Origin of the sequence: Rhodococcus sp. T7 (genome assembly GCF_009872365.1) — a bacterium.
Classification (GTDB): domain Bacteria; phylum Actinomycetota; class Actinomycetes; order Mycobacteriales; family Mycobacteriaceae; genus Rhodococcus_F.
In genome coordinates this window covers 1-40927 of the sequence record NZ_WXYH01000361.1, presented here as the reverse complement: position 1 = coordinate 40927, position 40927 = coordinate 1, and the positions used below count along the sequence as shown (strand labels likewise).

39 protein-coding genes and 3 pseudogenes are annotated in these 40927 nt (G+C 66.6%); 20 read left to right on the top strand and 22 right to left on the bottom strand.

Features of this window, described 5'->3' with window-relative positions; translation table 11 throughout:
- The coding region (locus tag MLGJGCBP_RS37420) for an acyl-CoA dehydrogenase family protein (protein ID WP_160102250.1) at window positions 1–1139 on the bottom strand (1139 nt) is incomplete at its 3' end.
- Window positions 1140–1153: 14 nt separating this feature from the next.
- The gene (locus tag MLGJGCBP_RS37415) at window positions 1154–2377 is read right to left on the bottom strand and encodes a CaiB/BaiF CoA transferase family protein (protein WP_236581592.1); all 1224 of its coding nucleotides are present in this window, start codon (window positions 2375–2377) and stop codon (window positions 1154–1156) included.
- A gap of 149 nt (window positions 2378–2526) precedes the next feature.
- Here MLGJGCBP_RS37415 and MLGJGCBP_RS37410 point away from each other — a divergent pair, with 149 nt between their 5' ends.
- Complete coding sequence (locus MLGJGCBP_RS37410; RefSeq protein WP_087556117.1) at window positions 2527–3285, top strand: IclR family transcriptional regulator; 759 nt, start codon at window positions 2527–2529, stop codon at window positions 3283–3285.
- Window positions 3286–3309: 24 nt separating this feature from the next.
- Here MLGJGCBP_RS37410 and MLGJGCBP_RS37405 read toward each other — a convergent pair whose 3' ends face one another.
- On the bottom strand, window positions 3310–4242 hold the full coding sequence (locus MLGJGCBP_RS37405) for an alpha/beta hydrolase (RefSeq protein WP_160102248.1): 933 nt from the start codon (window positions 4240–4242) through the stop codon (window positions 3310–3312).
- 232 nt (window positions 4243–4474) lie between these two features.
- On the opposite strand from MLGJGCBP_RS37405, the gene MLGJGCBP_RS37400 reads away from it, so the two are divergent.
- From MLGJGCBP_RS37400 to nudC, 3 genes are all read left to right on the top strand, one after another.
- Window positions 4475–5215 (top strand): alpha/beta fold hydrolase, encoded by a 741-nt coding sequence (locus MLGJGCBP_RS37400; RefSeq protein WP_160102246.1) that lies wholly within the window; start codon window positions 4475–4477, stop codon window positions 5213–5215.
- 73 nt (window positions 5216–5288) lie between these two features.
- Window positions 5289–5591, top strand: a complete 303-nt coding sequence (locus MLGJGCBP_RS37395; protein ID WP_087556114.1) for a Dabb family protein — start codon at window positions 5289–5291, stop codon at window positions 5589–5591.
- 73 nt (window positions 5592–5664) lie between these two features.
- Window positions 5665–6594 carry an NAD(+) diphosphatase gene (gene nudC, locus MLGJGCBP_RS37390; protein WP_160102244.1) on the top strand — a complete coding sequence of 310 codons (930 nt, stop codon included), beginning with the start codon at window positions 5665–5667 and terminating at the stop codon, window positions 6592–6594.
- Window positions 6595–6756: 162 nt separating this feature from the next.
- Here the strand turns inward: nudC and MLGJGCBP_RS37385 are convergent, their stop codons facing one another.
- The 5 genes and pseudogenes from MLGJGCBP_RS37385 to MLGJGCBP_RS37365 all read right to left on the bottom strand — a co-directional run bounded on the left by MLGJGCBP_RS37385 (window position 6757) and on the right by MLGJGCBP_RS37365 (window position 11024).
- Window positions 6757–7854, bottom strand: coding sequence for a hypothetical protein (locus MLGJGCBP_RS37385; protein ID WP_160102256.1), 1098 nt, complete (start codon window positions 7852–7854; stop codon window positions 6757–6759).
- Between the two features lie 159 nt (window positions 7855–8013).
- Window positions 8014–8228, bottom strand: a pseudogene (locus MLGJGCBP_RS37380) (acetyl-CoA C-acyltransferase); the annotation flags it as partial.
- Window positions 8229–8246: 18 nt separating this feature from the next.
- Window positions 8247–9128 carry a crotonase/enoyl-CoA hydratase family protein gene (locus MLGJGCBP_RS37375; RefSeq protein WP_087556111.1) on the bottom strand — a complete coding sequence of 294 codons (882 nt, stop codon included), beginning with the start codon at window positions 9126–9128 and terminating at the stop codon, window positions 8247–8249.
- Window positions 9129–9147: 19 nt separating this feature from the next.
- Entirely contained in the window at window positions 9148–10122 is a 975-nt protein-coding gene (locus tag MLGJGCBP_RS37370) for an NAD(P)H-dependent flavin oxidoreductase (RefSeq protein ID WP_201453308.1), read from the bottom strand.
- A 2-nt stretch (window positions 10123–10124) separates the two neighbouring features.
- Window positions 10125–11024, bottom strand: coding sequence for an SMP-30/gluconolactonase/LRE family protein (locus tag MLGJGCBP_RS37365; protein WP_160102240.1), 900 nt, complete (start codon window positions 11022–11024; stop codon window positions 10125–10127).
- Window positions 11025–11270: 246 nt separating this feature from the next.
- Here MLGJGCBP_RS37365 and MLGJGCBP_RS37360 point away from each other — a divergent pair, with 246 nt between their 5' ends.
- The 4 genes from MLGJGCBP_RS37360 (at window position 11271) to MLGJGCBP_RS37345 (ending at window position 17879) form a co-directional block, all read left to right on the top strand.
- Window positions 11271–12848: a long-chain fatty acid--CoA ligase gene (locus MLGJGCBP_RS37360; protein ID WP_160102238.1), complete on the top strand. Its 1578-nt coding sequence runs from the start codon at window positions 11271–11273 to the stop codon at window positions 12846–12848.
- A gap of 84 nt (window positions 12849–12932) precedes the next feature.
- Window positions 12933–14723, top strand: a complete 1791-nt coding sequence (locus MLGJGCBP_RS37355) for a sigma-54-dependent Fis family transcriptional regulator (RefSeq protein WP_160102236.1) — start codon at window positions 12933–12935, stop codon at window positions 14721–14723.
- Window positions 14724–14870: 147 nt separating this feature from the next.
- A complete protein-coding gene (locus tag MLGJGCBP_RS37350; RefSeq protein WP_160102254.1) occupies window positions 14871–16016 on the top strand; it encodes an acyl-CoA dehydrogenase family protein in 1146 nt (381 codons plus the stop codon).
- A 216-nt stretch (window positions 16017–16232) separates the two neighbouring features.
- The gene (locus tag MLGJGCBP_RS37345) at window positions 16233–17879 is read left to right on the top strand and encodes a flavin-containing monooxygenase (RefSeq protein ID WP_160102234.1); all 1647 of its coding nucleotides are present in this window, start codon (window positions 16233–16235) and stop codon (window positions 17877–17879) included.
- A 346-nt stretch (window positions 17880–18225) separates the two neighbouring features.
- Here the strand turns inward: MLGJGCBP_RS37345 and MLGJGCBP_RS37340 are convergent.
- A pseudogene (locus MLGJGCBP_RS37340) lies at window positions 18226–18551 on the bottom strand (transposase); the annotation flags it as partial.
- Here MLGJGCBP_RS37340 and MLGJGCBP_RS54445 point away from each other — a divergent pair.
- Window positions 18507–18764, top strand: coding sequence for a hypothetical protein (locus MLGJGCBP_RS54445; protein ID WP_442972139.1), 258 nt, complete (start codon window positions 18507–18509; stop codon window positions 18762–18764). The pseudogene MLGJGCBP_RS37340 and the gene MLGJGCBP_RS54445 sit on opposite strands and share 45 nt — an antisense overlap.
- A gap of 478 nt (window positions 18765–19242) precedes the next feature.
- Here MLGJGCBP_RS54445 and MLGJGCBP_RS37335 read toward each other — a convergent pair.
- Window positions 19243–19574, bottom strand: a pseudogene (locus tag MLGJGCBP_RS37335) (sulfatase-like hydrolase/transferase); the annotation flags it as partial.
- A gap of 266 nt (window positions 19575–19840) precedes the next feature.
- Here MLGJGCBP_RS37335 and MLGJGCBP_RS37330 point away from each other — a divergent pair.
- On the top strand, window positions 19841–20989 hold the full coding sequence (locus MLGJGCBP_RS37330) for an FUSC family protein (protein ID WP_160102232.1): 1149 nt from the start codon (window positions 19841–19843) through the stop codon (window positions 20987–20989).
- Window positions 20990–20999: 10 nt separating this feature from the next.
- Here MLGJGCBP_RS37330 and MLGJGCBP_RS37325 read toward each other — a convergent pair whose 3' ends face one another.
- A complete protein-coding gene (locus MLGJGCBP_RS37325; RefSeq protein WP_160102230.1) occupies window positions 21000–21395 on the bottom strand; it encodes a VOC family protein in 396 nt (131 codons plus the stop codon).
- A 38-nt stretch (window positions 21396–21433) separates the two neighbouring features.
- Here MLGJGCBP_RS37325 and MLGJGCBP_RS37320 point away from each other — a divergent pair, with 38 nt between their 5' ends.
- The gene (locus MLGJGCBP_RS37320; protein WP_160102228.1) at window positions 21434–22273 is read left to right on the top strand and encodes a nucleotidyltransferase domain-containing protein; all 840 of its coding nucleotides are present in this window, start codon (window positions 21434–21436) and stop codon (window positions 22271–22273) included.
- Window positions 22274–22285: 12 nt separating this feature from the next.
- Here MLGJGCBP_RS37320 and MLGJGCBP_RS37315 read toward each other — a convergent pair whose 3' ends face one another.
- From MLGJGCBP_RS37315 to pdhA, 5 genes are all read right to left on the bottom strand, one after another.
- Window positions 22286–22720, bottom strand: coding sequence for a VOC family protein (locus tag MLGJGCBP_RS37315; RefSeq protein WP_160102226.1), 435 nt, complete (start codon window positions 22718–22720; stop codon window positions 22286–22288).
- Window positions 22721–22827: 107 nt separating this feature from the next.
- Window positions 22828–24201 (bottom strand): dihydrolipoyl dehydrogenase, encoded by a 1374-nt coding sequence (gene lpdA / locus MLGJGCBP_RS37310; protein WP_160102224.1) that lies wholly within the window; start codon window positions 24199–24201, stop codon window positions 22828–22830.
- Window positions 24202–25431: a dihydrolipoamide acetyltransferase family protein gene (locus MLGJGCBP_RS37305; protein ID WP_160102223.1), complete on the bottom strand. Its 1230-nt coding sequence runs from the start codon at window positions 25429–25431 to the stop codon at window positions 24202–24204.
- A complete protein-coding gene (locus MLGJGCBP_RS37300; protein WP_160102221.1) occupies window positions 25428–26432 on the bottom strand; it encodes an alpha-ketoacid dehydrogenase subunit beta in 1005 nt (334 codons plus the stop codon). Before MLGJGCBP_RS37300 ends, MLGJGCBP_RS37305 begins: the two co-directional genes overlap by 4 nt.
- A 3-nt stretch (window positions 26433–26435) precedes the next feature.
- Window positions 26436–27572: a pyruvate dehydrogenase (acetyl-transferring) E1 component subunit alpha gene (pdhA, locus tag MLGJGCBP_RS37295; RefSeq protein WP_160102219.1), complete on the bottom strand. Its 1137-nt coding sequence runs from the start codon at window positions 27570–27572 to the stop codon at window positions 26436–26438.
- Between the two features lie 134 nt (window positions 27573–27706).
- Here pdhA and MLGJGCBP_RS37290 point away from each other — a divergent pair, with 134 nt between their 5' ends.
- Together MLGJGCBP_RS37290 and MLGJGCBP_RS37285 are read left to right on the top strand one after the other, a co-directional pair.
- The gene (locus MLGJGCBP_RS37290) at window positions 27707–28183 is read left to right on the top strand and encodes an Lrp/AsnC family transcriptional regulator (protein ID WP_160102217.1); all 477 of its coding nucleotides are present in this window, start codon (window positions 27707–27709) and stop codon (window positions 28181–28183) included.
- A gap of 21 nt (window positions 28184–28204) precedes the next feature.
- Entirely contained in the window at window positions 28205–28873 is a 669-nt protein-coding gene (locus MLGJGCBP_RS37285) for an AIM24 family protein (protein WP_160102215.1), read from the top strand.
- Between the two features lie 21 nt (window positions 28874–28894).
- Here MLGJGCBP_RS37285 and MLGJGCBP_RS37280 read toward each other — a convergent pair whose 3' ends face one another.
- From MLGJGCBP_RS37280 to MLGJGCBP_RS37255, 6 genes are all read right to left on the bottom strand, one after another.
- Window positions 28895–30355, bottom strand: a complete 1461-nt coding sequence (locus MLGJGCBP_RS37280; RefSeq protein WP_160102213.1) for a PepSY-associated TM helix domain-containing protein — start codon at window positions 30353–30355, stop codon at window positions 28895–28897.
- Between the two features lie 229 nt (window positions 30356–30584).
- Entirely contained in the window at window positions 30585–31115 is a 531-nt protein-coding gene (locus MLGJGCBP_RS37275; RefSeq protein ID WP_201453307.1) for a hypothetical protein, read from the bottom strand.
- 37 nt (window positions 31116–31152) lie between these two features.
- Complete coding sequence (locus tag MLGJGCBP_RS37270; RefSeq protein ID WP_160102211.1) at window positions 31153–32166, bottom strand: CNNM domain-containing protein; 1014 nt, start codon at window positions 32164–32166, stop codon at window positions 31153–31155.
- Window positions 32159–33526, bottom strand: coding sequence for a hemolysin family protein (locus MLGJGCBP_RS37265; protein WP_160102209.1), 1368 nt, complete (start codon window positions 33524–33526; stop codon window positions 32159–32161). The genes MLGJGCBP_RS37270 and MLGJGCBP_RS37265 overlap by 8 nt, the downstream gene beginning before the upstream one ends.
- A gap of 168 nt (window positions 33527–33694) precedes the next feature.
- On the bottom strand, window positions 33695–34669 hold the full coding sequence (locus MLGJGCBP_RS37260; protein ID WP_160102207.1) for an ERCC4 domain-containing protein: 975 nt from the start codon (window positions 34667–34669) through the stop codon (window positions 33695–33697).
- 16 nt (window positions 34670–34685) lie between these two features.
- Complete coding sequence (locus MLGJGCBP_RS37255; RefSeq protein WP_005254660.1) at window positions 34686–35126, bottom strand: Lrp/AsnC family transcriptional regulator; 441 nt, start codon at window positions 35124–35126, stop codon at window positions 34686–34688.
- Between the two features lie 77 nt (window positions 35127–35203).
- On the opposite strand from MLGJGCBP_RS37255, the gene MLGJGCBP_RS37250 reads away from it, so the two are divergent.
- The 7 genes from MLGJGCBP_RS37250 to MLGJGCBP_RS37220 all read left to right on the top strand — a co-directional run bounded on the left by MLGJGCBP_RS37250 (window position 35204) and on the right by MLGJGCBP_RS37220 (window position 40836).
- Window positions 35204–35947, top strand: coding sequence for an AzlC family ABC transporter permease (locus tag MLGJGCBP_RS37250; protein ID WP_160102205.1), 744 nt, complete (start codon window positions 35204–35206; stop codon window positions 35945–35947).
- Window positions 35940–36269, top strand: a complete 330-nt coding sequence (locus MLGJGCBP_RS37245) for a branched-chain amino acid transporter permease (RefSeq protein ID WP_087556086.1) — start codon at window positions 35940–35942, stop codon at window positions 36267–36269. The genes MLGJGCBP_RS37250 and MLGJGCBP_RS37245 overlap by 8 nt, the downstream gene beginning before the upstream one ends.
- Before the next feature lie 88 nt (window positions 36270–36357).
- On the top strand, window positions 36358–36603 hold the full coding sequence (locus MLGJGCBP_RS37240) for a hypothetical protein (RefSeq protein ID WP_087556085.1): 246 nt from the start codon (window positions 36358–36360) through the stop codon (window positions 36601–36603).
- Between the two features lie 246 nt (window positions 36604–36849).
- Complete coding sequence (locus MLGJGCBP_RS37235; RefSeq protein WP_160102203.1) at window positions 36850–37143, top strand: putative quinol monooxygenase; 294 nt, start codon at window positions 36850–36852, stop codon at window positions 37141–37143.
- Window positions 37144–37189: 46 nt separating this feature from the next.
- Window positions 37190–38407: an NAD(P)/FAD-dependent oxidoreductase gene (locus tag MLGJGCBP_RS37230; RefSeq protein WP_160102201.1), complete on the top strand. Its 1218-nt coding sequence runs from the start codon at window positions 37190–37192 to the stop codon at window positions 38405–38407.
- A gap of 279 nt (window positions 38408–38686) precedes the next feature.
- Window positions 38687–39532, top strand: coding sequence for a DUF4097 family beta strand repeat-containing protein (locus MLGJGCBP_RS37225; protein ID WP_160102199.1), 846 nt, complete (start codon window positions 38687–38689; stop codon window positions 39530–39532).
- Between the two features lie 74 nt (window positions 39533–39606).
- Entirely contained in the window at window positions 39607–40836 is a 1230-nt protein-coding gene (locus MLGJGCBP_RS37220; protein ID WP_160102197.1) for a cytochrome P450, read from the top strand.
- The last annotated feature ends 91 nt before the right edge of the window (window positions 40837–40927 follow it).

Sequence of the window (40927 nt, the reverse complement as noted above, 5' to 3'; positions counted from 1 at the left end):
ATCCCCAATCCCCGCGCGATCACGCCGCGCAGAACTTCGTTGGTGCCGCCCCGGAGAGTAAATCCCGGGCGTTGGACGATGGCGTCCTCGAGCATCGAGGCGTAACGAGTAGGCGAAGATTCATCGGTGAGGAGGTCGGCAAAGTCGGCGACGTCGCCTTCGGTGGACGTCCCGAGGACCTTGACCACGGCGGCGGCGGTGTCGGCGGGTTCGTGGCGCTCGAGTGCGCCCGCCACTGCAGTCGACATGTGGTGCAGACCGGCGATCCGTCCGAGATACCGGCCCAGATTCGAATGCCGCGGCAAGGTTCCCTGCTTCATCTGTTCGGCCGTCTCGGCGAGCAGGACGAATGTCGACAGGAATCGCTCCGGGCCGCTGCGTTCGAAGCTGAGTTCCGAGGTGACCTGCTGCCACCCGTTGTCGATGGTGCCGAAGACCATCTCGTCCTCGACGAGGACCTCGTCGAGGAGGACCTCGTTGAAGTGGTGCTGCCCGTTCATCGACACGATCGGTCTGATGTCGACTCCGGGGGCGCGCAGATCGACGATGAACTGGCTGAGGCCGTCGTGCCGGTGCGCCGGATCGAGTGGGGCGGTGCGGGCGAGGCAGATGAACGCGTCGGCGCGATGAGCACCGGAAGTCCAGACCTTGGCTCCGGTAATGGACCACCCTCCGTCCACTCGGGCGGCCTTTGTGCGCACACTGGCCAAGTCGGACCCGGAATCCGGCTCGCTCATACCGATACCGAAATAGCATTCCCCGCGCGCGATGGCCGGTAAGAACGTGTGTTTCTGGAACTCGGTGCCGTACTTCAGCAGCGACGGGACGATCTGCCGGTCGGCGATCCAGTGGGCGGCGACGGGGGCGCCCGCAGCGAGGAGCTCTTCGGTGACGACGAACCGTTCGAGGTGGCGTCGACCGTGGCCGCCGTACTCGGCCGGCACGGTCATGCCGAGCCATCCGCGGGCGGCCAGTGCACGTGTGAAGTCTTCGTCCCAACCGGTCAACCAGGAGTCGACCTGTCGGTCGATCTTGCCCTCACTGAGTTGTTTGGCAAGAAACTCACGGACTTCGGTCCGCAAGTCGTCCATGGCGTGTGGGTCACTGGAGACCGGGGGCACCAATCTGAGGTTGGTCATGATGGTTCTTCCATTCAGGAGGAGGTGGCCTGGGGCGACGTCGCCGTGACCACGGATGCATCGGCCAGCGCACGGACGCGGTCGGCGGAGTAACCGAGATCTTCGAGAATCGTGAGGGTGTCCTCGCCGAGCAGGGGAGCGTGTCGGCTGAACGAAATCGGTGTGCGCGACATCGCGAACGGAGTGCGGGTGGCGTAGTACTCGCCTTCGGTCGGGTGGTCACGTTTGGTGATCAATTCCTGGTCCAGGACGTAGGCGTTTTCATGTGCGTGGGCGAGATCGAGTAGGTCGGATGCGGGAATACCCTTTGTCTGACACAAGTTCAACCATTCCTGAGTGGTTCGGCTCGGGACGGCTTCCCGGATCGCGGAGAGTAGTTCGCCCATGAGGGTGTGGCGGTCGTTCACCGAGGCGTAGCGGGGGTTGTTCACCAGGTCGGCGCGCCCGGCGATGATGAAGAAGTCGTTCCAGTTCTTCGCCGAGTACGGCATGATGCAGATCCAGCCGTCGGCCGTCTGGTGTGGGACTCGTTCCGGTGTCAGCACGCGCGCCCATCCGAAGTTCCCTTCCACGGGGGCAAAGGTGTGGCCACCGAAGTGCTCGACGAGGTTGAAGCCGATCATCGCGTCGACCATCGGCACGTCGACCTCCTGGCCGAGGCCGGTGCGGTTCTTCTCCATCGCGGCGGCGAGGACGGCGATGACGATGTAGAGACCGACGACCTTGTCGGCGATGACGTATGGGGCATACCGTGGTTCACCGTCGATGAGTTCCGTGAGTTTCGCGGCGCCGGATGCGGCTTGCACGATGTCGTCGTAGGCGGGGTAGTCCCGAAAGGCGGTCTCGGAGCCGTATGCCTGTGCGGTGCAGAGGATCAGTCCCGGATTGTTCTCCGAGAGCCGCTCATAGGTGATGCCCAACTTCTGCCGGGAGCTCGGCCGTAGATTCGTCACCAACACATCCGCGTTGCGCACCAGATCGTCGAGGATTTCGCGGCCCTCCTCGGAGGCGAGATCGATCGCGATGCTGCGCTTGTTGCGCTGGAGGTTGAGTGTCAGAGCGCTCATACCGTCATGGCGGCGGGCACCTATATCTCGGCTCATGTCACCGTCGAGACTCTCGACCTTGATGACGTCTGCGCCCATGTCGGCGAGGGTTGCGGTGGCGAAGGGGCCCATGATGACGGTCGTCAGATCGATGACGCGCAGACCATGAAGGGCGCCGGGTGTGAGTTCCACTGAAACCTCTTTCGCTGCGACAGGAAGCATTTCTAGGACTATGTCAGCTGGAGCAATCTTCCGCAATAAAGGAGTGGAATACATATATAAGTAAGATAGAGTGGGTGGTGACCGCTCGGATGGAGCAGTACCCGTAGGGAGAATTTGCCGTGACGCAACTAGATGATGCCTTCAATGTTCGAGGCCGCAGCCGCCATCGAACCGTGGACCGCATTGCTGCGATTCTCGAGCTCGTGGCCCGATCCCGTACCGGACTGACCTTGAGCGGGATGGCCAAAGAACTTGACGCGCCGATTAGTTCGACGCAAGGTCTCGTCAACGGCCTCGTTGCGACGGGTTACCTCGAGGAGCACGATCGACGGTACTCGCTCGGCAGTGCCCCGTATCTACTCAATCGCCTCGCTGGACGGCAGCCCGTCTCGACGGTCACGCACGCCGACCTGGAAGACGTTCACGCGAGTTCCGGCTTGACGACCGTGCTGTCGATCGCTGTCGGTCCGAACATCTTCTACGTCGATTACTGCTCTTCCGACCCACGGTTCGCGTACCTCGCCGAGAACTACGTGAGGCGATCGCTCATCCGTACCTCCGGCGGCTGGATACTGCTTGCCGGGATGGAGAAGCGTGACCTCTGGGCGTACATCCAAACTCTGCCCGACGAGGATCGCGACACCGTCGAGCGGTTCTTCGCTGCCCTACCGGAGATCGAACAGACCGGAATCTGCGCCTCCCCCAACGAGTCGACCGACGGCGACGGTGTCTCGGTCGCGGTTCGTGAGAACGGCAAGACCGTCGCCGCCGTCGGTGTCATCGCACCACACACCGTGATCACGAAGGAGCGTGACCGGTTGGTCGGCCTCTTGCAGCAAGGTGCCCGGAGATGGTCCGATCGCAGCCTGCGACTGTAATGCAGCCGACCCGGGACACCGTGATCAGTTGGCGAACTGCTTGCCGAGGAATTCGACGACGGCGCCGTGCAGTTCAGCGCTGCGTGGAATGGCACCGGTCATCCAGTACACGGCGTGGACAAGGCCTTCATACAATTCGACCTGCACCGGGACGCCCTGGTCGGCCAGCTTCCGGCCGTAGTCCACGCCCTCGTCCCGAGTGACCTCGTATTCGTTGAGCAACAGCAGGGTGGCGGGAAGCCCCGACAGATCCGCGGCCTTGACCGGGGAGGCGTACGGATTCTCGGCGTCTTCCGGGGTGGCCAGGTACTGCTCCCAGAACCAATCGATGGCTGCCGTGGTGACCAGGTACCCCTCGGCGTACTCCTCGCGCGACGGGAATCGTGCCGTGCCGTCGATGACCGGATAGATCAATACCTGAGCGCGCAGTGCCGGGGCGCCGGTGTCGCGTGCCCGGAGGGCTGTGACCGCGGCCAGGTTGCCTCCGGCGCTGTCACCCATGACGGCAACGCGCGTGCCGTCGCCACCGAACTCGGCTGCGTGCTCGACCACCCAGTTCAGTGCGGCGAACGTATCTTCGGGTGCGGCAGGAAACTTGTGCTCGGGAGCCATCCGGTAACTCGGTGCAGCCACGATGACTTTCGCATCGGTGGCCAGCGCGCGACATGGCTGCTCGATGACGTCGAGGCTGCCGGCGACCCAGCCACCGCCGTGGATGTACACCACGATCGGCAGAGGTACTTCGGACTCCGGGATGTAGAGACGCACTGCCTGGTCGCCCCCGGGTCCGGGGTAGACCGTGTCGACGACACGAGCGACGTCCGCCTTCGGTGCCTGGAGGCCGCTGAAGGACTCGACCACCCCACGCACTTCGGCAATGCTCATCTGCTCGAACGACTTCAGTCCCTGCTCGTTCAGAGTGTCTATCAAATTCTTGACCGCAGGATCGAGTGCCATGGTGTTCTCCTTCATGTCATGAACAAGTCTGCTCAGCCGGCAGGCAGGTGGAGCCACACTATGGGTGCATCCAGCGCGGGGAGTGTCCGAAAATCACACACCCATCTGCACCCCCGGTGGCACGGCCGTGTGTTTCACAATCGGACACGCCGACGCCCTACTGCGGTTCTAGGTTCACTCGAGTGATCAACAGACGGCTGGAATTTCAGCGTCGCCGACAGAGAGGAATGCAGTGAGCGCGATTGCAGCGATCGAAGGAAGCGGTGCCCATCGGACCTTGGTGTTGCACGGCTGGGCGCTGGACAGCAGCGTATGGCTCACCGCCCGCGCCCGGACGGATCAGTCCCGCTTCACCTACGCGTACCTCGACTTTCCGGGATACGGGGTCAACCGTCCCGAAGCACCGGCCGACGGAATCGACGGGATGGCCGCGGTCGCCCTCGACGCCGCCGATCAGCTCGGATGGTCGACCTTTTCCGTTCTCGGACATTCGATGGGCGGCACCACAGCGCTTCGGGTGGCGACACTCGCACCTGATCGCGTGACCTCGGTCGTCGCACTGACGCCCGTCTCCCCGGCAGGTACCCCTCTCGACGAGGCGACCTACGGCTCCTTCGCCGAGGCCTGGGCAGACCCGGGTGCAGCCATCCGTGGCGCATTGGCACCATACATCGACGAGACAGATCTGAAGAACCTCGTCGACCGCAACCGCTCGACGATGGACCAGACAACCTGGGAGTCCTACCTGAAGAACTGGACCAGTCCCGACTTTCTCGACCGGATAGGCATCTACGAAGGGCCGACCACCCTGATCGTAGGTGAGAGCGACCCGTTCGTCACCGCCGAGTACCTCGGGGACACGTTGGCGGCCTTGAAGAACGGGAACCTGAAGACCGTGCAGGGCAAAGCCGGGCACTACCCCATGGTGGAGAACGCTCCGGAGACGGTGGCGTTGTCGGAGCAATCTCTGTAATGATCTGACCGGGAACGTAACCCGGGGTTCCGGCCCCGCCACGTTCAAATTACGAATCCAGGAAGGATTCATCATGCTGAATCACGTTGTGACGTTCATATGGAAGCAGGACATCAGTGACGATCAAATTCAGTCCTTTCACGAAGCTCTGAGCACAGTCTCGGATACTATTCCGGAGGTCGTGGAATACCGTTACGGAAGGGATCTGGCCCTCAAGCCCGGCAGAGGCGACTACGCAATCTCCGCGACCTTCGAAGACGTCCCCGACTTTCGCACCTACCTGGCACATCCCGCTCATGTGCGCCTCGTCCAGGAATTCATTTCGGTGATGGCCGAATCGTATTCGTCCGTTCAGATCGAATTCGCCTCGCGATAGCAGCGACCGGACCGTCGTTCGGCGAACGACGGTCCGGTCGACAGTGTCGCTCGTTTCCGAAAGTTGTGATCCAGTGGTGAGTGTCGAACATACCGGGCAGCAGGCCCTGTCGTGTGGTGCCCCGAGCCGTCCCGCCTCTGTGCGTGACGACGCGGCCGCGTGGGTGGAGGCGTGGCCGGATGCCCGGGTACTTCGCGTGAACGGTCGTGGTCAGGTCCGGCTTGTCGACAGACAACTGATCCTGGAACCGGCCGCCGATCTCTACTCTGAGCCTCCCGCGCGCGCCGTGCTGCTCGGCGTCTGTGGCACGGTTCACGAGTGGGCGGTACGGGACGAGTTCCTCGCTGACGATTCCTCAGCAGGAACCATGGTCGAGGTCGGTGACCTGCGCTCACACGGAGCATTCCTCGACGCTGCCGACGCCGACCGGTATGTCACAGCGTTGGCATTGCTGACGTGGCACGACGACGCCCACTACTGCGCCGGGGATGGGGCGCCGACAACGATCACCTCGGGTGGTTGGATGCGCGTGTGCACGGCGTGCGGTCGGGAGGAATATCCGCGTACCGATCCCGCGATCATTTGTCTGGTGCACGACGGGGCAGACCGAGTACTGCTGGCGCGTCAGGCGAACTGGCCGGCACGGAACTTCTCGACGCTGGCGGGCTTCGTCGAGGCGGGCGAGTCTCTGGAAAGCTGTGTGGCACGGGAAGTCGCCGAGGAGGTCGGTCTCACTGTCTCCGACGTGGTCTACGTCGGAAGTCAGCCCTGGCCCTTCCCGCGCTCCCTCATGCTCGGATTCCATGCCACGGCCGACCCCCGAGACGAGCTCGTCTTCATGGATGGCGAGATCGGCGAAGCTGTCTGGTGCACCCGCGCGGAGGTACGGGAGGCTCTGGCTGCCGGGGATTGGACGAGCCGGTCGGATGCGCACGTGTTGTTGCCCGGCGCAGTCTCGATTGCGAGGCGCATGCTCGAGGCCTGGGCGCGACCCGCTGACTGACGCTATGTCACGGTCGGCACGGTCCCGTCATCGACTGGCACTACTGCGGAAGGAACGGCCTCAGTCGACTCCCAGAGCGCACATTTTGCGGGAAGGTTGGAGCGAGCTACCCAGACGGCGCCACCTGCCCCCACCACCACTTTTCGGTGGACCGACAACAAATCATCCCGCCTCGTTCGACTGCGTCCGCGTCTCCTCGATGCGCTGCCGCTGCCGGACCCCGTACGCCGCCTCCTTGACGGCGGCGTCGTCCTCGAGACCCGACCCGAGCGCCCCACCGATGGTGGCGATGGACGCCAGCAGCCAGGTGAGCGTGAGGTAGTCGGAGAAGTTCACCCCTCGCCCGAGAACACGGGACAGCAGTTCCGACGGAAGAGCGAGACGCGCAGTGAACAGCAGCAGGCAGAACAGGGCCACGTACAGGACGACGACACCGATGACCAGGGTGACCACGGTCGCGGTGTTGTACAGCACCGATCGATTGCGTTCCACCGGCGACTTCGGCCGCTCCCAGAGTTCGTGGTCGAGGATCAGCCAGAGAATCATCGCCACGATCGACAAAATCGTCGCCACACTCATACGCCATGGCCCCATCATGTCGGCGAACAACCAGATCGTGTCGGTGGCCAGCGCGATCGCACCCGTGGCGAAGGCGCCGACAAGCACCTTCGACAGTCCGGTGACCAGTCGCCACGGCCGGTTGGCCCGCACCATCCCCGACAGCAGTCGCAGCCGCCGCAGCCCCGAGGGCGCGAAGTATCGGATGCCGTCCTCAACCTGCGCAGACCGGAACCGTCGCGCCGCGCCGGGGGGCATGAGTTCCGGCTCACCGAGAACGCGGGCGATCGCGAGTTCGGTGACGGTGCGGACCCGGCGCTCGATATTGACGCCGCCCACCCCGGCGACCGAGATGAGCGCGAATTTGTGGTCGGCGCTGACTTCGCCCACCACCGGCAAGGTGTCCTCGCGGCGCGGCAGATCGGTGAGGTACACGACGATGTCCTCCCGCTCGGAGGACGGATCGACCGCGTCGATCACTTCGGCGAAATCCGCTTGCTCGTCTGAGAGGTACGGTTTCCGGCGCACGCACGTCGTCCACCGGCGCTCGGGGCGATCACGGCTCCGCAGGCGTTCCGGCAGGTACTTCGCGACGCGTTCCGCGAGAGCCGCAGGCGTGCCCGGATCCGCGATGAACAGCACCGAGACCTGCTCACCCGCTGCACCGGATTGCCCTCCCTGCAGGTGCTCGTTCGCCTTCACCGCCTTCGCGTACCCGCTCGGTCTGCCCCCAAACTCCAGGCAGGGGGTGCGAGTAGATCGTCGTGATCGTCGATGTGCTGATCTCGGCCACTCGCGGCCATGCCGTCTGTGCACGGCCGTGGCACGGTCCTGCAGTCGAGTCTGGCGACGTTGCACCACCCCAGCTGCGACCGTGATATCCGCGCCGCCCCAGCGCATCTGCATCGCCGACGACCAGATCGCCTGCAAGCCCGAACCGCACAGCCTGTTGACGGAGTATGCCGGGGTGTCACCGGCGATCCCGCGACCAGGCTCACGCGGCGGGCGTCGTAGGCGTCGGGGCCGACCTGACCGATTCAGCCTATGACCACCTCGTCGCTATCCTCGCTGGACACCGCGGGGTGTGGTGGTGATCAGGTGGTGGCATCGATCCACTCCTGGTAGAACGGCGGCATCTCGGATGCCTTCCCGCGGAACGCGGGCGGGCGCTTGTCGAGGAATGCACGCACCCCCTCGTCGCCGTCGCCGATGCTGGTGTAGAACATGGCCAGGGAATCGACGCGATGGGCATCGACGGGATGCGGCGCCGCCGAATTCCGCAACAACATCTGGCGCATGAGTGCCACCGACACCGGCGACCGGTCGCGTGTCCACGCGTCCGCCAGCGCTCGTGCCGCACCGAGCAGCGCATCGGGTTCGTGAACGGCCTGCGCCAGCCCGACGGCGTGTGCGGCGTCGGCGTCGAGGATGTCGGCCCGGTACACCAGATCGAGTGCCGCGGGCATGCCCACGAGCCGGGGCAGAAACCACGTCGAGCACGCTTCCGGCACGATCCCGAGTTTGCCGAACACCAGCCCGAACCGCGCTCGGTTCGATAGCAGGCGCGCATCCATCGCCAACGTCATGGTCGCACCGATCCCGACGGCCGCACCGTTGATGGCGGCGATCACCGGTTTACGGCAGGCGTGGATCGCGAGGGTGACGCGGCCACCGGTGTCGCGGATCCGGCGCAGCTCCGGATCGCCGAGATCGTCCATGTCGGCGAGGGACGGCGTCTTCGATTCGTCGAGCCCGAATACGTTGCCCTCGCTCGACAGGTCCATGCCGGCGCAGAAGGCGCGGCCCTCACCGGTGACGATCACGGTCCGGACCGCATCGTCGTCGTTCACCGACACGAAAGTGTGCTCGAGTTCGTCTGCCATTTCGACGGTGAACGCGTTGAGGTTGTCGGGGCGGTCGAGGACGACGGTGAGGATGCCGTCCTCGATCTCGTGGCGGATGGTCCTGTACTTCATGGCTGCTCCTGCCTGCGCATCAGGTGAGGTCGGCGGCGATTCTGCGGATGGCGGTTTCCGCATCGCTCACGATGTCCGAGATGATCGTCTTGCACGGCAGAACGGCTTCGATGAGTCCCTGGGACTGGCCCGCCCACCACATGCCGCCGTCCATGTCGCCCTTCTGCAGTACCTCGGTGCGACCGCGTGCCCCGGACGCGAGGTGCGCGATGTCGGAGAATTCTGCGCCGGGACGAGACGAGATCGCCGCGATTATTTCCGAGATCGCGTTGCGGGCGACACGGGCGGTGTTGTGGAACTCGCGGAAGACGAGGATCGTCTGGCATTCGTCGTTGGCGACGATCTGGGCCTTGACGTTCGGATGCACCGGGGCCTCGTCGCTCGCGACGAACCGGGTGCCCATGTTGATCGCGGAGGCGCCCAGGGCGAGCGCTGCTGCCAGCCCGTCCCCGGTGGCGAATCCACCGCTGGCGATGATCGGGATGTCGAGTACGCGGGCCGCGGCCGGGATGAGGACGAGTCCGGGGATGTCCTCGTTGCCGGGGTGGCCGGCGCACTCGAATCCGTCGATGCTCACCGCGTCGACGCCCATGGACTGGGCCTTCAGCGCATGCCGGACGGCCACGGCCTTGTGGATGACCTTGATTCCGGCGGCCTTGAACGCCTCGACGTGCTCGCGGGGATTGCTGCCGGCGGTCTCCACGATGGTGATGCCGCTGTCGATGATCGCGGCACGGTATTCGTCGTACGGTACGGGAGTGACCGTCGGCAGGAGGGTGAGGTTGACGCCGAACGGTTTGTCGGTCATCTCCCGGCACCGGATGATCTCGGCCGCGAGCGCTTCGGGTGTGGGTTGGGTCAGTGCGGTGAGGAAGCCGAGGCCTCCGGCTTCGGCCACCGCGGAAATCAGCTCCGCGGTGCCCACACCGGTCATACCCCCGCACACCACCGGGTGCTCGACACCGAAGGCTTCTGTGAAGCGTGTGCGCAGCATGGTCACGGCCGTCCCGCGTGCGGAACGTCGACGGTCGTCGAGAGGACCTTGGCCTCGCGTGCGGCACTGCGCTTGGTCTCGTCGAAGTCGGGGGCGACCGACAGGAACAACGTCCGTCCGTCGTGTCCGCCGAGGGCGACCGCGAACACGCCCAGCGGTGCAGTGCTCACCTGGTCGAGGACGGTCCCGCCCTCACCCAAGCGGACGGCGCGTTGGTTGACGCAGTCGGCGATCCAGACCGCGCCGTCGGCGTCGAGGGTCTGACCGTCTGGGGCGATCGTGCATGCCGCGAGCCGCTTCTCCACGTTCGGTTCGTCGCCGAGGTCACCGAACGAGGCGAAATCCTCTCGGGGGCCGAGTGTTCCGTCGGGTCCGATCTCGAACTGGGAGACCCGGTTACCGAACAGTTCGTTGACGTACAGTGTTTTTCCGTCCGGGGAGATGCACATGCCGTTCGGGAAGGACAGTCCGCCTGCGGCCACGCGGGAGGTGCCGTCCGGCTCGACGAGGACGACGACACCGTGCTCGTGGTCGGCCCCGCCCATGAGGTCGAATCCGAATTCACCGACATACGCTTGCCCGTTCGCTGCGACCACCATGTCGTTGGCGTAGCCGCGGCAGTGTTCGGAGATGTCGGCGTGCTCGACGAGCGCGCCGTCGGATTCCCTGCGCAGGACCTTGCGGTCCTTCATGGAGACGACGAGCATGCGTCCGTCGGGGAGCCAGCCGAGGCCCGACGGCTGATGCTCGACGGTGCAGACCCGTTCGACGGATCCGTCCGGGTTCACGACGTTGACCGAGTGGGTATAGAAGTCGACGAACCACAGTCGGTCCTCGTGCCAGCGGGGTCCCTCGGTGTAGGTGAAGCCCGCCGCGATCTCGGTGAGCTGACGATCGGACATGTCGGTACCTCTTCCTGAGTTCGGCTTTTTGCCGTGCGTTGTGCCGTCGGTCGCAGGTCGATCGACTGGGCCGGTGGTGTGAGCCCCAGTCTCGGGATTCGCGGTGCGGCGCGGGTGTCCCACAACGCAACAGTGAGTTCGCAGTGCGGCTCGGGGTTCGTTGTCGCGAATTCGGACGGTCCGCAGGGCGGTTCGGCATGGACGCTGGTCGCACTCGCTCACCCACCGGATCCGGAGAAATACAGAATGTTCACCACGATGATGGATCGCCCACTGCTCGTCAGCTCGTTGCTGTGGCATGCAGAGAACGTTTTCGCCGACCGAGTCTGCGTCTCGTGTGACGGTGACCGCGGCGACCGGGAGTTCACCTATCGCGATCTCGGCGCGGCCACCCGCAGGTTCGCTGGTGCGTTCGACAACCTCGGGATCCGGTTCGGGACGAGAGTCGCGACGCTCGCATGGAACACGTTCGAGCACCTCGTCGCCTACTATGCGGTTCCGGCGTGCGGGGCGATCCTGCACACGGTCAACCACCGGATGTCGCCCGACCACATCGTCTACGCGATGGACAAGGCAGAGGACGAAGTGGTGTTGATCGACGCCGATCTGCTGCCCGTGCTCGAAGACGTACTTCCCAGACTTTCCCGGGTCCGGCACGTCGTGGTCTTCGGGGCCTTCGACGGTATCGCGCCCATAGCGTCCACGACGGTGACGCGGTGGTCGTTCGACCAGCTCCTGCACGACGCCGTGCCGATCGGGGAGTTCCCGGAGTTCGACGAGACCTCCGCGTCGTCGATCTGCTTCACCTCCGGCACCACCGGACTGCCCAAGGGTGTCGTGTACAGCCACCGCAGCACTGTGCTGCACGCGATGGCCATCAGTGCCTCCGGTGGTGTCGCGATCGACGGGTCACGCTCGTATCTGCTGACTACGCAGATGTCCCACGTCCACAGCTGGGGTGTTCCGCACGCGGGTGTCCTGCAGGGGGCGCGCCTCGTCCTTCCCGGACGGCACCCCTCACCGGCGGAGCTGCTACGCATCACCACCGAGCAGACCCCGGATGTGTTCGTCGGCGTACCGGCTGTCGCTGTGCTCATTCGCGAGCGGTTCGACGTCGTTCCCTACCTTCACGTTCTCGGGAGCCTGCGGACCCTGTGGCTGGGCGGCCAGGCGCCGCCGTCGGGTCTGGTGAACTGGTGGGCGGCACACGGAGTGTCGACCGTCAACGGATGGGGGATGACCGAGACGTCGCCCATGGGAACCTTCAGCCACGCCCCCACAAACCACGGACGGCCCCTGCCGCTGTTCCAGGTGCGCATCGTCGACGAGGAGGGTCGGACCCTGCCGTGGAACGGCTTCACCACAGGTGAACTGCAAGTCCGCTCGCCGTGGGTGACCGGCACCTACCTCGACGACGACCGTACTGCCGACGCGTTCGACGACGGCTGGTTGCGGACCGGCGACGTCGCTGTGATCCACCCCGACGGCCAGGTCCAAATCCACGACCGCGTGAAGGACCTCATCAAAAGCGGAGGCGAGTGGATCTCCTCGGTCGAGCTGGAGAACAAGCTGCTACTCCACCCGACTGTCCTCGAAGCCGCCGTCATCGCCGTTCCACACGAGACGTGGCAGGAACGCCCCGTGGCGTGGGTCCGGCTCACCGGCGAGGTCACCGACGACGAACTGCGGACCCATCTGGCGGCGTCCCTACCGAAGTTCTGGCTTCCGGACTCGTTCGTCCGGGTCGGCCAGATCCCCACGACGTCGGTGGGCAAACTCGACAAGGCGCGGATGCGTCAACTGTGGCGCGAGGACGTGGTGTAGCGTTCTGGGACACTCGCAGCCTGTGTGACCTCGGTTACATAATGAATGTACTGGCTGTGAAGTGCTCCGAGGTGGTGATGTGGTGTGGTAACCGACCGGTCCTCCGCGCGTGCGGACGATCGTTCCCTCGACGCGGATGAGGGTGCTCCGCTGAGGTTGCGACCGGAGATCGAACAGTCGTGGCGGCGGTGCCGCGCCATCGGGGCGGCGCCGGACGGCTCGCGGTTTCGGTTCATCGACGACACCTACACCGATTCGAAACTGATTCGTGCCGCACGCCCCGTCGTGGATCGGCTGGCCGAACAGCTCGCCGATACGCCGGTGACGATCCTGCTCGCGGATCAGGATGCCACCATTGTCGACCGCCGCACGGGGGTGAGGTCACTGCTCGGGCGTCTCGACCGTGCCCAGGTGGCGCCCGGCTTCATGTTCTCCGAAGAGTACGCAGGCACCAATGGCATCGGCACGGCCCTCGAGGAACGCAAAGCGTTCCGGGTGCGCGGCGGCGAGCACATGCTCGAGTCCCTGCAGTCGCTGGCGTGCGTTGGCTCGCCGATCGTCGACCCGGTCTCGCGCACGGTGGTGGGTATCCTCGACATCACGTGCAACGTCGATCAGGTCAGCGACCTGATGGCGCCGCTGATCTTCTCCGCGGTCCGGGACGTCGAGGAGCGGCTCTTCGACCAGTCCGCCAAGAGTGAGCAGGTTCTGCTGCGCGAATACATGCGGAGCAAGCGCCGCGGCAATGCCGCGGTGGTGGCGATGAGTCCGGACACGGTGATCGCAACTCCGACCGCGTCTCGGCTGATGGACTCGACGGATCAGATGATGATCTGGGACTGGATCAGCAGCCATCTGGGCACGAAGCAGGAATGGGAAGGACCGCTGCGTTTCGCGGACGGCATCGACGTGCGGGTTCATGCGCGTCGGGTGAGCGAGTCTGGCGAGCAGCTCAGTGCGATTCTCGAGTTGCGTCCGATGGTCTCGTCCGCGGTCTCCCGTCCTCACACGGCCGCGCTTCCCGCATCGCGTCATGCTCCCGCCACCGAGTCCGCGGGCCGGATCGTGGGCCGAAGCCTGGCCACGCACCGGCTGCAGAGCCGCATCGACGAGATCGCGGGCACGGTGGGTCCGGTCCTGGTGACCGGCGAGTCCGGGGTCGGCAAGTCGCATGTCGCCCGGTACATTCAGCAACGCTGGGGCCACGACGGCGACATCCCCGTGATCGACGGGTCCACCTTGACCCCCGAGACCGTCACAGATCTGCGCGCGCGCCTGTCGAGCAACGTCCCGTGGATCGTCGAACACGTGGACGAGATACCGGACGACGCGGTCGCTCCCACCCGCCGGCTACTGGACGCGGCCGCGACGATGTCCGCGCCGATCGTCGCGACCGCGACCTCGACGGCGCCGGACGGTGCCGGCCAGCAGGTGCACACCCATGTGCGCCGAAGTGTGTCCGTGTCGCCGCTGCGCCAGCGGATCGAGGATCTCGACGACCTCGCACGTGAATTGCTCGGCGCTCACCTCCCCGGGCGGCCCACCCCGCAGTTGCAGCCGGCAGCCCACCGGGCTCTGGTTGCCCACCACTGGCCGGGCAACGTCCGAGAGCTCGATGCCGTCCTGTCCACAGCCATCGCCCGGTCGATGGGATTCGACATCAGACTCGAACACCTTCCCGACGACTACCGCGCACTGGGATCGGGCCGGCAGCTCACCTCCCTCGAACGCAGTGAGCGGGAAGCGATCGTGCGTGCCCTCGACGAGGCCGACGGCAACAAGTCGCTCGCCGCCGATCGGCTCGGTGTCGCCCGGTCGACGCTGTACCGCAAGATCCGCGCGCTCGGGCTGGAGAACGAACGCTTCGGATCCTGATCCCGAAACCCCTTGTCGCGTATCGGGACATCCCAGCCACATCCATTGCGGAGACGATAGGCGCAGGACGGGCGACCCCAGTCACCCGACTCCTCGCGCCGCCCCGCCGGGTGTCGGCGGCGGACCGATCCGAAGGGACGATCAATGATGAAGCGCACCGTCTACAGCGACGACCACGAGGCATACAGGGACTCCGTCCGTCAGTTCCTCGTCCGGCATTTCGAACCGCGCGCCGACGACGTCCGTGCCGACAAGGCGCTGCCCCGGGACTTCTGGCTCGAAGCAGGCAAACACGATCTGCTGGGACTCGAGGTGCCGGCAGAGTACACGGGTGCGGACGCGGGTGACTACCGCTTCAACGCGGTGCTCATCGAGGAACTGGCCAAGGCCAACGCTGCCCTGGCGTCGAGTGTGAGCATCCACTGCGATGTCGTAGCGCCGTATCTGGTGCGACTGACCACCGACGCACAGAAGAAGCGGTGGCTGCCCGGTGTGTGTTCGGGTGAGATACTCACGGCGATCGGGATGACCGAACCCGGTGGCGGTTCGGATCTGGCCGCGCTCAAGACCACCGCGGTACGCGACGGCGACCATTGGGTGCTCTCGGGCGCGAAAACGTTTATCACCAACGGTTATTCGGCGGACCTGGTGGTGATCGCGGCACGGACTTCACCGGAGAAGAAGGCCAAGGGCATCACCCTCTTCGGTGTCGAGACTTCACTGCCCGGATTCGAGCGGGGCCGTAAACTCGACAAGGTTGGCCAGGACGAAGCCGACACCGCCGAGTTGTTCCTCGACAACGTGCGGGTCACCGACGCCGATGTCATCGGTGAGCTCGATCGCGGCTTCATCCACATGATGTCGTTCCTGCCCCAGGAGCGGCTGGGGTGTGCTGTCGCGAATCTTGCGCACGCCGCGCAGATCCTTGTCGAGACCATCGACTACTGCCGCGAGAGAAAGGCTTTCGGTCAGTCGATCGGAACATTTCAGCACAACAAGTTTCTGATCGCCGACCTGGTGACGCAGATCGAGGTCACGCAGGCGTATGTCGACCGGTGCGTCGAAGCCCACGTGGCGGGTGAGCTCACCTCCGTCGATGCGGCGAAGGCGAAGTGGTGGACCGCCGACGTCCAGAACCGGGTGATCGACCACTGCGTGCAACTGTACGGCGGCTATGGCTACATGAATGAATACCGGGTGGCGCGGGCGTGGCGGGATGCACGGGTCACGAGGATCTGGGCGGGGTCGAACGAGATCATGATGGAACTGATCGGCCGCGACCTCGGTCTCTGAATCCCGGTCGGTGGCGCGCGCCCGGGAACAATCGTGGCTGCTGCCGCCTGGTCCGTCGGAAGACGGAACTCGAATGTCCTTGTGGTTCTTGAGACTATCTTGGAACCGATCGGCACTCGTGATTCGATTTCGGACACTTCACATCACACCGTCGCTTCTAACGTCATACATGTCCGGGCAGGAATAGACGTCCCGGGAAACCTCGAGGAGGAACCAATGACGGCATCCCAGGCCGACACGGCCACCCGCACCGGCTCGCACTCTGACAACGATGTGCTCGACGTCCTGATCATCGGCGGAGGCTTCTCCGGCTTGTATGCGCTGGACCGGCTTCGCGACCTCGGCTTCACCGTCAAGGTCTGGGACGCGGCCGGCGGATTAGGCGGAATCTGGTGGTGGAACTGCTATCCCGGTGCACGCACCGATAGCACCGGACAGATCTATCAGTTCTCGCACAAGGACCTGTGGAAAAGTTACGATTTCGCCGAACTGTATCCAGGTTTCGCCGGAGTCCGGAACTACTTCGAGCACGTCGACTCGCAGCTGGATCTCACGCGCGACGTCGTGTTCGATACCTTCGCCGAGGCGTGCACGTGGGACGAGGCCTCTCGCGAGTGGACCACGCGGTCCGCGGACGGCAAGGTCCAGAAGGCACGTCAGGTGATCGTCGCCACTGGATTCGGCGCGAAGCCGCTCTACCCGAATCTCGAAGGGCTCGACTCGTTCGCCGGTGAATGCCACCACACTGCCCGCTGGCCGCAGGAGGGCGTGGACATGACCGGCAAGAAGGTCGTCGTCATGGGCACCGGCTCGAGTGGCGTGCAGGTGGTGCAGGAAGCCGGTCACGTCGCCGAACACGTCACGGTGTTCCAGCGCACCCCCAACCTGGCGATTCCGATGCAGCAGCGCACGCTCAGCCCCGACGACAACGAGAACTTCCGGAAAGGACTGCCCGAGCGGTTCGCGGCACGCTACAAGGCCTTCGCAGGCTTCGACTTCGACTTCCTGCCGCAGAACGCCACTGACCTGAGCAAGGAGGAGCGCGACGCGATCTACGAGAAGATGTGGTCCGAAGGTGGTTTCGAGATGTGGCTCGGTACCTTCCAGGACATCCTCGTCGACGAGGAGGCCAACCGTACCTTCTACGACTTCTGGCGCAGCAAGGTCCACGAGCGGGTCACCGATCCGAAGAAGGCCGCGATCGTGGCGCCCGCGACACCGCCACACCCCTACGGAGTCAAACGCCCATCACTCGAGCAGGACTACTTCGACGTCATCAACCAGAGCAACGTCGATGTCATCGACTCCAACGTCACCCCGATCCGCCGGGTGCTGCCCCACGGCGTCGAGACCGACGAGGGCGTCATCGATTGCGACCTGCTGGTGTTGGCCACCGGCTTCGACAACAACAGTGGCGGAATCATGGCCATCGACATCCAAGGTGTCGACGGATTGAGCATCCAGGACAAGTGGAAGTCCGGGGTCGACACCTGCATGGGCCTGTCCACCCGCGGGTTCCCGAACATGATGTTCCTCTACGGCCCGCAAAGCCCGTCCGGTTTCTGCAACGGCCCCACGTCCGCCGAGTACCAAGGCGAGATCGTCGTCGAGTTCCTTCAGCATCTGCGCGACCACGACATCACCCGATTCGAGAACACCGCTGAGTCGGAGAAGCAGTGGCGTGCGCACGTCGACGAACTGTTCTTGAACTCGATGTTCACAAAGGCACGATCTTGGTACTGGGGCGCGAACGTGCCCGGCAAGCCGGCGCAGATGCTCAACTATTCGGGGGGTGTGCCGCAGTACTTCGCTCGCTGGGACGACATCAAGGCCAACGGCTACGACGCCTACGAGACGAACTGATCCAAAGGAGTCACGTGGGCCGCGGTGCATCATCCGTGGCCCACGAGCTGCAGCGGGCGAGAAGAGCAGACCATCCGACCACCCTGACGATGAACGGTTGCCGGTACGCTTCCCGCCTCGGACATGCCTACTCCGAGCGCGGTGACGGCAGCCGGCGCCGCAATCAGCCCGCGGCCGCACGCGCTTGTCGCTGCGCGGTGAGCCCTCCTCCTGCAGCAACGCACTGAAGCTGAGGATTCTGACAGCTTAATGAGAAGCCCTCGTTGACAACGAATTAGAGCGTGTCTCATGTGGGAAGTTTCTTGAAGCAGGTGAGTGCGGCAGCGAGGTGGAGAAATCCGGCGGATTATTCGTGGCGTTCGTAGCGGATGGTCATGCGCCGGTAGCCGGTAAGCCAAGCAATGGTGCGTTCGATCTTCCACCGATACCGGCCCAGCCGATCATTTCTCTCGATGCCGAGGCGAGCGATCCGCGGAACGATGCCCCGTTCGCGTAGCCACCGACGATGTTTGTCGTAGTCGTAGCCCTTGTCGGCGCGAAGCTTTCCCGGCCTGCGGCGGCGCGGTCCACGCCGGGATTTCACCGCCGGGATCGCGCGGCCACCAACGGTTGGAGCATCGTGCTGTCGTGCGTGTTCGCCCCGGATACGTCCACGACGGGAATCCATTCCGTTGGCACATGGACCTCGGCCTGATCGCCGCGCCCAAATCGGCGAACCTGGGGCGGATCGCAGCGAACATCGACATCTTCGACTTCAGTCTCACAGCGGAGGAGGTCGACGCCATCACCGCGCTCGACACCGGTTCGGTCCCCCCACCCCCCCCGGTGGACTCGGACGAGCCGTTGAGCCCTCCCCCGGGCGTCGTCGACTCCGGCGCGAACTAGTACCGCTGCTCGGGTTTGCTTTGCTGCCAAAACACTTCGATCATTGTCCGCGTGTCACCCACGCCTGGCGTTGACGGCATTCAGAGCGAGATGATCGCCCGTAGCACGGTGGCTGCTGCGCCGGCGTAGGCCAGGGCGATAGCGAGTGTGCGGGCGTGGGCGGGGTCGACGCACCCGGTCAGTGCGCTGCCGATCTTGACGCCAACGAGTAGGGCGGCGGACGCGGTCAGGTCGAGCCTCGGATCGATGTGGACGGCGCCGCCGGAGGCGAATTTGGTGACCAGGGACAGGTCCGCGACGGTGAAGAAGAACGGTTGCAGGTGGCGGCGAATGCTTGTTGCGGCCAGCGGGAGGCGAGCGCGTCGGTCGTCACCGGGGGCGCGACCCCGGCGGTGGTGTTCATCAGCCCGGACACGAAACCCGCGGCCACCACCGGGGCCCTCCTGCTCACGGTTTGCAGAGTCACTGTGCAGTCCGCGTATCCGGCGCGGTGCGGGTTCAGGCCGGTGAGCAGACCGAGGTGGTGTGATAGTTCGACAGCCAGTAGCCGCTGTCGGCGAGCCGGTTGAGGTTGGGGGTGTCGATCTCGGAGTCGAACGGCCCGATGTCCGAGTAGCCCATGTCGTCGATGAGGATCACCACGATGTTCGGCGCGCCGGCCGGGGCCTTCGCCTCCGGCTTCCACCACGGCGTCGACTCCGCGCTCGTCCGCCCGATGTGTCCGCCGAATCCGTCGTACCCTCGCGCGCCCGACGGGATCTGCTGCCAACCGTCGACTCCACCGGTTCCGTTACTTCCCACTTCGGGCACGCGCGCAATCCCTTCACTCACGGAGAAAGGATTTCCCCGCACATGTGGGGGAATCGTACGGTTGCTCACGACCCCGGCGAGTGGTTTGAATCACGAAGATTCCAAACCACGTTCGCCAGCTGTGACCTGCATCGCCCGAAACCGGTGGCAGAACGTGATCTGTGCAATGAAAGGGGCCGCTTTTACACGCGCGTAAGAAATTCAGGACAGGCTTTGCGGTGAACGTGCTCCTGCCCGCGTGTGATCGTCCAGAAAGCTGTACCACTGTGCTCCAGCTCATCTCGATACTCGGCCTCCTCCGACGTGCCGGTTCCACCGCGTGGCCGTCGCTGCGCGCCGCGTTGCTTCGCTTCGCGGGGTACCTGGTGCCGATTGCCCAGACGGCGGTCACCGCGGGGGCGGCGTGGTGGGTGTCGGTCGAGGTGGCCGGTCACGAGCAACCGTTGCTGGCCCCGCTGGCCGCGGTCGTGTGTCTGAGCGTCGCGCGCGGCGCCCGCAGCCGCCGCGCCGGTGAACTCATCGCCGGTGTCACCATCGGAACGATCGTGTCGGACGTCGTCGTGCGGTACATCGGCAACGGCCCGTGGCAGATCTGCCTCGTGGTGGCGGTGGCCATGTCGCTGGCGGTGCTCCTCGACGGTGGTTCGGTGATCGTCCTGCAGTCGGGTTCGTCGGCGGCACTGGTCGCGGCGATGGCTTCCGCGACCGCCGCGCACCCGTTCGACCGGGTCGTCGATGCGTTGATCGGGGGTGCGCTGAGTCTGGTGGCGCTGTCCGTGTTGCCCACCGACCCCGTCCGAAGGACACGCCGGTGCGCCGCCTCGGTGCTGGACAGCGTGGCCGCGGCCCTCCGGCAGACGTCGAAGGGGCTGGCCGCCGGGGACGTCTCCGCACTGGAAGATGCTCTCGCACTTGCCCGTTCGACGCAGTCGACCATCGACAGCATGCGCGTCGAACTCCGGTCCGGCTCCGAGGTGGCGCGGATCTCACCGATTCACTGGCGGGGACGCCGCCGCATCGGCCGGCTCGCGTCGATCGCGGACCCGATCGACAACGCCGCACGCAACACCCGGGTTCTGGTGCGGCGGGCCCTGATCGCCACATACGACGGTGAGCGGGTGGACCCGCAGTTGGCGGACGCCGTCTCCGAACTGGCGCACCTCGCCGACCGGATGCGGCTGATGATCCTCGCGACGACACCCGCGAAGAAGCCCAACGAGATTCAGATCAGCGACGAACTGGAACGCTTCGCGCGCGCACTGCCGCAGCAGGAAGTCTCGGCCGGGTTCTCCGCGGCGGTCGTCTCCGCGCAGGTCCGATCGATCGTCATCGACTTCTTCGAAGTGTGCGGCATCCCGCGCGCCGTCTGCCGGCCGATGCTGCCCCGTCCCGCCCAATACGCGGGCGCGGCGTAGTCCGGCGACCTCAGGACAGCTCGAGCCGGCACCCCGCCGGCGCGCGGGAGTTGTCGATGACGCAGAACCGGTTGCCCTCGGTGTCCGCCAGCACGACGAAGTCCGAGTCCTCCGGGTAGCGGTCCCACGGCACCCTTTGCGCGCCGAGACCGACGAGTCGTTCGATCTCGGCGGCCCGATCGTCGCTGTCGCGGGCGTGCAGGTCGAGGTGCAGCCGCGGCTCGGGTTCCGCGTCGTGTTCGCTCTGCTGGATCCCGAGCACCGGTCGGCCGTCGGGCCGCGTCAGGTTGGTGAAATTGTTGTCGCCGACCGGCGGGCGCGCGGTCAGTCCGAGCGCCTCGGTCCAGAACCTGACTGCGCGGTCGACGTCGCGTGCCCCGATCACGGTCGTTCCCAGGATGAGCATGATCCGAATTTATCCGCTGCGCCGGGCCGGGGTGGACGATGTGGGGTGTGGATTTTCCTGATGCGGTGCTGCGACCCCTCGCCGAACGGTTGTGTCGCGTCGACGGCGTCGTCGGCGTCACCCTCGGCGGCAGCCGCGCCCGCGGCACCCACACGGCGGAATCCGACTACGACCTCGGCGTCTACTACCGCGGGACGCTCGACACCGACGGGCTGACCGCGCTCGCGCAGGAGTGGGCGGGCGCCGGGACGTCGGCGACCCGTACGGGCGAATGGGGTCCGTGGGTCGACGGCGGGGCGTGGCTGTCGTACGACGGCCGGGCGGTGGACTGGCTGTACCGCGACCTCGACCGTGTGGCCGCGGTGTGGCGGGACGCGCAACAGGGGGTGTACGGGTTCCACGCCCAGACCGGTCACCCGTTCGGATTCGCGGACTTCGCGTACGCGGGCGAACTCGCGTCGGCGGTGATCCTCGCCGATCCGTCCGGACAGCTCGGCGAGTTCCGCGCCGACCTGCAGCACTACCCGGACGCGCTGCGCGACGCGCTGGTGCGGCGCGGACTGTGGGAGGCGGAATTCGTCACCGTGCTGGCCCGCAAGGCAATCCCGCGAGCCGACACGACGTACGTGGCGGGCTGCCTTTTTCGCGCGGTGTGCCTGTGCGCCCACGCCCTCCACGCGCACGCCCGGCGCTGGCTCATCAGCGAGAAGGGCGCCGTAGCCGCCGCCGGCGCCCTGCCGAACGCACCGGCCGACTTCAGCGTCCGCGCTCACGCCGTCCTCTGCCGGCTCGGCACGACACCGGACGACTTGACCGCCGCTCTCGCCCTGGCCGAACAGCTCGTCGCGGACACCCGCGACGCCTGCCCACTCCCCTGAGCGCGCACACCCTCAGCCGTCCTCCCCGAACCGCCCGCGGGCCTCGACCGGAATCAGCGGCTTCTCCGCCCGCGCCCTGATCTGCTGGACCCCCCACGTGTTGCCGTCGGGATCGGCGAATCCGAAGAACGTGCCCCCGTCACGCTCGTCGAACACGGTGATCTCACTGACCTCGACACCCCGGTCGAGCAACTCCTGCCGCGCCGCGGTCGCATCGGAGACGACCAGCTGCAATCCCCTCATCGACCCCGGCGCCATTTCCGTGTGCGACGGGAGGTCGCCGATCACGATCGAGCACCCCGAACCGGTCGGCGTCAGCTGAACGACGTGCATGTGCTCGTTGGTGGTGTCGTGATCGAGATGAAAACCGAGCTTGTCGCGGTAGAACGCGACGGATCGATCGATGTCACTGACGGGCAGAACGACCACTTCGAGGGTCCAGTCCATGATGCGAATTCCTCCGTAGCTGGGCGGTGTACCTGGGGAGCGAAAGGCTCCGCATCAGATAGTGGCACTGTTCCGCATCGCACGCCGGCGCATCGACGACGTCGCGCTCATGCGTGCGTATGGAACGGCTTCCCCGCCAGCGCGAGCATCGCTTCGCCGAGCGCCTCGTTCTGCGTGGGGTGCGCATGGACGAACGGTGCGACGTCGGTGGGCAGGGCTTCCCACGCGACGGTCAGCTGAGCCTCGCCGATCAGCTCGCCGACGCGGTCGCCGACCATGTGCACACCCACCACCGGCCCGGTGTCCCCGGCCCGCACGACCTTGATCCCGCCCGACGTTCGCAGGATCTGGCTCTTGCCGTTGCCGGCGAGGTCGTACACCACGGACGTCGCGTCGCCGTGCCGTTCCCGGGCGGCGTCCTCGGTGAGGCCGACGGACGCGACCTCCGGATGCGAGTACGTCACCCGCGGAATCAGATCCTCGGCCACGACAACCGGGTCGAGGCCGGCGATCTCCTCGGCGACGAAGATTCCCTGCTGGAAACCGCGGTGCGCCAACTGAAGTCCGGCCACGATGTCCCCGACGGCATACACGCCGTCGACGCCGGTGCGCAGCCGGTCGTCGGTGACGACGAACCCGCGGTCCAGGGCGATGCCGTGTTCGGCGAAACCGCAGTCGCCGGTGCACGGACCCCGCCCCACCGCCACCAGCAGGATGTCCGCCTCGAGCGTGTCACCTCCCGCGAGTTCCACGAGGACGCCATCCGCGGTTTCCTTCGCCGCGGCGACCGTGACACCGGTCCGGGTGGAGATCCCGCGTTTGCGGAACGCGCGTTCGAGTTGCTTCGAGCACCACGGATCCTCCGCCGCGACCAGGCGCGGCAGTGCCTCGACGATGGTCACGTCCGCGCCGAACGACGCCCAGACACTGGCGAACTCGACACCGATCACGCCACCCCCGAGAACGATGGCCTTCTCCGGGACGAACCCGAGAGTCAGTGCCTGATCGCTGGTGACGATGCGCTCACCGCACTCGATGGACGGCACCGTCCGGGCGTAGGACCCGGTGGCCAGCACCACCGACGTCCCGGTCCAGCGGGTGCCGTCCACCTCGATCGTCCTGTCTCCGAGATACTTTCCGTGCCCGTGCACCACGGACACCGCATGATGCGCGACCAGGCCCTTCAGCCCCTTGTGCAAGCGATCGATCGTGCCGTTCTTGTACCGGTGCACCGCGTCGATGTCGATGCCGTCGAAAGTGGTTCGCACGCCGAACTCGGCACCGGTCCGCGCGGCGTCGGCGATCTCGGCGGCATTGAGCAGCGCCTTGGTCGGGATGCAGCCACGATGCAGGCAGGTTCCGCCGATCTTGTCTGCCTCGATCAGCCGGACCGACAGCCCGAGTTGCGCGGCCCGGAAGGCGCACGCGTAGCCGCCGGAACCACCACCGAGGATCAGGACGTCGCTGTGTGTGCCGGTCATCTAGAGCCTCCCCAGCACGGTGATCGGATTCTCGATGTAGTCGGCGAACAGCCGGAGGAATCCGCCGGCGACGCCGCCGTCGCACACCCGGTGATCGAAACTCAGCGACACCTGGGTCACCTTCCGGACCGCCAACTGCCCGTCCACGACCCACGGTTTGTCGACGATACGACCGACACCGAGGATCGCGGCCTCCGGATGGTTGATGATCGGGGTGGAACCGTCCACACCGAAGACTCCGTAGTTGTTGAGAGTGAACGTACCGCCGGTCAGCCGCGACGGTGGGAGTGTTCCCTCGCGGGCCAGCGCCGTGGTGTCCCGCAGTCGCCGGGCGAGGTCGACGGTCGTGAGCGAATCGGCCCGCTCGATCACCGGGACGACGAGCCCGCGTGGGGTTTGCGCCGCGATGCCGAGATGGACGTGACCGTAGCGGACGATCTCGTTGCGTTCGGTGTCGACGGTCGAGTTCAGTTCCGGGTAGCGCGCCAGCGCCGCGAGGGCCAGGCGTGCGAGCAGTGCCATCAGGCTGACCTTGTCGTCCTCGGGCAGTGCGGCGTTGATCGACTGGCGGGCGGCGAGGAGATCGGTGGCGTCCACATCGACCCACGTCGTCGCGTCCGGAATTTCGCGCCGGCTCGTCGACAGCTTGTCGGCGACCGCCTTCCGCAGGCCCTTGATCGGTATCCGCTGCGCGTCAACTGCGTCGGTGGCGGGTCTCGCGGCGAGTGCCCGCTCGACGTCGGCGCGATTGATCACCCCACCGGGACCACTGCCCGGCAGCCGCGACAGGTCGAGGTCGTTCTGCCGCGCGAGGTTGCGGACGACCGGCGAGATGACCCGTGTTGCCGAATCCTCATGGACTTGCGTGACTTCGCATTTCGCGCCGACACGACGCCGACGCCGACGGGTGTCCTCACTGGTGCCGTATCCGATGAGCACGTTGCCGCTCCCGGCGCGTTCCTCCTCGCGGTACTGCTCGTGCGCGGCGGTGATTCCGCTGACGGTGATCAGTGGGGTGCCCACCTTCAGCGTCGAGCCTTCGTTGCCGTGCAGGGAGATCACCGTGCCTTCGAAGGGAATCGGCACCTCGACCGCGGCCTTGGCGGTCGCGACCTCGACGACCACCTGGTCGATGGTGACGGTGTCGCCGACCCGGACTCGCCACTCGGCGATGTCGGCCTCGGTGAGTCCCTCACCGAGGTCGGGGAGCAGGAAGACCTGGTTACTCATGCGGTCACCGCCCATCGGGTGTCGGCGGAATCGTTCCACTGCAACCGGTCGACGCTGTCGAGGACGCGGTCGACGTTCGGCAGGTGCAGGCGTTCGAGTTTCGGTGCCGGGTACGGGATGTCGAATCCGCTGACCCGCAGTACCGGAGCGTGCAGGTGATGGAAGCAGCGTTCCTGGACGCGGGCGGCGATCTCGGCGCCGACACCGGCGAAGCCCTGCGCCTCCTGAATGACGATGCATCGGCCGGTTTTCCGGACCGACACCATGACCGTCTCGTCGTCGAACGGCACGATCGACCGCAGGTCGATCACCTCGAGGTCGTGGCCCTCCGCCGCGGCGGCCTCGGCGGATTCGAGCGCGACGGTCACCGACGGTCCGTAGGCGACGAGGGTCGCGTCCCGGCCGGCACGTCGGACGGCTGCCTGCCCGAGCGGTGCGCCCACCGCGAGATCGACGTCGGCGCGGGAGAAGTACAGCCGTTTCGGCTCGAGGAAGATCACCGGGTCCGGGTCGTCGATCGCGGCCCGCAGCAGGGTGTAGGCGTCCTCGACGGTGGACGGGACCACCACCTTCAGCCCCGGGGTGTGCGCGTAGTAGCCCTCACTGGAATCGCAGTGATGTTCGACGCCGCCGATGCCGCCGGCGAACGGGATCCGGATGACGATCGGCACCGACAGTGTGCCCTTGGTGCGGTTCCGGATCTTCGCGACGTGGGAGACGATCTGTTCGAACGCCGGGTAGGCGAATGCGTCGAACTGCATTTCGACGACCGGTTTGAATCCGGCCATCGCCATGCCGATCGCGAAGCCGATGATGCCGGATTCGGCGAGCGGGGTGTCGAAGCAGCGGTCGTCGCCAAAGTCGCGGGTGAGTCCGTCGGTGACGCGGAAGACGCCGCCGAGGGTGCCGACGTCCTCACCGAAGACGACGACGTTCTCGTCCGCGGTGAGCGCGTCGCGCAGTGCGGTGTTCAGGGCCTGAGCCATGGTGAGTGTGGGCATGATTCAGTGCTCCTCGGATTCGGCGGCCAGTTCGGCCTGCACCTGCGCCTGCTGTTCGCGCAACTGTGGGGTGGGTTCGGCGAAGACGTGCCGGAACAGATCGAGCGGGTCGTGGGGCCGGTCGACGTTCATCCCGGCGCGCAGAGTCGCGGCGGCAGTGTCGGCCTCGGCGGCCAGGGCGTCGACGGATCTGTCGTCGAGCAGATTCCGGCCGCGCAGATACTCCTCGAGCCGGGTCAGTGGGTCGCGTCCGAGCCACTGCTCCACCTCGGACGAATCGCGGTAGCGGGTGGCGTCGTCGGCGTTGGTGTGCGCGTCGATCCGGTAGGTGTGGGCCTCGACGATGACCGGTCCGTTGCCGGCCCGGACGAAGTTCGCTGCCACGTCCATTACCGCGAGCATCGCGATCGGATCGTTGCCGTCGACCTGCTCGCTGCCGATACCGTAGCCGACGCCCTTGTGCGCCAACGTGGGTGCGGCGCTCTGCCGGGCGAACGGCACACTGATCGCGAATCCGTTGTTCTGCACCAGGAACACCACCGGGGCCTTGAACACGGCCGCGAAGTTGAGGGCCTCGTGGAAGTCGCCCTCGCTGGTCGCGCCGTCGCCGCAGAACGCCAGCGCGATCGTGTCTCGGCCCCTGCGGTTTTCGCCGTACGCCACACCGGTGGCGTGCAGCAACTGGGTGGCCAGCGGGGTGCACTGGGGTGCGCTGCGGTGCCGGGCCGGGTCGTAACCGCAGTGCCAGTCGCCGGCGAGCATGCTGAGGATCTCGACCGGGTCGATGCCGCGGGCGGCGAGCGCCACCGAGTCGCGGTAGGTGGGGAACATCCAGTCGCCGGGCCGCAGGCTCATCGCCGCCGCGATCTGGCAGGCCTCCTGGCCGCGCGAGGACGGATACACCGCGAGCCGGCCCTGCTTGGTCAGGGCCGTCGCCTGCTGATCGAAGCGCCTGCCCAGCACCATGTTCCGGTGCATCTCCACCAGACGGTGATCGCTCGGCCTCGGGTACCGGGCCTCGCTCCCGGTAAGCGCGCCCGCCGAGTCCAGATACTGCACCGCACTGTCGGCGGGAAGGAACTTCCGATACGGCCTCGCCAGGGGCGGCTCTACGAGCGTCACGTCTACCTCCAGATGCATTGTGTTCGTCAATGCTCGCAACTGAACGACCTATCGACAACGACTGGGCAGAATCAGAGACAAATGGCCTAGAATCGGCCTGTCGGGGGCAGAATGTCTCACCGGAGTTGAGCGACCACAGCAGGGATGGACAGATGGCCGAGGGCACAGCGGACACGTACGAACTCGACGCGATCGACCGACGCATCATCAAGGAACTCGTCGCCGACAGCCGCATCTCGATGCGAGCGCTGGCGGAGAAGGCCCACATCTCCCGCGCCCACGCGTACGTCCGCATCGAGCGATTGCAGGAAGCCGGGATCATCGAAGGTTTCACCACCCGCATCTCGCACTCCAAGGCGGGGTTGGGCTCCTCCGCGTTCATCGCCCTGTCGATCAGGCAGGACTCGTGGCGGGGAATTTCCACCCAGCTGCGGACTTTGCCGTTCGTCGAGCACTTCTCGTTACTGGGCGGCGATTTCGACGTTCTCGTCCTCGTGCGCGCGCCGGACAACAGCGGACTGCGTCACGTCGTCCTCGAGCGGTTGCAGAGTCTCGAAGGTGTGCAGGCGACCAAGACGTGGCTGATCTTCGAGGAAGCCAGCGGCCCCGGACCGGAATGGGTTCGTTGACGCGGCGGATACGATCGCAGCATGCGCAGCGACCTGATGCAGAACGCGGAACGCAATGGTGAACCGGGCACCTTCGTGCTCCAGAATCCCCGAATGCTCAAGGTGGACTTGACCGGAGCCGGTGGCCACTTCTTCGCCCGGCAGGGAGCGATGGTCGCGTACCAGGGTGACGTCGACTTCTCTTACGAGGGCAGCGGCGGCGTCGGGAAGTTCTTCAAGAAGGCGTTCACCGGTGAGGGCATGTCGCTGATGAAGGTGTCCGGCAGCGGCGACGTGTTCCTCGCCCGCGACGCCGACGAGATCTTCCTGCTCGAACTCGAGGACGAGTCGGTGACCGTCAACGGTTCCAACGTCCTCGCGTTCGACAGCTCGCTGAGCTGGGACATCCACCGTGTCGAGGGCGCGTCGATGCTCAGCGGCGGATTGTTCAACACCACGTTCACCGGGCGCGGTGTTCTCGCCGTCACCGTCTACGGCACTCCCGTCGTCCTGAACGTCGACACGCCCACCTACGTCGACATGCAGAGCGCGGTGCTGTGGTCGACCGGCCTGCACTCGACGATCCGGAAGACGGCGAAGATGGCCGCCGCGATCGGCCGCGGATCCGGTGAGGCGTACCAGTTGTGCCTCACCGGAAACGGCGTCGTCGTCGTGCAGGCCTCGGAGGGGCACCCGGTTCCCAAGGCGTGACCGCGCGGGTGCCCCTGTCGATCACCCGGCCCGGGTGCGGCCGAGGGCGCCGACGGCGACGTCGACGAGCAGGAACGCGACGAGGCTGAGTCCCAGAAGCGGGACGAACCAGCCGACGAGGACGACGCAGGCGACTCCGGTCACGGCCGCGACCGGGTGGATGCGACGCCAGGTGCCCCGCGCCGGCGGCCTGCCCACCGCCCGGACGGTGCCGCGGGTGGGCCTGCGCCGCCACCAGAGTACGTAGCCGCGGACGATCACCGCGAGCAACGCCACTGCGAGAGTGGCCAGGATCAGCTGGTTGAGCAGGCCGAACAGCAAGCCCATGTGCAGGGCGATGCCCCAGGACGTCAGCTTCGCGGCGAGTGGCCAGTCGGCGAATCGCGACACGTCCGTCACCGTGCCCGTGGCCCCGTCGACGGCGATCGAGTCGGTCGAGAACTGCCACGGTTCCCGGGTCTGGGTGACCGTGAATGCGGTGCCCGCGTCCGCGGGAACGGTCGCCTCGACGGCACCGGTGACACCGCTGCGCCGGGCCACGTCGAGGACGGTGTCGAGTTCGCCGACGTTCGTGTCGAGGATCCCCGGATCCGGCGCGGGGGTGTGCCCCGCACCGTGCCCGTCGTGACCGCCCGATGCAGCGCCGCCGGGATTCGGCGCCGAGTCCAGTTTCTTGTCGATCTTGGGGGTGGTCCAGCTCAGGGCGGAGCGGAGTTCACCGACGTTCTCGCCGGCGTACCGCGACCAGGTCAGGCCCGTCGCCGAGAGGAACACGAGCCCGACCGCGATCCAGATGCCGACCACCCCGTGCCAGCTGAGGGTGCGATTGCGGCCGCGGCTCGACCGGTCGAGCGTCCACAGCCTGGCGGCGTCCGTGTTCCGGGCCCGGGTCGTGCGGTACCGCTGCACCCACAGGTACACGCCACCGAGCGCGATGACCCACAGCCACGACGCGGCGAGCTCACTGTAGATACGTCCGGGCTCACCGAGGTGCAGGTGCCGGTGCAACTGCGAAATCCAGGTCCGCATCGGCAGCGCACCACTGCTGCCGTAGACCACCAGTTCGCCCTTCGACTGCGCGGTGGCGGGATCGACGAAGACCGCGAGGCGTTCGGATTCGCCCAGTCCGGGGTCGGTGAACATCACCTGCGTCGTGTCACCCGCTTCGGTCGCCGGGCGCACGGCCGCGACGGCGAGGTCCGGGCGAACCCGCTGCGCGGCCCGCACCTGTTCGGACATCGGCAGGTCGGGGCCCGTCGAGTCGACATGCAGATAGTCGCGGTAGACCAACTGCTCGACCGACGGCGCGAGGGCGTAGAGACCGCCGCTGACGGCGGCGATCACCAGGAACGGTGCCACCAGAATCCCCGCGTAGAAATGCAGTCGCAGGATCAGTGGCCGGAGACTGCGCGGCGGCGAGGAGTCCTTCGGCACCGGGGCGGGCGCGACCGGTTTGTCGCGTTCGAGCTCAGGGACGGACATGAAAGATCTCGATTCGAGTTCGGGTGAGCCGGGGCACCCAGCGCCCTCGAGGCGGCGCACGGGGAAGGTGCGCTGACAGCTCGAGGTGACGCGTCGGGGACGCACCGACTCGGGAGGGGTCGGCACCGCGGCTCGCCTGGGAGTCGCCTGATGCCGAGTGGGAACACGCCGGACCGGCGACTCACACGACTGAGGTGTGCGCCGGAAAGCGGTGAGAAAAGGGGGTCGTCTAGACGAGGGCGGGTGGTCCGCGGGTGCCGGCGCCCGCGGCGACGAGCAACCACAACGACAGCTTCGCGCGGTAGACCGGGGTCGCCGACCAGGTGCCGGTATCGACCTGCAGCGGAGCCAGGACGGCGAGAACGATGCGCGACAGCGCCGCCAGGGCCCGCAGACAGGCACGTTCGGCCGATCGGACCAGCACCGCGGCCACCGCAATTGCGACGATGTGCGCGGCGATCATCGGCGTCGACAGTCCCAGGCCGTGTGCATGATCGGCCGCCAACGCCAGCGTGGTGTGGCCGATCAACTGGCCCGCTGCGAGCACCGACAGGACGAACAACCATTCGCGGCTGGCCACCCGGATGGCGGCGACCGACGCACCGACCGCGGCGCACGCCGCGAGAAGCAGCACCACCGAACCGTCGCTCGGCGGCATTCCGCCGCCGGCGATACCGTGCGCGGCGATGCTGACCGCGCCGGACAGTGAACCCACGACGGAGCCGCGCACCTGCGCGACCACATCCAACCGTGAATTCACTCCGCGAGGGTACCGCCTCCCGCGCCCTGCACGAAGGTCAGGCGGACGCCCCCGCGGCCGGACGCAGACGCGCGAGGACGTCCGTCAACGTGACGACACCGATCAGCTGCGCGTCGTCGGTGACGATCGCGAGATGGCTGCGGGTCTCGCGCATCGTGTGCAACGCCTCGTACACGGCGGCGTCCGCGCCGAGGGTCAGCACAGGACGCATCAGGTCGGCGGCCGTCACCGCGGTGCCTGCACGGAGGCTGTCCCGCGCGTGCACCACACCCTTGATCCCGTCGTCGTCGCGCACGAGCAGTCGGAGGTGGCCGCTTCGGTCCGCGGCCGCCTTGATCGCCGCCGCGGTCGCGTCCGGGGCGACACTGCTCGGGGAGGTGTTCGGCCGCACCATGTCCCGCACGGTGAGCGACTGGAGTTCCAGGGCACTGGTCAACTGGCCGTGGTACCGCTCGTCGAGCGTGCCGACGGTCGCGGAGTGCTCGACGAGGTGACGCAGCGCGTCGGGATCCTGGCCCGCCCCGACCTGGTCGACCGGTTCCACGCCGAACAGTCGCAGGCACCGGTTCGCCATCCGGTTCAGCACCAGCAGCAGCGGGCGGGTGGCCCACATGAATCCGCGCATCGGGATCGCCAGCAGGGTCGCCGATTTCTCCGGATGCGCGATCGCCCACGACTTCGGTGCCATCTCGCCGACGACGAGGTGCAGAAACGTGACGATGATCAGGGCGAGGACGAATCCGAGGACGTCCGCCAGCCACAGCGGGGCACCCCACCCCGCGAACGCCGGGGTCAGCCAGTGATGCACGGCCGGCTTCGTGACGGCACCGAGCGCGAGGGTGCACACGGTGATGCCCAGCTGGGATCCGGCGAGCAACACCGACAGCTCGGACGCGCTGCGCAGGGCGGCCCGCGCCGCCCGACTGGTGGGGGCGGCGTCCTCGAGTCGGTGGCGACGGGCAGCGATCAACGCGAACTCGATCGCCACGAAGAACGCGCTGGCCGCGATCAACCCGACGGTGACCACCACGACGACCCAGGGATTACTCATCGGTCGTCTCGCTTTCCAGGACGCGCAGCCTCACGAACAGCGAGGACGGAACGTGCTTGTCGACCGCCCGCACCTCGGCGACGAGGCTGCGGGCGGGTGGGTCGGCGTCGGTGATCAGGTCGGCCGGATCCGGGTTCAATCGGATCGCGACCACATCCCCGACGACGGGGAGACCACCGAACTCCGCGATGACGGCGCCGGCGAGCGTCTCGAAGTCACCGGACGGCAGGTCGTGCCCGAGGACGCGCTCCACCTCGTCGATGTGCAGGTCGCCGGGCATCGTCCAGCCCTCGGACTCGGAGCCCGTCACGGACGCGTCCTCGTCGGGATCGTGTTCGTCGGCGATCTCACCGACGAGTTCCTCCGCGAGATCCTCGATCGTGATGACGCCGGCGAAACCGCCGTACTCGTCGACGACGAGGGCCATCTCGTCGCGGGCAGCCGTCAGCTGTTCCAGCACGTCGGGCAGCGGCAGCGACGTCGGCACGACGACGGCCGCGCGGGCCCGGGACGCGGCAACCCCGTCGGACTGTTCGCCGAGCAGGTCGTGGAGGTGGATGACGCCGCGCAGGTCGTCGGAGGAGGTCCCGACCACCGGGTAGCGGGTGTGGCCGGCGCCCATCTTCCCGAGAACGCTGCGCAGAGGTTCGTCGGCCCGGACGGTGTCGACGTGGGCGCGGGGAATCATGGCGTGCCCGGCGGTGCGGGTGGGGAAGTCGAGAATCCGGTCGAGCAGGGCCGACAGTTCCCGCGGCAGCTCCCCGGCGTCGCGGGACTCGGCGACGATGTGCTCGAGGTCCCGCGCGGTCGCCGAGTGTTCGACGTCGTGCACGGGCTCGATCCGCAGCGCCCGCAGCAGCAGGTTCGACGACTGGTCGAACAACCAGATCAGCCAGCCGAAGAGTTTCAGGTAGACGGTGGTCGACAGCGCGAGCCAACGCGCCACCGGTTCGGGACGGGCGATCGCCAAGTTCTTCGGGAACAGCTCACCGAACAGCATCTGGACGAAGGTGGAGAACAGGACGGCGAGGACGGCACCGACACCGATCCCGACCGCGGTCGGGATGCCGACACCGCCGAGGAGTTCGCCGAGACCACGCCCGATCAGGGGTTCGGCGACATAACCGACGAGCAGACCGGTGACCGTGATGCCCAACTGGGCGCCGGACAACATGAACGAGGTGCGGCGGGTGACGCCCAGTGCGCGTGCGGCACCCGGGTCTCCCGCCTCGGCCCTGGCCCTGAGCCGCGAACGGTCGACCGACATGTACGCGAATTCCTGCGCGACGAAATAGCCGGTCAGGGCGGTGATCAGTAATACGACGACGACGCCGAAGCCGATGCTCAGGACGGTCACCATGGCTTCACCCGCGTCCTGCATCCGGGACTGCGGTGATCACTCTGGGGCGGGCTGGGTCTTCGGGGGCGCGAAGCGCTGGTCATGGCTCTCTCTGCAATAGGGGTACGAGCCACCCATAGTAAAGGACCCTTTACCTTTTAGTGCGACGGGTGTGCAGCGTCACCGATATCAATCGGCGTGAGCTGCCGAAAACGCGCGCATCACCGCTGCCGGGATCCGACCCTTCTCCGACACCTCGATCCCCTGAGTCCGAGCCCAGGCGCGGACAACCGCGGGGCGCTGCACATCCACTTTCGCGGGCGCCACGGGAGGCGCCGTCGCGAACGTCGTTTCGAGATCGCTGGTCGCCCGAGCCGACTCCCACTCGTGCAGGCAGGCGCCCAGCCAGCGGTACGTCCACTCCTGCCCCAGTTGCCGTGTCTCGCAGAACGTCACCGGCAGTGCCGGAAACCGGGCCTGCAATTCGGCGAGCGCCTCCGCAACCCTGGCGCCGCTGACGTGTTCCAGCTTGAACAGTCGGCTGTACCGGTCCTCGACCACCACAGCGGCCCGAGGCAGTGCGCTCAACTCGGCCGCCGCGTACGTCATCCGCCCGGACAGCAGGCTCGCCGCAAGATCCTCGATCGTCTTGCGTTCCACCACTGCCACGATCTCGTCGCCGACCTCGACCGCGTAGTCCCCCGCCGACAACCGTCGCCGGACCGTGGTCGCCTGCTGCTTCCCGAACGTGTACGGATACTTTTCGGCGGTGTCGACGACGATGTCGAGGACGCGGCCGTGGGCCCGCGCCGTCGGCACCGTGACGGCGGGCCTCGCCTGCTTGGCGGTGCGCGGCGACTGCCAGAAGATCATCTCCCGGCCCCGCGCTCGGGTCATGACCAACTGCGAGCGGTTCTCCCGGGCACGGGTGAGCACCAGGTCGATCGCGGGACCTCGCCGGGTGCACGAACGAACCTCGAGCCGCTCCAAGATCTCGGCGTCGGCGGGCCACTCGTCGGCCCGGTGGCAGTAGACCTTGGACGCGCGGGGCCAGGGCTGCTTCGCCTTGACGACAATGCCGCCCGGTCCGAGCGGAACCCGCACCAGATAGGGAAGCGTCGAATCAGCGTCCGGATTCCGCGCGATCAGCAGGTCGTCGGGCATACCGCCAGAATAAAGGTCAGTCGGCGCTCTTGATGGTCTTCATCGTGATCAGCGACGTCACCCGCGACACCGCCGGGAGTCCGCTGAGCTTGGTGGCCATGAAGTTCTCGTACGTCGCGAGGTCGCGGACCGCGACCCGGATGAAGTAGTCGGGGATCCCGAACAGCCTGCGGCATTCGATCACCTCGTCGAACGCGGCGACCCGGGACTCGAACTGCTCGATGGTCGCCTGGTCGTTCACCCCGATCTCGGCGGTGACGATCACCTGGAATCCCCGATCCAGCGCCTCCTGGCTGACGATGGCGCGGTAGCCGGTGATGACGCCGTCCGCCTCGAGTTTCTTGACCCTGCGCAGGCACGGGGAGGGAGTCAGACCCACCAAATCTGCCAATTCGGTGTTGGTCAGACTGGAGTCGTTGCGCAGGTGGTCGAGAATTGCGTGATCGATATCATCCATCGCACTATTATTGCGCACGAGGCCAATTATGGGCATTCGCTCGCAATCGTGCACCGGGATAGTTGCTATAGATTTGCGTGGTGATCGATCCAGCCCCCTTTTCCACGACCGCAGTCGTCGACCCCGACCACCGGCACCCTCCGGAATGGCGTCGGGCCCTGCAGGCGTCCCTCCCCGTCGGGATCGGGCTGGTACCGCTGGGGATCGCCCTCGGGGTGCTCGTCGTCCAGCAGGGACTCAACCCCTGGTGGGCGATGGTCTTCACCTCGCTGATCTACGCCGGTTCCCTCGAATTCATCGCGGTCGGCATGGTCGCCACCTTGACGCCACTCCCCTACATCGCACTGACCGCACTGCTGGTGAACTTCCGGCACGTGTTCTACGCCTTGAGCTTTCCCCTCGACCGGGTCAAGGGCCGGCTCGCCCGGCTCTACAGCATGTTCGCGCTGACCGACGAGGCGTACGCCATGTCGGTCACCGGCGACCGGAGGTCGATGACCGGTCGGGTCATCGTGTACTCGCAGCTGTATCTCCACGCGTACTGGATCGGTGGGGCGATTCTCGGAGCGACTGCAGCACAGTGGATCCCGGATAACATCGTCGGACTCGACTTCGCGCTGACCGCACTGTTCGTCGTGCTGTCCATCGAGGCGATCCGGGCCCAGAGCGGTTTCGCGATTCCCACGATCGCCGTGGCGTGCGCCCTGACTGCGCGACTCGTCGACGCCGAACACATGCTGCCGATCGCGATGGGCGCATTCGTGAGCCTGCTCGTCGTCCGGTATTTCGTCACACGCAGAAAGGTGCCCGCCGATGCCTGACGCCGGCTACATCCTCGCGGCCGTCGCGATCATGGCAGTGATCACGTTCGCCCTGCGGGCGATCCCGTTCGCGATCGTCATGCCGTTGCGGTCGTCCGCGCTCGTCGGCTACCTGGGTGTCTACATGCCCGCCGGGATCATGCTGATCCTGGTTGCGTACTCGCTGAAGAACGTCTCCGTCGCCGCCCCGTCGCACGGAATCCCCGAACTGATCGCGGTGGGGGCCACGGCCGCGGTACACCTGTGGCGCAAGAATGCGGTGCTCTCGATCGTCGTCGGGACGGGTCTCTACGTCGTCCTGATGAACTGGGCATTCGCCTGAGCCCGGCGCGCCTCACGTTCTACGATGCAACCACACGGGTAGGCAGGAACCACAAGACAGTCGGCCGTTTCTCGGGAAGGACGCACTGATGAGTGAACAAGATGCCGGTTCGGTTACGGGTCTACGGGACAAGGACTACAACCTGATCTGGTTCGTCGAAGCCTCACTGAGCAACGCGCTGCGTCTCGAGGGCTACATCTCCGACGCCGACATGGACGGCGACGCCGAGTTGGCCGACTTCTTCCGCCGCGCCCAGGCCGTCAGCCGGAAGGGCGGCGATCTGGGCAAGGCGATGCTCGCCGCCCGCCTCGGGAAAGAAAAGAAGGAAAAGTAAGGTCCACCGCACAACGAAAACCGCCGGCACCCGAAGGTGCCGGCGGCTTCTGCGACGGTGCCGTCATATCGCCTCTCGGCAAGTGGTCGCTCTAGGCGACGAATTTAATGTGGTACCCGGGGTATGTCCGACACCGTCAGCGCGTTCAACAGTACCGCCCTCGGAGATATTCCGCGATCTTCCGCGCCCCGGAAATCACCCCGGCTCCGGAACAAGCGTCCGACTACCCGAACCGGGAGCAAACTCATGGTCATCGTCGCAGGGCACATCACCGTCGAACCGGAGCAGCGCGAGTCCTACCTCGCCGGCTGCGTGACCGTCGTCGAACAGGCGCGCGGCGCGGCCGGCTGCCTCGACTTCGCGATCTCCGCCGACCTGATCGACCCCGGCCGCATCAATATTTTCGAGCGCTGGGAGACGCCGGCGGCGGTCGACGCCTTCCGCAGCAGCGGCCCCAGCGACGAGCAGGGCGCGGCGATGCTCACGGCGTCGGTAGCCGAGTACGACGTCGCCGACGAGCGGTCGTTGTTCGGCGAATGACCGCGATCCGGCAGTCGTCGCGGCCTAGACCTGGCACGATGGCAGGGTGACCGATTCCGATCGCGTCCTCGTCCTCGGCTCGGGGTTCGCCGGTTTGTGGGTCGCGCTGGGGGCAGCGCGGCGGCTCGACGAACTCGGCGCCGCGGGCACCGTCGATGTCACGGTGATCAGCGCGAAGCCGTTCCACGACATCCGGGTCCGCAACTACGAGGCGGACCTGAGCGCGTGCCGCATCCCGCTGGCCGACCTGCTCGACCCGGTCGGCGTCGGGCACATCACCGCCGAGGTGACGGCGATCGACACCGCGGCGCGCACTGTCACCGTCTCGGGCGACGGGGCAGGGGGCACGCAGCGGTACGACCGCCTGGTCCTGGCGCTGGGCAGTCGGGTGGCGAAACCCGACATCCCCGGTCTGCGGGAATTCGGCTTCGACGTCGACACGTACGACGGCGCGATGAAGTTGCAACGCCACCTGGCCACACTGTCCAACGGCCGAGCGGGCGCCGGCGCGGCGACCGCGGTGGTGGTCGGCGCCGGACTCACCGGCATCGAAACGGCGTCCGAGTTGCCCGGAATGCTCGCGAAGACCTGTCACGGCGAACCGCGGGTGGTGCTGATCGACCACAACCCCCACGTCGGTTCCGACATGGGGGACTCGGCGCGACCGGTGATCGAAGCGGGCCTGTCCGACAACGGCGTCGAGACGATGACCGGTGTCGGCGTCGCAGCCGTCGACGAGCACGGGGTGACGCTCTCCTCCGGCGAGGTGCTGGCCGCAGAGACCGTCGTGTGGTGCGCGGGCATGCGGGCGAACCCGCTGACCGCACAACTCGATGCCGAGCGCGACCGGCTCGGCCGCCTGCCGGTCGACGACTATCTGCGCGTGATCGGCTCGCCCGGCGTGTTCGCCGCCGGTGACGTCGCCGCGGCGCGGGTGGACGAGGGTCACCTGTCGGTGATGTCGTGCCAGCACGGGCGCCCGATGGGTCGCTACGCGGGCTACAACGTCGTCAGCGATCTGCTCGACGAGCCGATGCTGCCGCTCCGGATCCCCTGGTACGCGACCATTCTCGACCTCGGACCGGCCGGTGCGGTGTACACCGAGGGGTGGGATCGCCAGGTCGTGACGCGCGGCGCGCAGGCCAAAGCCACCAAGGTCACCATCAACACCCAGCGCATCTATCCCCCGTTGAACCGCGACCGCGACGCGCTGCTGGCCGCCGCCGCGCCGGTGCTGCAGGCACGACCCGACCCCGGACAGTGACCGTCCGGACCGCCTGAAGACATCCGGCGCCGATCGACTTGGTCGCTTCCTGACCAGCAGCTTTTCACTGCGTGGTGCCGCGCCGCATCCTATGTGAGCCATCTAGGTCTTGCGTTGATGCCATTGTGGTGCCATAGTGGTGCCATGCACTCGATCTCGTACGTGAGACACCGCGACCGCGCCGCCTGCTGAGCCGGTCGAGGATGCGGCAGTGCATCCCGCTACACCACGTCCCCGGCCTGCGGGACGTGCCACCCACCCACGACGAAGGGGACAACCATGCCCAATTTCGAGACACCCGAACCGATTTCCGTCACACTCGGCCTCGGCGTCGGCAATGTGCGGATCACCGCGAGCGACCGGACCGACACCGTCGTCGACGTGCATCCGAGCGACGACTCCGACGAGTCGGACGTCCAGGCCGCCCAGCAGGTCCGCGTCGACTACGCGGACGGCATTCTTCAGGTCACGGGACCGAAGGCGCGCGCCTTCGACTTCTCCCGCAAGACCAGGTCGGTGAACGTGTCCATCGAATTGCCGAGCGGTTCACGGGTATCCGGTTCGTTGCATGTGGGAAACCTCAGCGGCACGGGCCGGCTCGGGGACTGCACGTTCAAGACCTCCGCCGGGAACGTCCGGCTCGAGCGGACCGGTTCCCTGCGCGTGAACACCGCCGCCGGCGACGTCAGCGCGGACGGCGTCGCGGGCAACGCCGAGATCCACACCGGCTCCGGGAAGATCCGCATCGGCGAGACCGCGGGCTCCGTGGTCGTGAAGAACTCCAACGGAGACACCACGATCGCCGCGGTTACCGGGGACGTCCGGGTGCGGTCGGCGAACGGCGCCATCTTCGTCGACCGGGCAGGCGCGAGTGTCGAGGCGAAGACGGCCAACGGCAACATTCGCATCGCCGAGGTGGCCCACGGTTCGGTGGAGGTCGGGACGGGGATGGGCGACCTGGAGATCGGCATCGCCGAGGGCACCGCCGCACGGCTGGACGTGAAGTCCAAGTTCGGGCGGGTGCACAACGCCCTGGACGACGTCACCCGGCCGGCGGCCTCCGACAGGACCGCCGAGGTGCGTGCGCACACCTCGTTCGGCGGCATCACGATCCGCCGTTCCTGATCCACTTCCGAGCCTGTCGAACAGGAGAACCCATGACTGTCAAGCAAACTCACCCGGCACGAGAAGGACATCCGATGAGCCGAACCGTTCCCGTCCCGCACGGCCTCCCCATGGATCGCGATGCAGGGCCGTTCGACCCGCCCAGCGCAATCACCCGGCTGCGCGACGCTCGACCCGTCAGTCCGCTGATCTTCCCCGACGGTCACGAGGGCTGGCTCGTCACGGGCTACGACGCGGTCCGCCGGCTTCTGGCCGACACCCGGTTCAGCTCCCGCTCGGACATCGGCATTCTCCACGTGCCGTACGAGACGCCCGGCATGCCCACCGCCACCGAGCCGTCCCCGCAGGTGCCGGGCCTGTTCATCGCGATGGACGCGCCGGACCACACGCGGTTGCGGCGCAAACTCACCGGCGCCTTCACCGTGCGACGCATGAAGCAACTCGAGGAGCACATCGTCGACGTCGTCGAGCGGCAACTGGACGAGATGTCGCGCCTGACGTCGCCGGTCGACCTCGTGAAGGAGTTCGCGCTGCCGGTGCCCTCACTGGTGATCTGCGAACTGCTCGGCGTCCCCTACGCGGACCGGGAGACTTTCCAGGTCAACACGGCCAAGTTCCTCGTCAAGGACCAGGCGCTCGACGAGAAGATGGCCGCGTACGGCGCGCTGACCGGGTACCTGGCCGAACTGGTCACGCTCAAACGCGCCGCGCCCGGCGAGGACATCCTGTCCGACTTGGCGCGCGACGACGACCTCACCGTCGAGGAGCTGATCGGCGTCGCGTTCCTGCTGCTGCTCGCGGGCCACGAGACGACCGCCAACATGCTGGCACTGGGCGCGTTCGCGCTTCTGGAGTACCCCGAGCAGCTGGCCGAACTCCGCGCCGACCCGGACCTGATGCCCGATGCCGTCGAGGAACTCATGCGCTACCTGGCCGTCGCCGACATCTTCTACCGCTACGCCACGGAGGACATCGAACTCGGTGGCGAGACGATCGGACAGGGATCGACCGTCGTCGTCTCCCTGCTGGCCGCCAACCGGGACCCCTTGCGTTTCGACGACCCCGACACCCTGGACATCCACCGCAAGGCCCGCGGTCACCTGTCCTTCGGCCACGGCGTCCACCTGTGCCTGGGCCAGCAACTGGCCCGCCTCGAGATGCGCGCCGGCTTCGAAGGACTGCTGCGCCGCTTCCCGAATCTCGAGCTCGCCGTCCCGGCGGGCGAGGTGAAGCTCAAGTCCGACATGAATATCTATGGCGTGCACTCACTTCCGGTGTGCCTTCGGCCCGTGAGTACTTATTAACGTCGGGCGGTTAACCTCGGGCTTTCACGCTGGTCATGCCCCGGCCGCGTGTTGATCATGAAGAAAGGTGCTCTGAACTGCAAGAATATGG

Excerpts from the sequence above, each read along its gene's own strand:
- MLGJGCBP_RS37405 (WP_160102248.1), bottom strand. The coding sequence starts at position 4,242 with ATGGCACTCGATCCTGCGGTCAAGAATTTGATAGACACTCTGAACGAG.
- MLGJGCBP_RS37395 (WP_087556114.1), top strand. The coding sequence starts at position 5,289 with ATGCTGAATCACGTTGTGACGTTCATATGGAAGCAGGACATCAGTGAC.
- MLGJGCBP_RS37375 (WP_087556111.1), bottom strand. The coding sequence starts at position 9,128 with ATGAAGTACAGGACCATCCGCCACGAGATCGAGGACGGCATCCTCACC.
- MLGJGCBP_RS37370 (WP_201453308.1), bottom strand. The coding sequence starts at position 10,122 with ATGCTGCGCACACGCTTCACAGAAGCCTTCGGTGTCGAGCACCCGGTG.
- MLGJGCBP_RS37365 (WP_160102240.1), bottom strand. The coding sequence starts at position 11,024 with ATGTCCGATCGTCAGCTCACCGAGATCGCGGCGGGCTTCACCTACACC.
- MLGJGCBP_RS37360 (WP_160102238.1), top strand. The coding sequence starts at position 11,271 with ATGTTCACCACGATGATGGATCGCCCACTGCTCGTCAGCTCGTTGCTG.
- MLGJGCBP_RS37350 (WP_160102254.1), top strand. The coding sequence starts at position 14,871 with ATGAAGCGCACCGTCTACAGCGACGACCACGAGGCATACAGGGACTCC.
- MLGJGCBP_RS37345 (WP_160102234.1), top strand. The coding sequence starts at position 16,233 with ATGACGGCATCCCAGGCCGACACGGCCACCCGCACCGGCTCGCACTCT.
- MLGJGCBP_RS37325 (WP_160102230.1), bottom strand. The coding sequence starts at position 21,395 with ATGCTCATCCTGGGAACGACCGTGATCGGGGCACGCGACGTCGACCGC.
- MLGJGCBP_RS37320 (WP_160102228.1), top strand. The coding sequence starts at position 21,434 with ATGTGGGGTGTGGATTTTCCTGATGCGGTGCTGCGACCCCTCGCCGAA.
- MLGJGCBP_RS37315 (WP_160102226.1), bottom strand. The coding sequence starts at position 22,720 with ATGGACTGGACCCTCGAAGTGGTCGTTCTGCCCGTCAGTGACATCGAT.
- lpdA (WP_160102224.1), bottom strand. The coding sequence starts at position 24,201 with ATGACCGGCACACACAGCGACGTCCTGATCCTCGGTGGTGGTTCCGGC.
- MLGJGCBP_RS37305 (WP_160102223.1), bottom strand. The coding sequence starts at position 25,431 with ATGAGTAACCAGGTCTTCCTGCTCCCCGACCTCGGTGAGGGACTCACC.
- MLGJGCBP_RS37300 (WP_160102221.1), bottom strand. The coding sequence starts at position 26,432 with ATGCCCACACTCACCATGGCTCAGGCCCTGAACACCGCACTGCGCGAC.
- pdhA (WP_160102219.1), bottom strand. The coding sequence starts at position 27,572 with ATGCATCTGGAGGTAGACGTGACGCTCGTAGAGCCGCCCCTGGCGAGG.
- MLGJGCBP_RS37290 (WP_160102217.1), top strand. The coding sequence starts at position 27,707 with ATGGCCGAGGGCACAGCGGACACGTACGAACTCGACGCGATCGACCGA.
- MLGJGCBP_RS37285 (WP_160102215.1), top strand. The coding sequence starts at position 28,205 with ATGCGCAGCGACCTGATGCAGAACGCGGAACGCAATGGTGAACCGGGC.
- MLGJGCBP_RS37280 (WP_160102213.1), bottom strand. The coding sequence starts at position 30,355 with ATGTCCGTCCCTGAGCTCGAACGCGACAAACCGGTCGCGCCCGCCCCG.
- MLGJGCBP_RS37270 (WP_160102211.1), bottom strand. The coding sequence starts at position 32,166 with ATGAGTAATCCCTGGGTCGTCGTGGTGGTCACCGTCGGGTTGATCGCG.
- MLGJGCBP_RS37265 (WP_160102209.1), bottom strand. The coding sequence starts at position 33,526 with ATGGTGACCGTCCTGAGCATCGGCTTCGGCGTCGTCGTCGTATTACTG.
- MLGJGCBP_RS37260 (WP_160102207.1), bottom strand. The coding sequence starts at position 34,669 with ATGCCCGACGACCTGCTGATCGCGCGGAATCCGGACGCTGATTCGACG.
- MLGJGCBP_RS37255 (WP_005254660.1), bottom strand. The coding sequence starts at position 35,126 with ATGGATGATATCGATCACGCAATTCTCGACCACCTGCGCAACGACTCC.
- MLGJGCBP_RS37245 (WP_087556086.1), top strand. The coding sequence starts at position 35,940 with ATGCCTGACGCCGGCTACATCCTCGCGGCCGTCGCGATCATGGCAGTG.
- MLGJGCBP_RS37240 (WP_087556085.1), top strand. The coding sequence starts at position 36,358 with ATGAGTGAACAAGATGCCGGTTCGGTTACGGGTCTACGGGACAAGGAC.
- MLGJGCBP_RS37235 (WP_160102203.1), top strand. The coding sequence starts at position 36,850 with ATGGTCATCGTCGCAGGGCACATCACCGTCGAACCGGAGCAGCGCGAG.
- MLGJGCBP_RS37225 (WP_160102199.1), top strand. The coding sequence starts at position 38,687 with ATGCCCAATTTCGAGACACCCGAACCGATTTCCGTCACACTCGGCCTC.
- MLGJGCBP_RS37220 (WP_160102197.1), top strand. The coding sequence starts at position 39,607 with ATGAGCCGAACCGTTCCCGTCCCGCACGGCCTCCCCATGGATCGCGAT.